The 57427-nt window shown below is 60.8% G+C and carries 53 protein-coding genes, 1 tRNA gene and 4 pseudogenes (1 of these 58 cut by a window edge); 20 read left to right on the top strand and 38 right to left on the bottom strand.

Annotated elements, in window-relative coordinates:
• Positions 1-153: the 5' portion of an IclR family transcriptional regulator gene (locus BUA69_RS19615; protein ID WP_046133421.1), read on the bottom strand. The gene continues 594 nt to the left of window position 1, outside the view; 153 of the gene's 747 nt are visible here — the first part of the coding sequence; the start codon lies at positions 151-153; its stop codon lies beyond the left edge, outside the window.
• 138 nt (positions 154-291) lie between these two features.
• On the opposite strand from BUA69_RS19615, the gene BUA69_RS19610 reads away from it, so the two are divergent.
• The 7 genes from BUA69_RS19610 (at position 292) to BUA69_RS19580 (ending at position 7799) form a co-directional block, all read left to right on the top strand.
• Positions 292-2046, top strand: a complete 1755-nt coding sequence (locus BUA69_RS19610; RefSeq protein ID WP_082093654.1) for an ABC transporter substrate-binding protein — start codon at positions 292-294, stop codon at positions 2044-2046.
• Between the two features lie 57 nt (positions 2047-2103).
• The gene (locus BUA69_RS19605) at positions 2104-3063 is read left to right on the top strand and encodes an aldo/keto reductase (protein WP_052950304.1); all 960 of its coding nucleotides are present in this window, start codon (positions 2104-2106) and stop codon (positions 3061-3063) included.
• 21 nt (positions 3064-3084) lie between these two features.
• The gene (locus BUA69_RS19600; RefSeq protein WP_046133423.1) at positions 3085-4005 is read left to right on the top strand and encodes an ABC transporter permease; all 921 of its coding nucleotides are present in this window, start codon (positions 3085-3087) and stop codon (positions 4003-4005) included.
• Between the two features lie 6 nt (positions 4006-4011).
• Positions 4012-4974 (top strand): ABC transporter permease, encoded by a 963-nt coding sequence (locus BUA69_RS19595; protein WP_046133424.1) that lies wholly within the window; start codon positions 4012-4014, stop codon positions 4972-4974.
• A gap of 67 nt (positions 4975-5041) precedes the next feature.
• Positions 5042-5764 (top strand): arylmalonate decarboxylase, encoded by a 723-nt coding sequence (locus tag BUA69_RS19590; protein WP_052950305.1) that lies wholly within the window; start codon positions 5042-5044, stop codon positions 5762-5764.
• A gap of 8 nt (positions 5765-5772) precedes the next feature.
• Positions 5773-6792, top strand: a complete 1020-nt coding sequence (locus BUA69_RS19585; RefSeq protein ID WP_052950306.1) for an ABC transporter ATP-binding protein — start codon at positions 5773-5775, stop codon at positions 6790-6792.
• A complete protein-coding gene (locus BUA69_RS19580) occupies positions 6789-7799 on the top strand; it encodes an ABC transporter ATP-binding protein (protein WP_046133426.1) in 1011 nt (336 codons plus the stop codon). Before BUA69_RS19585 ends, BUA69_RS19580 begins: the two co-directional genes overlap by 4 nt.
• Positions 7800-8024: 225 nt before the next feature.
• On the opposite strand, the gene BUA69_RS19575 is transcribed toward BUA69_RS19580, so the two are convergent.
• The 7 genes from BUA69_RS19575 to BUA69_RS19545 all read right to left on the bottom strand — a co-directional run bounded on the left by BUA69_RS19575 (position 8025) and on the right by BUA69_RS19545 (position 18510).
• Positions 8025-8228, bottom strand: a complete 204-nt coding sequence (locus tag BUA69_RS19575) for a DUF2783 domain-containing protein (RefSeq protein ID WP_046133427.1) — start codon at positions 8226-8228, stop codon at positions 8025-8027.
• Positions 8225-9838 (bottom strand): FAD-dependent oxidoreductase, encoded by a 1614-nt coding sequence (locus BUA69_RS19570; RefSeq protein ID WP_046133428.1) that lies wholly within the window; start codon positions 9836-9838, stop codon positions 8225-8227. Before BUA69_RS19570 ends, BUA69_RS19575 begins: the two co-directional genes overlap by 4 nt.
• 22 nt (positions 9839-9860) lie before the next feature.
• Positions 9861-10811 carry an MBL fold metallo-hydrolase gene (locus BUA69_RS19565; protein ID WP_046133429.1) on the bottom strand — a complete coding sequence of 317 codons (951 nt, stop codon included), beginning with the start codon at positions 10809-10811 and terminating at the stop codon, positions 9861-9863.
• A 9-nt stretch (positions 10812-10820) separates the two neighbouring features.
• Positions 10821-12077 carry a fumarylacetoacetase gene (gene fahA / locus BUA69_RS19560; RefSeq protein WP_046133430.1) on the bottom strand — a complete coding sequence of 419 codons (1257 nt, stop codon included), beginning with the start codon at positions 12075-12077 and terminating at the stop codon, positions 10821-10823.
• Positions 12074-13411, bottom strand: a complete 1338-nt coding sequence (hmgA, locus tag BUA69_RS19555) for a homogentisate 1,2-dioxygenase (RefSeq protein ID WP_201777421.1) — start codon at positions 13409-13411, stop codon at positions 12074-12076. The genes fahA and hmgA overlap by 4 nt, the downstream gene beginning before the upstream one ends.
• A 728-nt stretch (positions 13412-14139) precedes the next feature.
• The gene (locus BUA69_RS19550) at positions 14140-16890 is read right to left on the bottom strand and encodes an autotransporter outer membrane beta-barrel domain-containing protein (protein ID WP_143154599.1); all 2751 of its coding nucleotides are present in this window, start codon (positions 16888-16890) and stop codon (positions 14140-14142) included.
• A 615-nt stretch (positions 16891-17505) separates the two neighbouring features.
• On the bottom strand, positions 17506-18510 hold the full coding sequence (locus BUA69_RS19545) for an NAD(P)-dependent alcohol dehydrogenase (protein ID WP_046133433.1): 1005 nt from the start codon (positions 18508-18510) through the stop codon (positions 17506-17508).
• Between the two features lie 125 nt (positions 18511-18635).
• On the opposite strand from BUA69_RS19545, the gene BUA69_RS19540 reads away from it, so the two are divergent.
• On the top strand, positions 18636-19514 hold the full coding sequence (locus tag BUA69_RS19540; RefSeq protein ID WP_244468670.1) for a LysR family transcriptional regulator: 879 nt from the start codon (positions 18636-18638) through the stop codon (positions 19512-19514).
• A 30-nt stretch (positions 19515-19544) separates the two neighbouring features.
• Here BUA69_RS19540 and BUA69_RS19535 read toward each other — a convergent pair whose 3' ends face one another.
• Positions 19545-20384, bottom strand: a complete 840-nt coding sequence (locus tag BUA69_RS19535) for a DUF6544 family protein (RefSeq protein WP_046133435.1) — start codon at positions 20382-20384, stop codon at positions 19545-19547.
• A gap of 107 nt (positions 20385-20491) precedes the next feature.
• On the opposite strand from BUA69_RS19535, the pseudogene BUA69_RS19530 reads away from it, so the two are divergent.
• Positions 20492-20775 (top strand): annotated as a pseudogene (locus BUA69_RS19530) (transposase); the annotation flags it as partial.
• Positions 20776-21004: 229 nt separating this feature from the next.
• Here BUA69_RS19530 and BUA69_RS19525 read toward each other — a convergent pair.
• Genes BUA69_RS19525 through BUA69_RS19505 form a run of 5 tightly spaced genes read right to left on the bottom strand, consistent with a single transcriptional unit; the run spans position 21005 to position 25951 of the window.
• Positions 21005-21616 carry a DJ-1/PfpI family protein gene (locus BUA69_RS19525; protein ID WP_046133436.1) on the bottom strand — a complete coding sequence of 204 codons (612 nt, stop codon included), beginning with the start codon at positions 21614-21616 and terminating at the stop codon, positions 21005-21007.
• Positions 21617-21676: 60 nt separating this feature from the next.
• Complete coding sequence (locus BUA69_RS19520; protein WP_046133437.1) at positions 21677-22624, bottom strand: substrate-binding domain-containing protein; 948 nt, start codon at positions 22622-22624, stop codon at positions 21677-21679.
• Between the two features lie 55 nt (positions 22625-22679).
• Complete coding sequence (locus tag BUA69_RS19515) at positions 22680-23675, bottom strand: ABC transporter permease (RefSeq protein ID WP_046133438.1); 996 nt, start codon at positions 23673-23675, stop codon at positions 22680-22682.
• On the bottom strand, positions 23676-25235 hold the full coding sequence (locus tag BUA69_RS19510; RefSeq protein WP_046133439.1) for a sugar ABC transporter ATP-binding protein: 1560 nt from the start codon (positions 25233-25235) through the stop codon (positions 23676-23678).
• Positions 25232-25951, bottom strand: coding sequence for a GntR family transcriptional regulator (locus tag BUA69_RS19505; protein WP_280136791.1), 720 nt, complete (start codon positions 25949-25951; stop codon positions 25232-25234). Before BUA69_RS19505 ends, BUA69_RS19510 begins: the two co-directional genes overlap by 4 nt.
• Positions 25952-26030: 79 nt before the next feature.
• On the opposite strand from BUA69_RS19505, the gene BUA69_RS19500 reads away from it, so the two are divergent.
• From BUA69_RS19500 to BUA69_RS19480, 5 genes and pseudogenes are all read left to right on the top strand, one after another.
• Positions 26031-27068: an Ldh family oxidoreductase gene (locus BUA69_RS19500; RefSeq protein WP_046133472.1), complete on the top strand. Its 1038-nt coding sequence runs from the start codon at positions 26031-26033 to the stop codon at positions 27066-27068.
• Complete coding sequence (locus tag BUA69_RS19495; protein ID WP_046133440.1) at positions 27065-28282, top strand: iron-containing alcohol dehydrogenase; 1218 nt, start codon at positions 27065-27067, stop codon at positions 28280-28282. The genes BUA69_RS19500 and BUA69_RS19495 overlap by 4 nt, the downstream gene beginning before the upstream one ends.
• 22 nt (positions 28283-28304) lie before the next feature.
• Positions 28305-29774 (top strand): NAD-dependent succinate-semialdehyde dehydrogenase, encoded by a 1470-nt coding sequence (locus BUA69_RS19490; RefSeq protein ID WP_046133441.1) that lies wholly within the window; start codon positions 28305-28307, stop codon positions 29772-29774.
• Positions 29774-30622 (top strand): alpha/beta hydrolase, encoded by an 849-nt coding sequence (locus BUA69_RS19485; protein WP_046133442.1) that lies wholly within the window; start codon positions 29774-29776, stop codon positions 30620-30622. The genes BUA69_RS19490 and BUA69_RS19485 overlap by 1 nt, the downstream gene beginning before the upstream one ends.
• Before the next feature lie 313 nt (positions 30623-30935).
• A pseudogene (locus BUA69_RS19480) lies at positions 30936-31858 on the top strand (IS3 family transposase); the annotation flags it as partial.
• Positions 31859-33360: 1502 nt separating this feature from the next.
• On the opposite strand, the gene BUA69_RS19470 reads toward BUA69_RS19480, so the two are convergent.
• A complete protein-coding gene (locus tag BUA69_RS19470) occupies positions 33361-34209 on the bottom strand; it encodes a DUF2167 domain-containing protein (RefSeq protein WP_072866645.1) in 849 nt (282 codons plus the stop codon).
• Positions 34210-34420: 211 nt separating this feature from the next.
• Here BUA69_RS19470 and BUA69_RS19465 point away from each other — a divergent pair, with 211 nt between their 5' ends.
• Positions 34421-35071: a recombinase family protein gene (locus BUA69_RS19465; protein WP_072866644.1), complete on the top strand. Its 651-nt coding sequence runs from the start codon at positions 34421-34423 to the stop codon at positions 35069-35071.
• On the opposite strand, the gene BUA69_RS21585 is transcribed toward BUA69_RS19465, so the two are convergent.
• From BUA69_RS21585 to BUA69_RS19445, 5 genes are all read right to left on the bottom strand, one after another.
• The gene (locus BUA69_RS21585; protein WP_046133445.1) at positions 34964-36067 is read right to left on the bottom strand and encodes a methyltransferase; all 1104 of its coding nucleotides are present in this window, start codon (positions 36065-36067) and stop codon (positions 34964-34966) included. The genes BUA69_RS19465 and BUA69_RS21585 overlap by 108 nt on opposite strands.
• A complete protein-coding gene (locus tag BUA69_RS20840; protein WP_143154598.1) occupies positions 36030-36977 on the bottom strand; it encodes a hypothetical protein in 948 nt (315 codons plus the stop codon). Before BUA69_RS20840 ends, BUA69_RS21585 begins: the two co-directional genes overlap by 38 nt.
• A complete protein-coding gene (locus BUA69_RS20675; protein ID WP_052950308.1) occupies positions 36955-38823 on the bottom strand; it encodes an ORC-CDC6 family AAA ATPase in 1869 nt (622 codons plus the stop codon). The genes BUA69_RS20840 and BUA69_RS20675 overlap by 23 nt, the downstream gene beginning before the upstream one ends.
• 2 nt (positions 38824-38825) lie before the next feature.
• Complete coding sequence (locus BUA69_RS19450; protein WP_046133446.1) at positions 38826-39701, bottom strand: phosphoribosyltransferase-like protein; 876 nt, start codon at positions 39699-39701, stop codon at positions 38826-38828.
• 125 nt (positions 39702-39826) lie between these two features.
• A tRNA-Ser gene (locus BUA69_RS19445) sits at positions 39827-39916 on the bottom strand.
• A gap of 216 nt (positions 39917-40132) precedes the next feature.
• Here BUA69_RS19445 and BUA69_RS19440 point away from each other — a divergent pair.
• The 3 genes and pseudogenes from BUA69_RS19440 to BUA69_RS21385 all read left to right on the top strand — a co-directional run.
• Complete coding sequence (locus BUA69_RS19440) at positions 40133-40456, top strand: hypothetical protein (RefSeq protein WP_046133447.1); 324 nt, start codon at positions 40133-40135, stop codon at positions 40454-40456.
• A gap of 36 nt (positions 40457-40492) precedes the next feature.
• Entirely contained in the window at positions 40493-41149 is a 657-nt protein-coding gene (gene msrA / locus BUA69_RS19435) for a peptide-methionine (S)-S-oxide reductase MsrA (RefSeq protein WP_046133448.1), read from the top strand.
• A 121-nt stretch (positions 41150-41270) separates the two neighbouring features.
• Positions 41271-41573, top strand: a pseudogene (locus BUA69_RS21385) (MmcQ/YjbR family DNA-binding protein); the annotation flags it as partial.
• Between the two features lie 54 nt (positions 41574-41627).
• On the opposite strand, the gene BUA69_RS21380 reads toward BUA69_RS21385, so the two are convergent.
• The 16 genes and pseudogenes from BUA69_RS21380 to lepA form a co-directional block, all read right to left on the bottom strand.
• A complete protein-coding gene (locus BUA69_RS21380; protein ID WP_046133449.1) occupies positions 41628-43415 on the bottom strand; it encodes a hypothetical protein in 1788 nt (595 codons plus the stop codon).
• Between the two features lie 162 nt (positions 43416-43577).
• The gene (locus tag BUA69_RS19420) at positions 43578-44213 is read right to left on the bottom strand and encodes a peroxiredoxin (RefSeq protein WP_046133450.1); all 636 of its coding nucleotides are present in this window, start codon (positions 44211-44213) and stop codon (positions 43578-43580) included.
• A gap of 169 nt (positions 44214-44382) precedes the next feature.
• The gene (locus BUA69_RS19415) at positions 44383-44586 is read right to left on the bottom strand and encodes a hypothetical protein (protein WP_046133451.1); all 204 of its coding nucleotides are present in this window, start codon (positions 44584-44586) and stop codon (positions 44383-44385) included.
• Between the two features lie 143 nt (positions 44587-44729).
• Positions 44730-45254 (bottom strand): CreA family protein, encoded by a 525-nt coding sequence (locus BUA69_RS19410; RefSeq protein WP_046133452.1) that lies wholly within the window; start codon positions 45252-45254, stop codon positions 44730-44732.
• Positions 45255-45336: 82 nt separating this feature from the next.
• Positions 45337-46152: an amino acid ABC transporter permease gene (locus BUA69_RS19405; RefSeq protein ID WP_046133453.1), complete on the bottom strand. Its 816-nt coding sequence runs from the start codon at positions 46150-46152 to the stop codon at positions 45337-45339.
• A 163-nt stretch (positions 46153-46315) separates the two neighbouring features.
• On the bottom strand, positions 46316-47116 hold the full coding sequence (locus tag BUA69_RS19400; RefSeq protein WP_046133454.1) for a transporter substrate-binding domain-containing protein: 801 nt from the start codon (positions 47114-47116) through the stop codon (positions 46316-46318).
• Positions 47117-47195: 79 nt separating this feature from the next.
• Positions 47196-47396 carry a YegP family protein gene (locus tag BUA69_RS21375; protein WP_244468673.1) on the bottom strand — a complete coding sequence of 67 codons (201 nt, stop codon included), beginning with the start codon at positions 47394-47396 and terminating at the stop codon, positions 47196-47198.
• 12 nt (positions 47397-47408) lie between these two features.
• Positions 47409-47564 (bottom strand): annotated as a pseudogene (locus tag BUA69_RS21370) (YegP family protein); the annotation flags it as partial.
• An 86-nt stretch (positions 47565-47650) separates the two neighbouring features.
• Positions 47651-48109 carry a Crp/Fnr family transcriptional regulator gene (locus tag BUA69_RS19390; protein ID WP_046133456.1) on the bottom strand — a complete coding sequence of 153 codons (459 nt, stop codon included), beginning with the start codon at positions 48107-48109 and terminating at the stop codon, positions 47651-47653.
• A 98-nt stretch (positions 48110-48207) separates the two neighbouring features.
• Positions 48208-48825: a DUF1236 domain-containing protein gene (locus BUA69_RS19385; protein WP_052950309.1), complete on the bottom strand. Its 618-nt coding sequence runs from the start codon at positions 48823-48825 to the stop codon at positions 48208-48210.
• 193 nt (positions 48826-49018) lie between these two features.
• Positions 49019-49498 (bottom strand): glutathione peroxidase, encoded by a 480-nt coding sequence (locus tag BUA69_RS19380; RefSeq protein WP_046133457.1) that lies wholly within the window; start codon positions 49496-49498, stop codon positions 49019-49021.
• 94 nt (positions 49499-49592) lie between these two features.
• On the bottom strand, positions 49593-49796 hold the full coding sequence (locus BUA69_RS19375; protein ID WP_046133458.1) for a hypothetical protein: 204 nt from the start codon (positions 49794-49796) through the stop codon (positions 49593-49595).
• A gap of 327 nt (positions 49797-50123) precedes the next feature.
• On the bottom strand, positions 50124-50693 hold the full coding sequence (locus BUA69_RS19370) for a hypothetical protein (RefSeq protein WP_046133459.1): 570 nt from the start codon (positions 50691-50693) through the stop codon (positions 50124-50126).
• 120 nt (positions 50694-50813) lie between these two features.
• A complete protein-coding gene (locus tag BUA69_RS19365) occupies positions 50814-51053 on the bottom strand; it encodes a type II toxin-antitoxin system Phd/YefM family antitoxin (RefSeq protein ID WP_046134538.1) in 240 nt (79 codons plus the stop codon).
• A 270-nt stretch (positions 51054-51323) separates the two neighbouring features.
• A complete protein-coding gene (locus BUA69_RS19360) occupies positions 51324-52022 on the bottom strand; it encodes a hypothetical protein (RefSeq protein WP_046134539.1) in 699 nt (232 codons plus the stop codon).
• A gap of 22 nt (positions 52023-52044) precedes the next feature.
• Positions 52045-53850, bottom strand: coding sequence for a translation elongation factor 4 (gene lepA / locus BUA69_RS19355; protein ID WP_046134540.1), 1806 nt, complete (start codon positions 53848-53850; stop codon positions 52045-52047).
• Positions 53851-53980: 130 nt separating this feature from the next.
• Between lepA and BUA69_RS19350 the strand changes: the two genes are divergently transcribed.
• Positions 53981-54850 carry an extensin family protein gene (locus BUA69_RS19350; RefSeq protein WP_160300112.1) on the top strand — a complete coding sequence of 290 codons (870 nt, stop codon included), beginning with the start codon at positions 53981-53983 and terminating at the stop codon, positions 54848-54850.
• A gap of 231 nt (positions 54851-55081) precedes the next feature.
• Here BUA69_RS19350 and BUA69_RS19345 read toward each other — a convergent pair whose 3' ends face one another.
• Together BUA69_RS19345 and BUA69_RS21120 are read right to left on the bottom strand one after the other, a co-directional pair.
• Positions 55082-55498 carry a hypothetical protein gene (locus BUA69_RS19345; RefSeq protein ID WP_046134541.1) on the bottom strand — a complete coding sequence of 139 codons (417 nt, stop codon included), beginning with the start codon at positions 55496-55498 and terminating at the stop codon, positions 55082-55084.
• Positions 55499-55593: 95 nt separating this feature from the next.
• Positions 55594-55737: a hypothetical protein gene (locus tag BUA69_RS21120; RefSeq protein WP_160300113.1), complete on the bottom strand. Its 144-nt coding sequence runs from the start codon at positions 55735-55737 to the stop codon at positions 55594-55596.
• Between the two features lie 93 nt (positions 55738-55830).
• Between BUA69_RS21120 and BUA69_RS19340 the strand changes: the two genes are divergently transcribed.
• On the top strand, positions 55831-56745 hold the full coding sequence (locus BUA69_RS19340; RefSeq protein WP_046134542.1) for a LysR substrate-binding domain-containing protein: 915 nt from the start codon (positions 55831-55833) through the stop codon (positions 56743-56745).
• Positions 56746-57427: the final 682 nt, after the last annotated feature.

Raw genomic sequence — 57427 nt, 5'->3', positions numbered from 1 at the left:
CGGCCGGATCCAGGATGCCTCATGCAGGGTTTCCAGCGCCCGCTGCACCGAGGTCTTGGGTTGCTTGAGGTGCGCCGCCAACTCGCTGACGCCCACCGGCTGCAGATCGGCAACCGTTTCCAGAACCACCAAAGCTTTCCGCACGCTGTTCATGTCTTGACAAATCCCCCATAGGCCGACATAAATTCGTTCCGTAATTTGGAACATCGTACCAATATACGGAACGAACTGCAAGCAACAACCGCCTCACTTGCTGTGACCGCATTAGGGGCGATTTCAAAGGAGAGGGAAATGAAATCGAGTATCCTGTCGACGGGACGGCTTATGGCTGGCGCCGGGCTCGTTGCACTCACACTGATGGCGCAATCGGCGCTGGCAGAGGAGCCCAAGGCGGGCGGCACGTTCAAGCTTGTCGGCGCCGGTGACGTTGCCGGGTTCGATCCGGTTTCGGCGCGGTCGGCGTCGGTGTTCCTGCACCGTGCCCTGACCCGCACCCTGGTCGCATTCCCGACCGATGCCGACCCCAAGGTCGCCGCCCAGCCGGTACCCGACCTGGCCGAAGCCGTGCCCACCCCGGAGGAAGGTGGCCTGGTCTATCGGTTCAAGATCCGCGAAGGCGCGATGTGGAATACCGACGCGCCACGCCAGATTACCGCTGAAGACGCCATCCGTGGGTTCAAGCGCCTGTGCAATCCCGTTCAACCCACCGGTACGCCGACCTATTACATTGGCATCATCAAGGGCTTTGCCGAGTTCTGCGATGGCTTCGCCCAGGTCCCTGCCGATGTTGAATCGATCCGCACTTATGTCGAGGACACCCAGGTCGCCGGCCTGACCGCCGAGGACGAGCGCACGCTCAAGATCACGCTGGAACGGCCGACCGCCGACTTCACCTCGATCCTGGCGCTGATCTCATCGGCCCCGATCGCGGTTGAAATGCTCGACTACCTGCCGAACTCCCCCGATTTGCGCCGCAATTATGTGGGCTCGGGCCCCTATGTGATCGAGGACTATATCCTCAACGAGCAGCTTAACCTGGTCCGCAGCCCCACCTGGAATGCTGCGGCCGATCCGCTGCGCAAGGCCTATGTCGACCGTATCGAAGTTGCCTTCGGCACACCCGACGCCGGCAAGACCCAGCGCATGATCGAGGCGGGCGATATAGACGGCTATTTCGATCTGTCCATTGCCACGGCCGATCTGACCCGCGTCATGGAAAATCCCGACGATCCGCAGTTGCTGCAGTTCGCCGATGGTGCGGTCAATCCGATCCTCGTGCTCAATAGCGCCTCGCCCAACAACAATGCCGCACTGGCCGATATCCGCGTGCGGCAGGCGATCAATTATGCCGTCAACAAGGCTGCAATCGTGCAGGTTGGCGGCGGGCCGAACGTCAAGAAAGCCGTCGACCAGATCCTGACCGAAAACGTCATCGGCTATGAGCCCTATAACCTCTATCCGACCCCCGACCACCAGGGTGACCCGGAAAAAGCCAAGGCGCTGCTGGCCGAGGCCGGCTTCCCCAATGGCATCGAGCTCAAGTTCAGCTACGCCTCGGGCGGCCGCTACGACCTCTATTCGGCAGCTCTGGAAGCTGATCTGGCCAAGGCCGGCATCAAGCTGATCATGCAGCCGGCGCCGTCGCGCACCGTGATGTCGCAGATGTACCAGAACCGTCAGGCCACCAATGGCGGCGCCTGGGACATGGGCATGACCTCGATCCGCGCCGACTGGGTTGGCGACTCCGCCCGCACCATGATCGTGCCGATGTTCGACGGCGAGGCTTGCGAGACCAGTACCAGCAACTGGACCTGCTACAACAATGAGGACGTCAACGCGCTGATCGACACGGCCCTGACCGCCACCGACGAAGCCACTGCGGCCGCGGCCTGGGCGGCTGCCGACAAGGCGATCATGAGCGATGCGCCCATCGTGCCGCTGATCACCGGCAAGATCTCGCTCTACGCGTCCGAGCGCCTGCGCGGCACCACGGTGAACCTGCTGTTCAACAATGTCGATCCGACCCTGGTCTGGATCGCCGAGTAATTCCGGCGCGGGCGGCTCCGTCGCCCGCGCACCCCATCCTCAATTTCGGAGACTAACGTGCAATACCGCCAGATCGGAACCTCGGACCTCAAGACCTCGGTCGTCTCGCTGGGTTCGTACCAGACCTATTCGCGCATGGAATATCGGGACGTCGTCAACCTCGTGCGCCGCGCTGCCGATCTCGGCATCAACCTGTTCGACGTCGCTCATTACCGCACCGCCCCGCATACCGAAGTGGTGCTGTCGCGCGCCCTGCGCGATGCCGGGCTCAAGCGCGCCGACATCATGATCATGGACAAGGTCTGGTGGTATGACGGCGACAATCCGACACTGGGCCACCAGCTCGACGAATTGCTGTTCCGCCTCGATACCGATTATCTCGACGTCATCATGTGCTACGGCATGCGCCCGGGCCGCGATGACCCGGCCGAAACCGCGCGCATCAATGCCGGCTTCGTCACCTCGGGCAAGGCCCGCGCCTGGGGCGGCCTGAACTGGTCGGCCAAAGACCTGCGCATCGCCTACGACACCTGCAAGGCCGAGGGCCTGCCGACGCCGCAGATCGTGCAGCTCAAGTACAATATCGCCCGCCGCCATATCGTCGAAGCCGACGACTATACCGCGCTGCGCGCCGAGACCGGCATTTCGATCCACGCTTCGGACAGCCTTGAAGGCGGCATTCTGGCCGGCAACATGGTGCGCGAACGCGTGCTCGGCCGCGATCCCGGCAATGTGCGCGAAGAGATCATCGATCTGGTGCCGCGCCTGGCCGAAGTCGCCAAACAGTTCGACTGCTCGATGGCCCAGCTCGCCATCGCCTTCTGCATTGCCAATCCGCAGACCGCATCGCTGCTCTTCGGCGCCAGCCGCATCAGCCAGCTGGAAGACAATGTCGGCGCCGTCGCCATTGCCGAAAAGCACGGCGAGGCCATCCGTGCCGCGCTGGCCGATTTCGGCGTCGAGGGCCACGCCTTCGACCTGCCGCCCAACCACGCCACCCCGCTCACCACGAGCTGATCGGCCTGCCGGAGCGAAACGATGTCCGATATCCCTGCCAGCACCGTCCATCCCGCGCCCCCGGCACTGAACACGCGGCAACGCGTTATCAGCCAATTGCTGCGTGACAAAGCCGCGATGGCGGCCCTCACGGTCATCATCCTGCTGGTGCTGACGGCGATCTTTGCGCCTCTCATCGTCATGGTGCTGGGTCACGGGCCCAATGAGCAGTTCCGTGATATCGGACTAACCCCCGGCGGCGTGCCCTTGCCGCCGGGCCCCAATTTCCTGCTGGGCACCGATGTGGTCGGCCGCGACCTGCTGGCCCGCCTCGTCGTCGGCACCCAGATCACCATTCTCGTGGCCGTCACCTGCGCGCTTACCGCCATCGCCATCGGCATCGCCGTCGGCATGCTGGCGGGGTTTCGTGGTGGGCTGATCGACACCATGCTGTCGGGCTTTGTCGACGTGGTGCTGGGCCTGCCGCTGCTGATTACCGCCGTGGCGCTGGTCTCGGTCTATGGCGCCAGCTTTCCCATCATGATGGGCACCATCATCTTCTTCACCTGGGGGCCGGTCGCCCGCGTGGTGCGCAATCTGGTGGTGGCCACCAAGGAGGGCGAGTTCGTCGACGCGGCCCGCATGCTGGGGGCCAGCGACCTGCGCATCATGGTGCGCGAAATCCTGCCCAATATTGCCGGCCAGGTCATTGTCTATGGGAGCCTCCTGATCCCGCAGGTGATCGTGCTGGAAGCCTCGCTGAGCTTTCTGGGCCTGGGTGTGCCACCGCCCACGGCGACCTGGGGCGGCATCATTGCCGAGAACCAGACCAATTATGCCGTCGCCTGGTGGACGATCCTGTTTCCCGCGCTGTTCCTGCTCGCCGCGACGCTGGCCTTCAACGTGCTCGGCGACGGGCTGCGTGATGCGCTCGACCCCTCCTCAGAACGCCGGACGAAGTAGATCGCCATGCTGAGATTCATTCTGCGCCGCACCCTGTTCGGCTTGCTGACGCTCTGGCTGATCACCCTGGCCGTGTTCGTGCTGTTCTATATGGCCACACCGGGCGATCCGGCGTTGATGTTTGCCGGCGAGTTCGCCACTGCCGACCAGATCGCCATGGTGCGTGCCCGGCTCGGCCTCGATCAGCCCGTGCATATCCAATATCTGCGCTACATGTGGGCGCTATTGCATTTCGACTTCGGCATGTCCTTCGTCAATCAGGAGGAAGTGCTCACCACCATCCTGCGGCGCATGCCGGCAACCATCTCGCTGGCCCTGGGTTCGGTGGGCATCTGGCTGCTGGTCGCCATTCCGGCCGGCATTTTCTCGGCCCGCCGGTCCGGCCAGGCGTCTGACCGGCTGATCACCATGATGGCGCTGGCCGGCATGTCCTTCCCCACCTTCGTGGTCGGCACGCTGCTGTTCTACGTATTCTTCTTCCTGCTGACCAATGCCGGTTTCCCGGTGTTTCCCTCGGGCGGCTTCGTACCGATTACCCGCGACCCCGGCGAGTGGCTGCGCCACATGCTGCTGCCCTGGGCGACGCTCGCCGTGGTCGGCACCGGCACCTATACCCGCATCGCCCGCGGCTCGATGCTCGAAACGCTCAACCAGGACTATGTCCGCACCGCCCGCGCCAAAGGGCTGGGTGAACGCCGGGTGATGTACAAGCACGCTTTGCCCCCGGCCATGACCCCGGTGATGACCCTTGTCGGGCTCGATCTCGGCGGCCTTCTGGGTGGCACCATCATCACCGAGCGCATCTGGGGCCTCAATGGCGTCGGCTCGCTCGCCGTGCAGGCGGTCGAAACCGGCGACCTGCCGGTGATCATGGGCACGGTGCTGATCGCGGCGCTGTTTGTCGTGCTCGCCAACCTTCTTGTCGATGTCTTGCAGGCCCTGCGCGATCCACGCGTGCGCTTGGGCTGACCATGTTTTTTCCTACGGAGTTTTCCATGTCCAACGCCTTTCCCCGTTTCGGCTCCCGGGGGCCGACATGCTGAAACGCGCATCACTGGGTCTGATTGTCCCGCCGGCCGCCGGTGCGGTACCGCCCGACGCCGCCCAGATCTATCCGCAGCACGACTTCATCGCCGAGGGGCTCGGGCTCGCCGAGATGTCCAACCAGGGCTACGATTCCGTGGTCAATTCCGTCGGCGCTGCTGCGGCACGGCTGGCCGAGCGTGGCGCCAGCGTTATTGCGCTGATGGGCACCTCGCTGAGCTTTTATCGCGGCCCGGCCTTCAATCTGGCGCTCGAGACCGAAATCGCTGCGCGCTCCAGCCTGCCCTCGCTCACCATGAGCAGCGCCATGCTGGAGGCCATTGCCCAACTCGGGGTCAAGCGGCTGGCCGTGGCGACCGCCTATCGCGACGACGTCAACGTCGCCTTGCGGCTATTCCTCGAAACGGCCGGGATCGAACTGGCTTCGCTCGAGCATCTGGGCATCGCCTCGATCGAGGCGGTGCATCAGGTGACCGAAGAGGCCGTGATCGCGCTTGGCCGCCGCGCCCTTGCGGCAGCGCCGGACGCCGAGGCGCTGCTGATCTCCTGCGGTGGCCTGCCCACCCGTGCCGCCGTCCGCATTCTTGAGGCCGAGACCGGCAAGCCAGTCATCACCTCGCCACTGGCCGGACTGTGGGCGACCGTGCGTAAGGCCGGACTGGACCCCCGCGCGATGGGCGAAGGCCGCCTGTTCGAAGCCGTCGCGGAGCAATAGGAGCTGTCATGTTCGTCTCGGTTCGCGATCTGAAGGTACATTTTCCTGCCGAAGAAGGCCTGATCCGGGCTGTCGACGGGCTGACCTTTTCGGTCGAAAGCGGCAAGACCCTGGCCATCGTGGGGGAGTCGGGCTCCGGCAAAACCGCGGCGAGCCTGGCCATGCTCGGCCTGCACGGCCCGCGCGCGCAGGTCAGCGGCGAGATCAGCATTGGCGGCGAGCAGATTGTCGGGGCCAGCCAGACGACGCTGCGCCAGTTGCGGGGCGAGCGTATGGCAATGATCTTCCAGGATCCGCTGACCGCCATGCACCCTTATCACCGCATCGGCGAGCAGATCATCGAGGCCTATCGCGCCCATCACCGGGTCAGCAGCAAGGCGGCAAGCCAGCGTGCGCTGGACCTGCTGGACCGGGTGGGCATGGCCGATCCCAGGCGCACCTTTGAAAGCTATCCGCACCAGCTGTCGGGCGGCATGCGCCAGCGCGTCATGATCGCCATGGCGCTGAGCTGCGATCCGCAATTGCTGATTGCCGATGAGCCGACCACCGCGCTCGACGTCACCGTGCAGGCGCAGATCCTGGACCTGCTCAAGGACCTGCAGCGGGAGTTTGGCTCCGCCATTATCCTGATTACCCATGACCTGGGCGTGGTGGCCGAAATGGCCGATGATGTGGCGGTGATGTATGCGGGCCGGGCCGTCGAAACCGGCAGCGTGCGCGACGTATTCTATCGCCCGTCCCACCCTTACACCTGGGGCCTGCTGGAATCGGTGCCGCGGCTCGATCTGCACCGCGAACGGCTCACCGCTATTCCCGGCTCGCCCCCCGCACTCGCGGCGCTTCCACGGGGCTGCGCTTTCCGGCCGCGCTGCGCCTTTGCCGCCCAGGTGGCCGATGGCCGTTGCGCCAGCGACATCCCCAATGCCCATGACGTCGGCGAAAACCACGCCATTCGCTGCCACCTGTCCGAAGCGGCACGCAGCGAAGCCCGCGCCCTGCACGCCGCCAGCACTGAGACCAAGCCATGACCACACTATCAGCTTCAGCGGCGCCGGCCCTGCTGACCGTCGACAATCTCAGCAAGCACTTTCCACTCGGCAAAAGCCTGTTTGGTCCCGAGCGCTCGGTGCGCGCCGTGGATGGCGTCGGCTTCAGCATCGGGCGCGGCGAAACCCTGAGCCTCGTTGGCGAGTCAGGCTGCGGCAAGTCCACCACCGGCCGCATCGTTGCGCGCCTGCTTACCGCCAGCAGCGGGAGCATTGTCTTTGAGGGTGATGATATCACCAGCCTCGACGGCGCCGCGTTGCGGGCACTCCGGCGTGACATCCAGATGGTATTTCAGGACCCGTATTCATCGCTCAATCCGCGCCAGACTGTCGGCGATATCATCGAGGCGCCGTTCTCCATCCAGGGGATCGAGCCACCAGGCGGGCGCCGCAAGGCGGTGCTCGACCTGATGGCGCGGGTCGGGCTCAACCCCGAGCATGTCTATCGCTATCCCCGCGAGTTTTCCGGTGGCCAGCGCCAGCGCATCGGCATTGCCCGCGCCCTGGCGCTCAACCCCAAGCTGATCATCTGCGACGAACCGGTCTCGGCGCTGGATGTCTCGGTGCAGGCCCAGGTCATCAATCTGCTGCAGGACCTGCAGCGCGATCTTGGTTTGTCCTACCTGTTCATCGCCCATGATCTTTCGGTGGTGCGGCACATCTCGCAGCGCGTGGCGGTGATGTATCTCGGGCGGATCGTCGAAATCGGTGACGCCGAGACGCTCTATGCCAGCCCCAGCCACCCCTATACCCAGGCGCTGATGACTTCCGCGCCGGTGCCGGACCCGGATCGCGCCGCTGCCCGCCAGCGCGTCGCGCTCAAGGGCGAATTGCCCAGCCCGATGAACCCGCCCAGCGGCTGCACATTTCACACGCGCTGCCCCTTTGCCGCCGATCGCTGCCGGAGCGAAGCGCCGGTCCTGCGCGTGACCGAGGGCGGCACCGCTGCGGCTTGTCACTTTGCCGAAGTCCGGCCAGTTATCGCCTGAATGGTGCGCGGGTGAATGGGAAGTCCCCACCGCGTCGAGGGAGAGGGCGGAGCGGAGCGCGCGACCGGCTGGGTAACAGTTTGAACCAGAGCCGCCGGACGCGGCTCGGCGGCGGGGTTCAAATGCGTTGTGGTACAGAACGGGCATTGCTCGAAGCCGACCAGATGCCGCGCTATGCGCACCCGATAGCGGGCCGGACCGCGCTAACGGTCAAACGGCAGCGGTCTATCGTTCGCAGCGCCCCGCCAGTTCGATCACGGCCCTGAGCCGCTTGAGGTCACCAATTTCATTGGCCATCAGCAGCACCAGCCGGACATTGAGCTGATGGCTCTGCGCCTCGCTCAGCCCCTCATGCGCCTGCATCAGGGCACTATAGAAATCATCCCGACCGGCGCCCAGATTGTCACGCATGATCCTTGTCTCGCTCATGCTGCCACCGCGCAATCTACTGCACCGAGGGCGCGTTGCATGGCAGCGCTGACCTGATCTGCACTTGGCTGTGCGAAGACCGCAGCGACATGGCCATCGGGCCGGAACAGATAGGCGAGGCCCGTGCCGTAGCGGGTGGCGGCATAGTCACCCGTGCTGGCGAAGCCGGGATAGGGGCCTGCCTGGTCGATGCCGAGGCGACGGAGGTCCGCCACTTCCGGCAGGGCAATGTCGCCGAAGCCGACCAGGACGAAGTCGCCCTGCACATGCTCCACCAGCCAGGAGCCATCGGCCAAGGGCAGGTCCAGAACCACCGAACCGGGCCGCAGCGGTGCCTCGCCCGGGGTTTGAAGGCTATGCCCCTCCAGCGAACATGGCAGGGACAGACGTCCCGAATTGATCAGCTTCTGGGCGAAGGGCTGACTATGGGCGAGCCTGAGAGTTTCGCTGCGAAACAGCGCCTCGATCGGCGATTTTGGGGTCATGAAATTGGTGGCTCGGGCAGAATTGAGGATGTTCTCGGCGGAGCCATGGCCGCGTTCGGCGTTGTAGCTCTCAAGCAGGCCGGGACCGGCTATGCCCTGTATGAGGGCCGCCAGTTTCCAGCCCAGATTGTCGGCGTCCTGCACGCCGCCATTGCCGCCGCGCGCGCCGAACGGCGACACCACATGGGCGCTATCGCCGCAAAAGATCACGCGGCCATGCACGAAGCGATCCAGCTTGGCGCAGCGGAATCTATAGACACTGACCCAATCGAGCCGGAACGGCTTGTCACCCACAATGGCCCTTATGCGCGGCAGCACCTGCTCCGGCGTCGCTTCGAGCCTGGCATCAACATTCCCGCTCAGTTGCAGGTCGATGCGATATATCCCATTGGGCTGCTGATGCAGCAGCGCCGACTTGCCCGCATGAAAGGGCGGATCGAACCAGAACCAGCGCTCGGCCACGCCGGAATTGCCGAACGGGCTCTGCGTCATTTCGATATCGGCGATGAGGAATTGTTCCTCAAAGCTCTGTCCGACGAAATCGAGCCCCATGCGCCGCCTTGTGGGCGAATTGGCACCATCGCAGGCGACGAGATAAACCGCCTGCAGCCGATAGGGACCGTCCGGCGTCTCCACATCGACAGCGACGCCGGTACTGGTCTCCGCGTGTCCCACCACCTTGTTGAGAAACCGCAGGTCGATGAGATCGGGGAAATCGTGGCAGCGCTCGACGAGGTACTGCTCGACCAGATATTGCTGCAGGTTGATGAAGGCGGGATATTTGTGCCCGTGCTCGGGCAGGAGATCGAAGGAATAGACCTCCTCGGCCCCATGGAACAGCCGCCCGACGGTCCAGGTCACCCCCGCATCCAGCATGCGTTCGCCAACGCCCAGCCGGTCGAAAATTTCCAGGGTGCGCTTGGCCCAGCAGATGGCGCGCGAGCCCACCGATACGACATTATTGTCGTCGAGCACGACGCATTTAATCCCGCGCAGCGCCAGATCGATGGCCAGCGTCAGGCCGACCGGCCCGGCGCCGACAATGGCGATTGGCGCCTGGCTCCGGCCGCCATCGAGTTCGGGCGGCCGGATATAGGCGAACGGCTCGTATTGGTAAGCTGGCATCTCCCCCTCCCCGAGGCTGGTGCTAGTTCTGCAGGGCTTCCCACATGGCGAGGTCGCGCTGCGCGGTCCAGATGCGGGGCGTATCGATGCCGCGCGCTTCGTCATAGGCGCGCGCCACGTTGAACGGCAGACAATGCTCGTAGATGGCGAAGTCCGAGAATTTCGGATCGCAGACCGCCCGGACTTCGTTCCAGGCATCCTTGAGCGAGCCGCCCTTGGCCGCAACCTTTGCCGCCGGCTGATAGGTGGAGCGGACGAAATCGCGGGTGCTTTCAATGGCCTTGTTGACCATTTCCGGGCCGATCAAGGCATCGCCGCGCCCCGGCGCAATCGCATCGACCTCGAAAGCCCGAATGGCATCGAGCGTCTGGCCCCAATCGCGGAAGTGGCCATCGCCGCAATAGCAGGCCGAGTGATATTCGACGATATCGCCAGTGAACATGACGTTCTGATCCGGCACCTGGATGACGATATCGCCCGCCGTATGAGCGCGGCCGAGATGCATCAGCTCGACCCGGCGCTGGCCGAGATAAACCGTCATTGATCTGGAAAAAGTCGTGGTCGGCCAGGTGAGGCCCGGAATGCTTTCGTGCCCCTCGAACAGGCGCGGGAAGCGCTGGAATTCGCTGTCCCAATCTTCCTGACCGCGCTCGACCACCATGGCCCGGGCGCTATCGGACATCAGGATCTGGTCGGCACCGAAGGCCGAGGCGCCGAGCACGCGCACCGCGTGGTAATGGGTCAGCGCGACATGGCTGATCGGCTTGTCGGTGATCTCTCGGACCTTTTCGATCACCTTGTTGGCGAGGCGCGGCGTGGCCTGCGCCTCGATGATCATCACGCTGTCATCGCCGATGATCACCCCCGAATTGGGATCGCCCTCGGCGGTGAACGCCCAGATGCCAGCGCCGATTTCAGTGAACGAGATGTTCTTCTCGCTAGTGTCGCCCTGCGACGCGAATGCCTTGGCCATGGATGGCTCCTATTTTGGGTATGTAACGGCGGGCAGGACGGTGCCCGCGCAGGTGCCGAAGCCGATGCGATAGCCTTGCCCCTGGGCGTGGCCATGCAGGGTCAGCGTGTCGCCGTCTTCGATGAAGGTGCGGGTGGCGTCGCCCAGCGTCAGCGGTTCCTTGCCGGCCCAGGTGATTTCCTGCAGCGAGCCGAATTCGGACTTTTCCGGGCCCGAAATGGTGCCGGAGCCAAGCAGATCGCCGATGTTCATCGAGCAGCCGGAACTGGTGTGGTGGGCCAATTGCTGGGCGGACGAATAATACATGCGGCTGTAATTTGTGCGGCAGATCGGCGTGGGCGCCTGCCCTGCCGGCGCCATGGTGACGCTGAGGTCGATATCGTAGAGCAGCGGGCCGGCTTCCTGCAGATAGGGCAACAGCGGCTTTTCGCGCGGCGGGGTGCTGGTGCGGAATGGCTCCAGCGCCGCCCTCGTCACCACCCAGGCGCCTATGGTGGTGGCGAAGGCCTTGGCCTGGAACGGACCGAGCGGCTGGTATTCCCAGGCCTGGATATCGCGCGCCGACCAGTCATTGAGCAGCACATAGCCAAAGATCATCGCATCGGCTTCGGCAACCGAGACCGGCTGGCCCATTGCGGACGGCACGCCGATAACGGCGCCAAGTTCCAGCTCGATATCCAGCCGCTTGCAGGGGCCAAAGCTCGGCATGTCTTGATCCGGGGCCTTGAGCTGCCCATTGGGCCGGCGGATCGCCGTGCCGCTGACCACGACGGTGGAGGCGCGGCCGTTATAGCCGATGGGGATATGCAGCCAGTTGGGCGGCAGCGCATTCTCGGCCCCGCGGAACATGGTGCCGATATTGGTGGCGTGGCTCCGCCCGGCGTAGAAATCGGTGTATTCGGCGACCTTGAACGGCAGGTGCAGGGTGACATCGGCGCGAAGGAATAGCGCCTGGCGCACTGCCTCCTGCTGGTCAGAACCCTGTGACAACAGGGCGATGAGCCGCTGGCGGATATCGGCCCAGACGGCAGGCCCCTGCGCCATGAACGGATTGAGTGCTGGAGCGTCAAAGCCCACGGCCGGGAACAGGCCCGCCCGCTCCAACGCCGCCAGATCGAGGACATACTCGCCAATGGCCACGCCGCAGCGTGGCGCATCACCGCCGGTCGAGAACACGCCATAGGGCAAATTATTGACCGGGAACGGGCCATCGGGGTCATTGGCGCTGTCGATCCACGATCGGATCAGGATGGTCGAGTTGGTCATTGTTTAATCCCCGTCGTGCCGTCGAACTTCTTTTCCAGGCTCGACCAGCAGTCCACATAATCGTCCTGCAACGGCGCCTCCCTGGCGGCGAAGTGGGTCAGGTGTTGCGGGAAGCGCGTCTCGAACATGAACGACATGGTGTTATCGAGCTTTTCGGGATGCAGCTCGGCATTGGACGCCCGCTCGAACGCGTCGCGGTCGGGGCCATGCGGTAGCATCATATTGTGGAGGCTCATCCCGCCGGGCACGAAGCCTTCGGGCTTGGCGTCATACTTGCCGTAGATATTGCCCATCAGTTCGGACATGACATTCTTGTGGAACCAGGGCGGCCGGAAGGTATTTTCCGCCACGCCCCAGCGCTCGCGGAACAGCACGAAGTCGATATTGGCGGTGCCCGGAACGCCGGACGGCGCGGTCAGCACGGTGAAGATCGAGGGGTCAGGATGATCGAACAGCACTGCGCCCACCGGGCAGTAATCGCGCAGGTCATATTTGACCGGCGCGTAATTGCCGTGCCAGGCGACGACGTCGAGCGGGGAATGATCGATATGACTGCGATGGAATTGACCGCACCACTTCACCGTGACGGTTGATGGCGCGTCCCGATCCTCGAAGGCGGCGACGGGCGTCTTGAAATCGCGCCGGTTGGCGAGGCAATTGGCCCCGATAGGGCCCCGGCCCGGCAATTCGAATTTCTGCCCATAATTCTCGCAGACAAAGCCGCGCGCCGGCCCCTCGATCAGTTCGACCCGATAGACCAGCCCGCGCGGAATGACGGCGATTTCCTTGGGCTCAAGGTCAATGATGCCGAGTTCGGTATAAAAGCGCAGGCGGCCCTCCTGCGGGACAACCAGCAACTCGCTATCGGCGGAATAGAAATACTCGTCCACCATCGAGGTGGTGACCAGATAGATATGGCTGGCCATTCCGGTCTGGGTATTGACGTCACCCGCCGTGGTCATGGTGCGCATGCCAGTGATCCAGTTGAGGCTCCCCTGGCTGTGGGGCACCGGGCTCCAGCGGTACTGGCCCAGCGAAATCACATCGGGATCGATATTGGGCGCCGATTGCCAATAGGGCATGGCGATCTTTTCGAAGCGGCTGGCATGGCGCACCGAGGGGCGGATGCGATAGCACCAGGTGCGCTCGTTCTGATGGCTCGGCGCGGTAAAGGCAGTGCCGGACAGCTGCTCGCCATAGAGCCCGTAATTGCATTTCTGCGGGCTGTTGCGGCCCTGCGGCAGGGCGCCGGGCAGCGCCTCGGTCTCAAAGTCATTGCCGAAGCCGGGCATATAGCCAGGACGCGTGCCAACCGGTGTCGCCGCCTGCACCATGCGTGAAATCACCTGATCGCTCATCTGATATCCTCCCACTTCGCAGACCGGGATATTAGTTGAAAATGTAACTAACAAGCCCCAGTCTCAGCGCATGAAGCCAACTCCCGCCTTCGATCCGGTCCTGCCCCATATCCTCAAGCAGGCGGCTGAGGCTGCCAGCGGTTCGACAATCACCGCTATGGGGTGTTGCGCCGCGGGTGGCGCTTGCTGTTGCTCGGTTGCTGTTGGGAAATGACGGCCAGGACATTTGCGAACGAGCGCGCATCCACAGAACCAGACCTGGCGCGCGGTCAAAGCCCGAGGGGGACCGGCGCGTCCTGACGCGGCGCGTGATGACGCCGCCGATCTAAAGGCCGCCAACCCGGGCCTGGAGGAAGGCCAGGATGCCGAGAACCACGATGCGGGGCCTTTCGGGGGTGGAACCGAGCGCTTGGCCCATTAAGCCCGCCTGTCATCCTCCGGTTCGGGAGGCTCATGATTGTAGCTCCGGTCGCAGAGCGTCTCGACCTTGAGGAACTCACGCCACCGCTCGACCATTGCCGAGAAGGAAACGGAAGCCCAATCTCTTGCCCAGTTGAGGTGTCGCGCAGATACGCCCCGGCCTCTATCCGGCCCCGGCACTCCTCACCGGCCACGCCCAGGCGCAGGTGCGGCTAGGCTACCCCGCCGCGTTGGCCGTCATCGAGATCAGTTTCAACGTCATCTCCCCCAGGCCCTTTCTGGCCCTAGAAGGCGAAGCCGACAGAAGCACCAGCGACATGCGACGACTGCGCTCCCGAAAAGGTACCGGTGTAGTTGAGCGAGAGGCGCGTCTCTTCGGTTGGCGCGTAGTCCACCCCCAGGCCGAGAACGAAGCGGTCACGGTCGGCCGCGGCGCCTCTGACGTTTATCGGCGTCGCGGAATTGCCGGCCAGTGCCAGGTTTTGGCTCGATGCCGGATCGGTCAATGCGTGCTGCCACAGGCCGCGCGCCTTCAATGTCAGATCGGCACCATTGGACAGGGACATGGTATGCGCCAGCTCGACACCAAGCCCGATATCAACCTGCCACTTGCCAGCCGCCGCAATCGTGCCATTGAGCGATCCGGCCCCGGTTTCGGTCGCGCCGCCATGGCCCGACCAGACCATACCCAGCATGCCGAGGGGTTTAAGTGTCATTTGCTCGGTCAACTTAAACCCATAACCGGCCTCAAGTTCCGCTCCAATAGACTGCGCCCAATAGCCGGCCGTGGCGGTACGGGAAACTGCGCCCACCGTAATGTCGCGGCGCGTTGACACATGACTGGCACCATAGGCCAGGTTGCCCGACAGCGCCCAGGCGCCGTCGGCCCAATCGCCATAGACGCCTACGAAACCGCCCTGGGTTTCGTAAGTTGAGGCGCGACCTGCCAATTCGCCCCTAGAGGCCAGATAGCCCAGGCCGGCGCCATAGGTCAGCTTATGATCGCCCGTCGCGACGACACCTTCGTAACCGAGAGCCAGACCGCCGGATGCCCAATGGATCTCGGCGGCATTGCCATTGCCCCTGACAGTGCCCACGCCGCCCAGCGGCGCGAGCCAGGCCAGGTTCGACATGACGGTGGTCTGCTCGGCCTCATCGATGGCCGCCAGGCCCGGATTTGAAGAGGCCGGCACTTCCACATAACCCAGCACCGATGTCTGGCGTGCGCCCGCAGCACCGCCGCCAGTCGGACCGCCAATAAGGGAAGAGGTAAAAAGAGCAAATGTCTGATCGAGCACCTGCTGGCCGGAGGCATGCGCTTCGCCCGAAACGCTGTCATAGGCGTTCTGCGCCTGCTCGGCTGTAAGACCCAGAAGTTGCTGGTAAATGGCGTCAGTTTGATCGAAGCCCGCCAGGGCGGATGCGGACGATTGCTGGTTGGCGGTGCTGGCAACGTCAGGCAGTGTCACGTCATTGCGGGTGAGGTTCAACTGAACGTCGTTTCCGACATATTTCAGTGCTGCATCGAGGAATGCGAACTGTTCATCCACGTTATTGTTGAACTGGCCGGTAACACCGCCCGTCGTCGAGAGGATGGTATAGGTGGTGTCGGGCGCGTAGGTGGAGCCGTCGTCGGTGCCGTTGAGCGCGCGGACGCGCACCAGTGCCGCCGGATCAATCGTGGCGCTGCCAGCTACGCTGACCTTGTCGCTTAGGCCAGCCTTGGTGACCTGAATGTCGAGTACCGAGCCACTTTCGAACGTTACATTTCCGGCCACGTTCATCGTGCCGATCGAACTCAGCTTCCCGCTCCCACGCGACGATAGATTGCCAGGTGCCAGGATGCCGCCATGCAGTACTCTTGTGTCTCCCAAAGTACCGGCGCCTGTTGACGCGAGCATCGCCCCAGAATGCACATTGGTCAGACTGGAGGATGCAATCGACCCCAGCACCAAGAGCCCCCCGTCCTTGACGTCCGTCGCACCTGTATAGGTATTTGTCTTGGACAGCGTGACCACGCCAGAGCCTTCTATGGCGAAACTACCGCTGCCGCCGATCGCTCCCTGGTAGATGCGGTCGCCGGAGCGATTGATGATCAGGGTGCCATTGTTGACGACCGGGCCGACCGAAACGCTCGGCCCACCACCCAGCCAACCGGTTGCGCCACCATTTCCCCATTGCACCGTAGTGCCAGCATCGATGGTCCAGGCGCCCGAAGCGCTGCTATCCTGGGTCAGCACATAGGTGCCGCCGCCGGTAAACGTGCTGGCGCCGTTGCCAGTTATCAGCCCGTTATAGGTCAGGGCGTCCGATCGATTGAACACCAGGGACCCGGTATTCAGAATATTGCCGACAACGTAACCGATGGTTCCGCCATCGCCGATCTGCAGCACGCCGGCACCGCTGGATGCCTGACCCGTGAACGTATTATTGCCGGTAAGGGTAAGACTACCGGTGTTAACGCTAATACCGCCATCTCCGGAAATGATGCCCGAGAAAGCGCCGCTACCGATCTCCAAATTATTATTGCCGAGCACAACTGACCCTGCGCCGTTCAACTGCAGGACGGATGCCGCTGTGGCGGCCGAAACATCCAGGGTTGCGCCAGTGCTTACCGTCACGCTGCTCGATCGATCAAGGCGCCCCTGACCCGACAGGGCGAGCGTGCCTTGCGTGACCGCGGTCGCACCGGTGTAGGTGTTCATGCCGATGAATGTCAGCACGCCCGCACCTGTCTTGGTAAAGGTCCCGCCCCCCTGCAACGCGGAGTTCAGCGTGGTGGCATACCCATTGGTGTCGATGGTACCGCCACCAGGGCCCAGCGTTGTGGTCGTGACGGAAATCGTCAACGGATCCTGCACCATCAGGGTACCGTCATCAAGCAGTAGCGATGTGCCCAGCGTATCGCCGGCCGAGACGTTCAGCGTCCCCCCGCCCGTCACATTGGTATCGGCCGCATGCGCCTGCGCCATCGCCAGAAGCAGGGCCGTGGCGGAAACTCTACCAAAAATTCTGGAATTTATACTATTAAGCAAAGCGCCACCCCCCCCAATTATTAACGTTCATTAATGGCACTTGCCACTCTTGTGAATAGGGGAATGCACGACAGGCTGGAGAATTTTCCTCGCCAACCTATTGTCAGGCCGAAAAATAAGTTCCACTCCAGCACCAAAAGGCACGCAATCGCCCCCTTTCGGCGTCGAGAACACCTTACGGCTTATCAGCCAAGACGCCGCGCCTAGAAAGTATAAATAAGCATTTATCAGTAATTTCACACATTGAAACAATAACTACAAATACACAAAGTTCTATTTCAGGAATTTCAGAGATTTAATTGAGCAGGTTATTCATAGCACTTGCATTTAACTGACGTCTGCAGACAAGGTACCGCATCCGTGTCCTTGTCACTGCTAAGGCAAGGAAGACCGCGTGGTCGACCAAAAGCCTCTTCGCGAGTCCCACGTTTGCGCCCGCTGCCTGGCCGCGGCCGCGCTCGAGGTGACAATGGCGGCGTTCTCAACATACCGCTCAGCTTCAACCTGCCGCCGTCTGCAGTGCAGGCCCCGTTGAAGTCATCAGAAGCAAGACGCGAACCGCATCCAGGCTGACCGGTTGAGGCCAGCCGCGTGCACTGCATTGCAGGATCGGCCCTACTCGGCCGCCAGGACCTGGAGATCGTCGTGGACGATTTCGAGCACGACATTGCCGCGCTTGTGCCCAGCCTGGACGTAGCGATGCGCCTCGCCGATCTCTGTCAGATCGAAGTGCCGATCTATGATCGTGCGGAGCGCGCCCGCCTCGATAAGCGTCTTAACCTCGGTCAACCGCTTGCCCAGTTCTGCATGCGGCAGCAATCCGGTGGCGGAGAACTTGGCCTTCCTGCGGCCGAACTTGCCGGTCCAGAGCATTTGCAGCAGCAGGCCCAGCCCCAAAACCGGAGACAGGTAGACACCGCCCGGCTTGAGCGCCCGCTTGGCCTTGCCGAAGGGTACCTTGCCGACCGTATCGAAGATCACGTCATAGGCCCCCAGCCGGTGGCTGAAGTCTTCCCGCTCATAGTCGATGACATGGTCAGCGCCGAGGCGCGACAGAAACTCGCTGTTGCGACCGCTGGCGACGGCCGTAACCTCGGCACCCAGGTGTTTTGCCAACTGCACCGCCGAGGTTCCCAGCCCACCGGCCGCACCATTGATCAGCACCTTCTGGTCCGGGCGGATGGTCACGAGGCGCGTCAGGAAATGGTGCACCGTCAACGTACCGTCGACTACCGGCGCGGCCTCCTGATAGGACATGGTCGCGGGGATGTATTCGATGACGCCATCCTCGGGCACTGCGAGGAACTGGGCATGGGCATGGAAGCCGAGACCGGTCTCGCCGAAGACATCGTCGCCGACGGCAAAGCGCGTCACGCCGGGGCCTACCCCGATGACTTTACCGGCAAAGGCGGTGCCCGGAATGGCCGCCTTGGGCTTGCTCAGCCCCAGAAAAATGCGTCCGAACCAGGGAGTGCCGGTCCGCATCATCACGTCCGCCTGCGTCACGGCGCTGGCATAGACTTTTACCAGGATCTGTTTGTCCTGGACCTTGGGGCGATCGATCTCCTTGACACGCAGAACTTCGGGGCCGCCATAGGCCGGTGCAATTACAGCTTTCATCTTCTGTCTCCTCTTGGCTCGCACCAGTGCGGTGCCGATGACCAGGACGATAAGGCAGGGGACGCCTCTGCAGAATTGACTAAATCCTGCATTTCGATATGCACATATGCATGGATTGGCGGTCTGTGAAATTCGACTGGAATCGGGCCCGGGCTTTTCTCGTCACGGCGGAGGAAGGCTCCCTGTCGGCTGCCGCCCGGGCGCTGGGCATGGCACAGCCGACGCTGGGGCGCCAGGTCGAGGCGCTGCAGGAGGAACTGGGTGTGGTTCTCTTCGAACGCACGGGGCGCGGACTGGAACTCACGCCCAGCGGCCTCGATCTGCTCGAACACGTTCGAACCATGGGTGAGGCCGCTGGGCGTTTCTCGCTAGGCGCCTCCGGCCGCGCACAGGCGCTAGAAGGCACCATTGCCGTCAGTGCCAGCGAGATCGACGCGGCCTATCTGCTGCCACCGGTGATCGCAAAACTGCGGCGCGCCGCTGCCGGCCTCACCGTGGATCTTATCGCCAAGAACACCGCTTCGGACCTGCGCCGGCGCGAGGCCGACATTGCCCTCCGCAATTTCCGTCCCGACCAGCCGGAGCTGATTGCCCGCAAGATGAGCGACGTCACCGCTCGTCTCTATGCCTCGGAGCTTTATCTGGAGCGATTTGAGAAGCCTCTGACGCCCCATACCTTGGCAGACGCCGATTTCATCAGCCTGTGGTCGCCTGAAACCTACCTTGGCGCGCTGGCGGGGGCCGGCCTTTCGGTGGAACGTGGCAATCTCACCATCCTGTCCGACAGCCATCTGGTTCATTGGGAACTGCTCAAGGCGGGCGGCGGCATCGGCATGGTCCCTGAATTCTTGGGTGATAGCACTCCGGGTGTCTGCCGGGTTCTAGAGGGTTCCTATACGCCGTTCATCTTCCCGCTGTGGTTGACTACCCATCGAGAACTGAACACGTCGCGCCGCGTGCGCATGGTGTTCGATTTCCTGGCCGAGGCGCTGTCGGCGCATTGACCGGTCTGGCGGCACACCGGTTTGTGGCCTCTAGAGGTATTGTGCCTCGGTGACCGCAACCTGGAAAAACGGGAGATAGTTCTCAGTCCCGTAGTGATTGCCCATCTTCACCCGACTGGGAATGGTGTACCCGCCAAAGCTGGCTTCAGCTTCGACTGCTCCTCCGAACCGCTGCAGACGGAAGACCTTGTCAGCGTTCTCATTGCTCCAGCGCATCGAGACAATCTCCACAACCTTTCCGTCTACTGCCAGCGTGATGCCCACGGGCTCGACGCCCGTGGAGAAGGTCACGCGCGCCGTGTTCGGGCCCGTCTGCTCCCACGCCGCTCCGTTCTCGGGAAGCAGGCTCGCCGGGACCCATATCGCCTCCATTGCAGCGCGCGTCAAAGCCGAGCGGTTCAAATCAGGGGAGGCCCCCTGGTTCACCACTGGCACCAGGGAATTGATCCAGAAGCGCGTCCATCCCTCCCCCTCCACCAGGGCATCAGACCCTGTAATGCGCAGCAAGCCTGATCGCATCGAGGGCACCCATACGAATTCCGATGGCGGGGCCAGAACCTGATAGGCCGTCATGTCATAGGTCTGGTATTCCTGACGATCCCCGAGCAGGAATTTGCCATCCATTTGGAGTTGCACGGTGGTCTGGAGCGGGGTGCCGGGCTTGATCGCATGGTTGAAGTAGCGCTGCGCAACTTCCGGCAAATCTGAAACCATCGACGGTTGGAACGCGCCCAAGGGAGTTTGCGCCCGCCCCACAATAGCAGCCACGGCACGTTCAGTTTCTTCTACGGCCTGACGGTAGGACCAATAAGCGGCAGCCACACCACCGAGGACCACCAAGGCGATAACCAGAAGTACAATCTTCGACATGAAACGATCATCACCACGAGAAAACCTGCTCCTCAAATCACAAATTCAGCCATCTTGGGGATAGTCGCCCGCAGATCGTCTCGCCGCGTCATGGCCCAGGATTGCCAGCCGAGACGTTTAGAAAAGGCCGAGACTTCGCGGCTTGGTTGGGTCTGGCGCCCCGCCAAGTCTCGAGCGGTGGCAAGCAAAAGCTGGGGTCGATCGCCAAGATGGGTGAGCGAACCTTGCAGCGACTTCTCATCATTCCAGTGCGGTGGTCTTGCGGGCGAGCAAGCAAGGTGCACCCGCAGGCTCATGGCTTGAGCAGATGATGGCTCGCAAGCCGCGCATGCTGGTCACGGTCGCACTGGCCAACAAGATGGTGCGTATCATCTGGGCGCTGCTGGTCAAGGCCATCAAACACAGAGTGGCGGTCCGCCGATTGACAGGAATTTACAGGAGCTTTGACCACAAGCATGGCAGAGTGCTCCAAACGCAGGAGTGTTGGAGCATCATGCGAAGGGAGCCGAAGCCTGTCGCATGATGCCAGTTCGTGAGGCTTATGTCTGGTCGAGCCGTCCAATCTCCAAGTCCGTCTAGGCGGCTATACGACTGGGCGGCCGCAGATCCTTCAGTTTACTTTATGCGGCCTTTTCGTTGACGTCGTCGCTATGGCGGATTTCAGTACCAAGCACCTTGAGGCATTCGCGGATGAAGGCGGCAAGCGCGGTCCAGCCCTTGGCCGAAACCATGGTGCCATCGACATAGGCGTCGGTCGGTGAAAGATCGATATAGGTGCCGCCAGCCAGCGTCACTTCAGGCTCGCAAGCGCCCAAGGCAGCAACCTTCTTGCCGCGCACTACGCCATCGACTGCGATCAGGATTTGCACGCCGTGGCAGATGGTGAAGATGGGCTTGTTGGTCTCGTGGAAATGCCTAACCATTGCCTGCACCCGCTTGTCGGTGCGGATATATTCCGGCCCACGACCACCGGCTGCATAGACGGCGTGATACTCGTCCAGCCGCACTTCACTGAAGGTTTTGTTGATCAGGGCGTAGTGGCCCATCTTTTCGGTATAGGTCTGGTGACCTTCGAAATCGTGCAGCGAAGTAGCAATGACCTCGCCGGCCTTCTTGTCGGGGCAAACGACATGAACGGTGTGGCCGACGGCCTCCATCGCTTGCTGATAAACAAAGATTTCGTATTCCTCGGTGAATTCACCGCACAACATGAGGATTTTTTTGCCAGGCATTCTCAGTCTCCAAACAAACAAATGGGGCTGGACCGCGCCATGGCGCGGTCCAATAAACAATCAGAACGGGGAATCGGGGAAGTAGTATTCGGCCGCGTTGTCCTTGGTGATCAACGGTGCATCGAGCTTGACCGTGCCCCGAACTGGGGCCTGACCATTAAACTGGGCAGCGGTCATGTAGATGGCTGTTTTGATCATCGACGGTGGATAGGGAGTCTCGATTGGGGTCATGGGGTCACCCGCCATTACTTTCTCGATGATTTCCTTCATGCCATTGCCGCCGAGTGCATACTTGATCTCGGTGCGGCCCGACTGCTGGATGGCTTCCAGAACACCGAGCAGCATGTCGTCGTCATTGGCCCAGACCGCGTCGATATGCGGATATTTGGCGAGGTAGTCCTGCATGAGACTGAAGGCCTCATCGCTGTTCCAGTTGGCGTACTGGATGTCGAGGATATTGATATCGCTGCCCGCGAGGCCTTCCTGGAACCCCTGGATACGTTCGTCATCGATGACGGTTGGAATACCGCGCAGCACAACGACGTCCCCCTTGCCGCCCAGCGAGTCCACGAGGAACTTGGCGGTGGTCGAACCCACGGCGATATTGTCGCCGGCGACGTAAAGATCCTGAATTGCCGGATCGGTCAGGCCCCGGTCGACGACAGTGATAAAGGTGCCTGCATCGGCAACCGACTGAACCGGCCCGGTCAGTTCATCGGACGAGAACGGCAGGATGACCAGAGCATCCAGGTTCCCAGCAGCGCTCAAATCCTCGAGCGCGCTGACCTGTGCCGCCGCGGACGGAGAGGTCTTGACCACCACCTTGATATTGGGAAACGCGGCCTGGATTTCCTCAGCCGCCTTCTGCGCATGGTACACCACACCGCCCGTCCAACCATGGGTGGCCGCGGGAACGGAGACGGCAATGGTCTTGGTTTCCTGAGCGACAGCAGGAACGGCCAACAGGATGGTCGTCAGCGCGGCCGAGGCTAATAGATTACTTCTCAATGTAGTTTCCTCCCAGAAAATGGACCTGAAGTTTTTTGCAAGGCGTGAGGTCCGGTCACGGCTGCTTGGAGAACCTCTGCACGAGCATGGCGATGATGATGATGATGCCTTGCACCGCAGCGACGAGGTATTCGGAGATAAAATTGGACAGCACCATGAGGTTGGCGATCATCTCAAGGATGACGGCCCCGGCCACGGTGCCCCAGATGCGCCCTTTGCCACCGCGCAGAGCTGTGCCCCCGATCACCACGGCAGTGATCACCTGAAGCTCCCAGAGCTGGCCCGTAGTCGGGGTGGCTGCCCCAAGGCGCGGCACATAGCAGATGGCGGCAATGGCGACGCAGATGCCCTGGATGACGAAGGCCAAAGTGCGGATGCGACCAACCGAAATTCCCGAGAAGCGCGCCACTTCCTCATTGGCTCCCACTGCAGCGCAGCGGCGGCCAAACTTGGTCTTGTAGAGAATGAACGCGCCCACCGACGCCACGGCGATGGAGACAAGGATTGGGATCGGGATGCCGGCAAAACTGCCGTAGTAGACCGGACGGAACGGCTCGCGCAGGCTGCGATCCAGGGGGATGTTGCCCCCATCGGACATGAAGGTAATGAGCGCTCGGAAAATGCCCATCGTGCCGAGTGTGACGATGAAGGGCTCGATCTTGCCAACCGTCACGATCAGGCCGTTGAATAGCCCGCAAAGTGCACCAACGCAGAGCGCCAACGCCATGCCAGCGATGATGGCATTGCCACCAAGGCTGGGCACCATGGCATTCATGAACATGATCATGATCCCGGTAACGAACGCTGTCATCGCGCCGACGGAAAGATCTAGCCCGCCCGAGGAAATGACGAAGGTCGCGCCGACCGCGATAATGGCGATGAAGGCGGACCGAGTCACCACATTGGCGATGTTGGTGGGCGACAGGAAGTCTGGATTTATCAGCACCCCGACAATGACCAGGATGCCCAGCGCGATGAAAGGTCCGATATCGACCCAGTTGATGCGCTGTAGCCAAGGCTCGCGCGCAGGCATCGCCGTGATGTCGCTCATTTAGTGTTTTCCTCCTGCCGCAGCGTTTGGTCCGCCGCTTGTGGCCGCCAGAACGACGGCTTCTTCAGTGATGTCGTTACCCGCGAACTCCGCCACGATGCTGCCGGCGCGCATCACCAAGATGCGGTCGCACAGGCCCACAAGCTCTTGCAGTTCCGATGAGATGACGATGCACGCCTTGCCGGCGCGGATCAGGGCATCGATGAAGGAATAGATCTGGCTCTTGTTGCCGATATCGATGCCGCGCGTTGGCTCGTCGATAATGACGACCTTTGGGTCGAGCATCATGATCTTGGCCAGCAGCAGCTTTTGCTGATTGCCGCCGGACAACTGCCCGGCCTCGAGCCGCTTGCTGCGCACTCGAATGTCATATTCGTCGACCGCCCGGTCCAGCTCGCGCTGCTCCAGCGATTGCTCGATATAGGGCTTGCGATATAGCCGGGAGAGCGCAGTGAGCACGAGATTGGGTGCGAGGCGCTCGCGCAACAAGAGGCCCTTGCCCTTGCGATCCTCAGTGAGATAGCCGATCCCCACGTCGACGCCATCAGCCACCGAGCGGATTCTCACCGCCTTGCCGCTGACCCGAACCTCACCCACCTTTGCCGGGCGCAGTCCAAGAAGACCCTCGAAAAGTTCGGTTCGGCCCGCCCCGATCATGCCGCCCAGGCCCAGCACTTCGCCCGGCCGCGCGACAAGCGAAGCATCCTCAACGAAACCCGGCACACTGAGATGTTCGATTTCGAGCACCGGCGCCGCTGTCGAAACACCGCGCTTGGGCGGATAGAGCATGGAAAGCTCACGGCCCACCATCAGGCGCGCCATGTCTTCCTGCGTCACGTTTGCCGCATCATAGGTGCCGATCATCTTGCCATCGCGCAGCACCGTGATGCGGTCGGCCAGCGCTTCGACCTCGTTGAGGCGATGCGAGATATAAAGGACTGCGGCGCCCTGATCGCGCAAGCCGCGCACGATGCCCAGAAGTGTGTCCACTTCCGTCGTGGTCAAAACGGCGGTCGGCTCGTCGAAAATCACCAGCCTATGGTCTTCGAGCAAGGCCCGGGCGATCTGCACCAACTGGCGCTGCGCGATAGGCAAGCTGCGGATCAGCGCCCGGGGCGAGGCCGTGCATCCAAGATCGGCCAGGCGCTGCACTGCGATACGCTCCATCGCGCGATCATCAATGACGCCATTGCGCGTCAGTTCGCGCCCGAGAAACAGGTTTTCCACGACAGTCAGCCCATCAGCGAGCAGGATTTCCTGGTGCACGAGGGCAATGCCAGCATTTTCGGCCGCCGCTGGATTTTGGAATTCGACCAGTTCCCCGGACAAACGAATTGTGCCGGCGCTCGGCTTCACATGGCCCGAAATCAATCGCATCAGGGTCGATTTGCCGGCGCCGTTCTCACCGATAATGGCGTGGACTTCGCCCGAGCGAATGTCGAGATCGACCCCGGACAGCACCGTGACCGCACCATAGGCCTTACCCAACCCCGAAAGCTGCATCAGTGGCAGGGTCTCCAGATGCGAGGCCGCCTCGATCATCACTTCAGCGGCGTTCATTCGTCGAAAACCGGCAGCAGGCGGTCGCGCGACCGCTCGATATGAATACGCATGGCTGCTTCAGCGGCAGCAGCGTTTCGCGCCTCGAAGGCCGTAATGATCGCCTCGTGCTCTTCCAGCGCTTCCTCGGTGACGCGCGAATGAAACATCAGGCGGAAGATGTGAAAGTGCGTGTGTTGATGCGCCAGCGTTTCGCGAACCAACTCATTGCCAGCGGACTGCAGGATCAGGTCGTGGAACACGGCATCCTGGCGAGCGAACTGGGAATAACGCGCGCGTTCGTCGCCCGACTTTGCGCGCCGCCCCATGACACCCGCGGCCTCGGCAAGTGTCGCCAGCATGTCGTCTGTCATCTGGCCGACGGCGCGACCCGTAGCGTGCGGCTCAAGGAGGAGCCGAAGCTCATACAACTCGCCAAACTGGCGGGCCGAAATCTGTGGCGCCGCGCTAAAGCCGATCAAGTGAGTCTTGTGAACAAGACCTTCCCCCTCCAACCGACCAAGAGCCTCACGGATCGGCGTCTGTGAAACGCCCAGTTCACGCGCCAGATTGTCGACGGTGATGCGAGCACCAGGCGCAATCTTGAGCGCCATCAGTTGAGAGAAAATGGTCTCATAGACCTCGTTGGCAAGGCTGATTGGCCTCTGGATGCCAGAGGCTCCAGCACCATTGCGATCCGCACCAGCATCCGTCGTCAGAACCGTTCGCGCCATCATTTACCCCTTGACATTGCCATCCTGCTAACACGATGTTACGACACATGCAATCCTATATGATATCGGATGTGAAATGAATATCAGGGTCGACGCTGCTGAGGCGCGAGGTTTGGCGAGCGCACTGCTCGTGCAGTTCGGCGCGCCGTCGCACCATGCGCAACTGCAGGCTGACCTGCTGGTAGAGGCACAGTTGCGTGGACATCCCTCACATGGATTGCTGCGCCTGCCCCGGCTGCTTGAGCGCATGGAAAAAGGCCTGATCAATCCCGCAGCACTGGGACACCACACCTGGCAATCGGCGAGCATGTTGATCGTTGATGGGCAGCAAGGTTTTGGCCCGGTTGTTGCCATGAACGCGCTTGCGGAACTGGTCGGGCGGGCGAAACAGACCGGCATTTCCATTGCCGGCATCCGCAACGCTAATCATCTTGGCATGCTCGCCTACTACGTCGAGAAGGCCGCTAGTGAGGGCATGATCGTTCTGGCCTTTTCGACCAGCGAGGCGCTGGTGCATCCCTTTGGCGGCAAGCAGGCGATGCTGGGTACCAACCCCCTGGCCATCGGCATTCCGGCAGGTCCCAGCCCCTTCGTCCTCGACATGGCGACAGGAACTGTCTCGATGGGCAAAATTCATGACCATGCGTTGCGCGGTGAGCCTATCCCCATCGGATGGGCGTTGGACCGGGACGGCAATCCAACGACGGACGCGACGATGGCCAAGGCCGGATCGCTCGCGCCATTTGGTGCAGCCAAGGGCTATGGCATCGGTCTCGCCATTGAACTGCTGGTGGCAAGCTTGGCTGGGTCCGCGCTGGCGCCGGATGTGCGCGGCACGCTTGATGCCGACCACTTCGCCAACAAGGGCGACCTGTTCATCGTTATCAACCCACCCGCGCAGCCGCACCTCTCGCAAACCCTGGCGACCTATCTGGCTGACCTCCGCCTTAGCCCGCCGCAGCAGCCAACCCATCCGGTGACCATTCCAGGCGATGGCGGCCAGCGGCGCCGGACGGCTTCGCTTCAACATGGCCTGGAGATCGATGCCGATCTTTGGGCGTCACTATCGGGCGCCCTGGCGGCGCCTTCCCCTATCGCCACCCAGGACGTTTACTCATGAGCTTGTTTGCCGCAATTAGAATGCCCAGAGAGGTCGTATTCGGAGTTGGCCAGCGCAAATGCCTGGGCACGGTAGCGCGACGCCTTGGGACGCGCGCCCTGGTTTGCACGGACGCAAGGTTGGCCGGAGAACCGATCTTCCACGAAATGATCGCAGACCTTGAGGCAGCAGGCGTGACGGTGCAGGTCGATTCAAGCGTCTTGCCCGATGTTCCGCGCGACTCCTGTACGGCTGCGGCCGAAAGCGCGAGGGCCTTTGCCCCCGAGATGGTCATCGGTATCGGCGGGGGCAGTTGTCTTGACCTAGCAAAATGCGTTGCGCTTTTGCTTACGCATGGCGGCGCGCCACAGGACTACTACGGTGAATTCAAGGTGCCCGGCCCCATCCTGCCGATTATCGCTGTCCCTACCACCGCAGGAACGGGCTCGGAAGTTACCCCGGTCGCGGTTCTGTCCGATCCGGAACGCACCATGAAAGTGGGGATATCCAGCCCCCACCTCATTCCCCACGCCGCCATCTGCGATCCCGAATTGACTGCAACATGTCCGCCGGGCCTCACCGCGGTCGCCGGTGCTGATGCGCTGACCCACGCCATTGAAGCTTTCATGGCAATTCGCCGCGAACCCACTGCGGGCCTGTCCCAGCAAAGAGTGTTCGTCGGCAAGAATAGACTGAGCGATCATTTTGCCCTGCTGGCGATCGGGCTTTTGGCCAAGAGCCTAGAACGAGCCTGCAGCGACGGCAGCGACATGGAGGCCCGCGCCGATGTCATGCTTGGCGCATCCGCAGCTGGCATGGCTTTTGGCACTGCAGGCACTGCATTGGCCCATGCCATCCAATATCCTATTGGCGCGGACACGCACACGGCGCACGGGCTGGGCGTCGCTGCCCTTCTGCCTTACGTCATGACCTACAATCGCTCGGTAGCATTGCCAGAACTGGCCGCCGTCGGGCGGGCGATGCATGTGGCGGGCTCAAATGAAAGCGAACTCGCCGACGCTGCGATTACCCGCGTGGCCGAGTTGTTTGCCGCCATCGGCATTCCTGCAAATCTGGAAGCTCTGGGCCTGGACAAAGACAGGATCGAATGGACTGCGACCCAGTCGTTGACCATCGGCCGACTGATCGACAACAATCCCCGCCCGATCGACGAGGCGGCCATGAACCGGCTGGTGCGAGCCGCCTTTATAGGCGACCGCACGCTCGCCGTTTGACCTGCAGATAAGGATCCTTCCCATGAGTGCCGTCACCTCGTCTCCGCGTCCCGCCACCATCGACTGCACACGCTATGCGCGCGGCCTTTACATCGGTGGGCGTTGGTTACCGGGCGCCGATATTGCAGTGGTCAACCCATCCACCGAAGAGGTTTTGGCCAGGGTTGCCAATGCCAGCGTCGCCGACGCGACCGCGGCCGTCGACGCGGCAGCGGCGGCAGCCGCCGGATGGCGTGATACTCCAGCACGCCAGCGCGCCGAAATCTTGCGCCGATGCTTTGTGCTGATGACTGAGCGTCACGAAGAGATCGCGACCTTGATATCGCTTGAGAATGGCAAGTCGTTGGTCGATGCGCGGGGCGAAGTGACCTATGCAGCCGAGTTTTTCCGATGGTATGGTGAAGAAGCAGTGCGCGTCGGCGGCGAGTTCCGCACGGCGCCATCGGGCAGCAACCGCATCTTGGTGGATTACGAGCCCATCGGCGTTTCTGTGCTGATCACGCCGTGGAATTTCCCGGCAGCCATGGCAACGCGCAAGATCGCGCCGGCGCTCGCCGCAGGCTGCACCGTTGTGCTGAAACCAGCCAGCGAAACGCCTCTGACGGCCTATGCCCTTGCTGAAATCTATGCTGAAGCCGGCGTACCCGATGGCGTAGTCAACGTCATCACAACATCGACCCCCGGCCCGGTCACCAATGCCATGCTAAGCGACCCGCGCGTGCGCAAACTCTCCTTTACCGGCTCGACCGGCATTGGCCGGGTGCTGTTGGCCGAAGCGGCCAAGACTGTGCTGAGCTGCTCCATGGAGCTGGGCGGCAATGCCCCCTTCATCGTTTTCGATGATGCGGACCTTGAAGCAGCGCTCGACGGCGCCATGATCGCCAAGATGCGCAATGCCGGTGAAGCCTGCACGGCGGCCAATCGGTTCTATGTACAGGATGGCATTTATGACCGTTTCGCAGCCGGTCTCTCGGCGCGCATGGCCGCGCTAAAGGTCGGTGCCGGCAGCGACCCGCAAACCGCCTGCGGCCCCATGATCACCCGCAAAGCCGTCGACAAGATCGAGGCCCTAGTTGCCGATGCGACGACTCGCGGCGCCCGTATTTTGCAGGGCGGCGTCCGGCCCGGGGGAAAAGGCTTTTTCTACCCGCCCACAGTGCTGGCAGATTTGCCCCGCGATGCCAACTTGGCCTATGAGGAAATCTTCGGACCGGTTGCAGCGCTCTATCGATTTTCAACCGAGGACGATGCCATCGCTGCGGCGAACGACACCGAATACGGGCTTGCCGCATACATCTACACACAAGACCTGAAACGTGGACTATCGGTTGCCAGTCGCGTCGAAGCCGGCATGATTGCGTTGAACCGAGGACTTCTATCCGATCCGGCAGCTCCATTCGGCGGCGTCAAGCAAAGCGGCTTGGGACGTGAGGGTGGCATTCACGGCATACTCGAATTTATGGAAGCCAAGTATATCGCGGCCGACTTCTGATGGTCGGAGAGAGCATCGACCTGTTCAAGACCCGCGATCACGTAGCGGACTTCGACCGCTATTTGGTTGCGTTCTCTGAGCGCAGCCAGGAGACGCGTGCGGTCCAGATATCGAGGCTTGACGTTCGCTATGGCGAGGGGCCGAATGAAAAACTCGACCTCTTCTTGCCCGCGGGCCTTAATTCACCTCGCCCCATCCACCTGTTCGTTCATGGTGGATATTGGAGGATGTTCACCAAGAACGACTTCTCCTTCGTCGCCGACACCGTCGTCGCCGCAGGTGGCATTGCCGCAATAGTCGACTATGACCTCATGCCGGCCGTGCGCATGAAGACAATCGTTGCTCAGGTGCGCTGCGCTGCGGCATGGCTCGTCGCCAATGCATCAAGCTTCGGCGGCGACGCCAATCGTCTAACCATATCCGGCCATTCCGCCGGTGCTCACCTGTGCTGCACCTTGCTTGAGACCACTAGCGCGGTAAGACCACAAAGCGCACTCCTATTAAGCGGCATTTACCAGCTCGCGCCGCTGCAAACATCTTTCTTGCAGCCCTTGATCTCCCTAACCGACGAAGAAGTGGCCGATTTCTCGCCAGCTTCAAAAAGCTATCGGGTTGGAGGCCAAATCACCCTGCTGGTCGGAGAGCATGAGACCAAGCCATTTCACGTCCAGGCCGATGAAATGGCAGCCATGTTTGCGGCTCAAGGCGTAACAGCGACGCGTAGCGATGTGGCAAACGCCAATCATATGAGCATCGCTCTCGATTTGGGCGATGCGGCCTCCGTGGTCGGACAAACACTGACACGAATGATAGCCGCGCGAACTCTAGACATCGAGATATACGCGTGATGGCTACCAGCGAGCGAAATGTGGTGATTAGACAGAGAATGACCGCTTGGTAGCGACAGCACCCGCTCGTGAGCTCGCACGTCGGCGATGAGCTGATCCCGCCCCATTCCCATGACGTCGTAGCCGCGGCAGCCGTTTGAGAAATAGGTGCGCGCTTCAAAGCGTATTTCTGGCTTACCGGTGGCCAGTGGCGCCAGCACGGCCAGTGGGTGACTCGCGACAGCAACACCATAAACGAAATCGCGCTAGCCCTCAGCGGCAGAGTGCAAAGCGACTGCGCCATTTTCATCTTCCTCCTGCAGCATCGTGGTTTCGGTTTACCGAGGAGCGCGACATCCTAAAAAAAGCGGCCGCGTACTTCGCCAAGGATGCAAAGTGAGGTACGCGTTCGTCGCCGAGCATCGCGAGCAGTTTTCGGTGCGCACCATGTGCCGGTGTCTGCGCATCCACCCCAGCGGTTTCTATGCCTGGCTCAGAAGCCCCTTGAGCAAGCGGGCCCAGGAAGACATTCGCCAGACCCAGCTGATCGAGGATGCCTGGAAGCAGAGCGGCAAGGTCTATGGCTACCGCAAGCTTCATGACGACCTGCTCGATCAGGGCGAGACCAGCTGTGCCAACCGCATCGCCCGCCTGGCCAGGCTCGCCGGGATCAAGGCCCAGATCGGCTATCGGCGGCGGCCTGGTTCTTATGGTGGCAAGCCATCAGTGGTAGTCGATAACACCCTGGCTCGGCAGTTCGACGTCCAGGCGCCGGACACCGCCTGGGTGACCGACATCACCTATATCAAGACCATGGAGGGCTTTGCCTATCTGGCCGTGGTCATTGACCTGTTCTCGCGTCGCGTCATCGGCTGGTCGCTACAAAGCCGGCAGACCAGTGAGGTCGTCCTTCAGGCCCTGCACATGGCTGTCTGGCGCCGCAAGCCACAGAACACGGTGCTGGTCCATTCCGATCAGGGCTCCCAGTTCACCAGCATGGACTGGGCCAGCTTCCTGCGGCACCACAATCTGGTTCACTCCATGAGCCGCCGTGGCAACTGCCATGACAATGCTGTGGCCGAAAGCTTCTTCAACCTTCTCAAGCGCGAGAGGATCAGGCGCCGCACCTATCGAACCCGAGACGAGGCCCGCCAGGATGTGTTCGATTACATCGAGATGTTCTACAACCCGACCCGCAAGCACGTCCGCAACGGCATGCTCTCACCTGTCGAGTTCGAACGACGACACCAAATCTAACCCCGAAGGTGTCTACAGAACGCGGGGCTATTCAGTGAGCATGCATGGGCGAGGCTGTGCATGATGGAAAGCATGGACTTGCGATGTTCATGGAGGTGCCTTCTAACCTTACTATGGATACTCGGGGTGGCGGCCCTCGCCAGACGATCAAGCACGGCGTTGGACAGGCTCTCTAGGTCATTTCTGTACTTCTGGTCGCCCCTAATCTCTCCGAACATGGGGAAGCTCAGCTCCGTAGCAAGGAGTGACTCGGATGAGGGCAGATAGATGGGCAAATTAAATGATGCCTCTAGCTCTGCTAGCTGGCTGGCGGACACTTCTTCTAACAATTTGAGTTGCTTTCAGTTCATCCAATAGGATGCGTTCCCACAGTCACAAGAGACTTGGGATTATGCCCTGCTCATAAAGAGGGGGGAGGGCAAATAACATTACTGATATGCCAAACGGCCTAAGCCCTTGACAAACAAGTAGAATACAAAATTTTGATGAGGAACCCAGGATATGAATTCTGGATAACTTCTTTATACGTCAAATGGCCTGATATGTCAACCGCTTAGGGCGACGCAGGACCAAGCGCGCCACCAACCCTACCCGGCACCCATAACCTCGCTGTACGGCCTTCCCTGAGGCTTACAGGGGCTATCCACGCAGCTCCGGGTACCCCGCCCCATCCCATCTGAGCCGGAGGTTTACAACCTTAAACGTCCTTCTCAGGGGAAAGCCATATACGGCACCGGTAGGGGGTGGGGGTGTCACTGGCGGGCATCCGCTGCCATGCCACCTAGCGAGGTCCTGATGTTCCAAGTAAGCGAATGATGCGTGTAGCTACCTCGCTGGAAGGGCCCTCGGCACCTTCTAACTCATCGACATACCGCCTCACAGACACCATCCACTTCGGAAACGGTGTGGCGGCAATCTCCGATTTTATGACATCGTCGGCACTTGTGGCAGGCACCAACGCCAATCCAACTCTTTTGTAGGCGTTTGCGAGGTAGCCCGGACATAATATCCATTCCAAAATCATACCCAACGCTCGACGTCTTCCGATGAGCAGCTTGCGGTCGGTGAGAACAGAAACTGAACACCATATCGCAATCAGGAGATGAAGGGGCATTACAGACGCTATGGCCGACCGCAGTCCAAAATAGTGCGTTGCAACGGGGCCGAGAACAAACAGATTCAAAGAAACAATTACAGATGCAGCTTGATAGATACGAAGGCCATCAATTTGGCTTTTAAGCTGCCTAATACCACCTCTGGGCACCGCTGTATGCGAGATGCCTCGCCAACTGAACGAACAAGCCGTCTCCCATGGGAGTGGCAGGAGCAGAGCTAGCACCCTGCTGGGCGGCTGATGAGATAACAATGGCGTCACCGGCAACCATCCAGCCCCCACACTCACAAACTTCATCTGATCCGGCTTCAAGATCTTGATGCAGTCTGAAATATAGAAGCAGAAACAGAGCAACCAGAACGACTGATCTGGAATCACTTCCGGACCATCATGTACTGGAGCGCCTAAATACTCTTCGAAACAGTGCTCCAATTGCAGCCACTACAGCAGCCCCGATCGCAAACAGAAACACTCCAAATGTCTTCAGAAACCCCGATTTAGTGGCCACAGCTGCCGCTCCACCGACTATCAGCGCCGCCAGTCCGTATTCGGCAATCCTGTCTCCTTGTTGATATGCCCCATACTGGTGAGCAGGCAAAAAGCCAAAACCGGCAAGACTGGCATGAAATGCTGCAACGTTAGTTTTCAAAGCCGGAGTGTCAGAAACTAATACTGCTCTCATAACCCCAGATCGACCCAAGATCCTGACTGTATAATTCGCAACTTCGGTGCCATCTGACGCCATTAAGAGTGTGCCCCATTCAAGTCGCTTTGTAGTAGCGTCATAGTGGGGCGGCACGGACCAATCGACTAATGTTAGTTGAGTAAGTCCAAGCCGTTTTCGCTCTTCAAAGCCACTTGCATTTTGCTCTTTCAACGTACTTAAAAGGGCGTCGGCGTCGATTTTCTCGTCGTCCCTGACGTAGCCCGACGCATCAAAGTTGAAGATAGCGAACCAAGCCAAGCTTTCGGGAGCTAACGTGAACTGCCCCCGTCTCGCGGGATTGCCGTTCAACACCAGAAATCGGCTAGTCGCTTCTTCTCCTAAAAAGTACAATCCGCCCTGCAGAGAAACTTCTGCCTGATCGCTTATCACACCCATTGAAGGGTAGGTAACCCATGGCAGGTCGGAGACGGATTCAACTGGTGGAACATCAGTTAATCGCTGAGCGTGTGTCGTTCCTGCTGTCAACAATATACAAGAAACTACCAGTACGGCCGTATAAACAACCCGCATAATCCCCCCCCCTGTTTCCTCCCAGTCTAGAATTACTTTGCAAACGCAGCAACACCTCAGGCGGCAGCAATACCTAAGGTGGTTACTGACGGCTAGCGCCATTCAAAAAACCCTCCCGACCTCACCCTCGAAATAACACCACAAACCCTCACTTGTACGCTGTCAATTTATCTGTTCAAATAACATTTGATTATTGAACAGGAGATAGCCGATGAAGCGGGCGGTGTTGTATCTGCGAGTAAGCACAAAAGAGCAGACTACGGATAATCAGCGCATCGAACTTGAGAGAGTTGTGGTCTCTAGAAATTGGAAAGTAGTAGCTGTCTATGAGGACCAAGGGATCAGCGGAGCAAAAGGGCGAGACAAAAGACCAGCCTACGATCTAATGCTTAAGGAGGCAGTCAGGGCAAAGTTTGATGTAATCATGGCTTGGGATGTGTCTAGGTTGGGTCGTAGCCTAGCTAGTTTGGTGCAAGCGCTGGATGATCTGCATGCCAATGGTGTCGATCTGTACTTACACCAACAAGCCCTCGACACAACAACTCCTTCCGGCAAGGCACTTTACCAGATGTGTGGGGTATTCGCAGAATTTGAACGGAGCATGATTTCGGAACGGGTCAAACTTGGACTGGCAAGGACGAAGCAATCAGGTACTTCGCTAGGAAGACCGAAATCCCGTATCGACCATCATTGGATCATCCAAGATCTTAACTCGGGCGCTTCGTATCGAAAGGTCGCTAGCAGCCACGGCATATCAGTCGGAACGGTGTTCAATATCGCTAAAGAACATGGATTGGTTACACCAATCGTCGATAAAGATACCGATCCGCTCATACGTGACAAATTGAGCCCCCGTACCTGAATACAGACTACCTAGATCAGCATGATGTGAGTTCAAATAGCTAAATAGCTCTTTCACCGCTTCCCTGTCCTCGTGCCATATCCAAATTATGCAATCCGAAATTACTTCCGAAACATCACTGCTCAAAAGAACACTTTTCTGCTTTTGAAATCCACCTACTCGCGGGATCAAAATTGAACCATGCGGACAGGCTTTTCTCTTCATTATCGGATCAGCTGCCTCATAGCGGTGAACGATATCATTATCAGCGATGCTTGTGGTGTGAACCCATCCAGCCCCAGCCGTTCGCTTTCGAGCTGCCCTAGAAACAGACACTTCGCCCCTACCAATGCTCCACCTTTTGGAGGCCTTTTCAACGCTCCGCTGGTAGCTCGTAGGTGGTGGCAAGTGGCTTACTATGGACAACCGCAAGGCACAGATGGAAACGTCAGCACTGCCAAACATGCCTCTGGTTGGCGGCAGCACGACCTCCACCCGGTACTCGGAACGGAGATAGGTGAGAGCCTCACGATCCTTCAAGCTGGTTAGGATATTGCTTGGCAGCAAAGCGATCAGTTCACCATCGTCGGCCAAAAACGTCAGAGCTTTCAAAACGAATGCTAGTGCTCGGCTGCAGCTCGGGCCTACGTCTCCACTGGTCGACCGACTCACTTCGCTGAACGGAGGATTCAAGAGGACCAATTTAAAGCGGCCCACGCTACGAGGAGCGACGAATTCCTCAGAGAGAAAGTTGAAGTTAGCCTTCTTGTGTATCTCTGAACTGTGCAGTGAATTCGCGGCACTATCTATATCATTGGCGAACAACAACGCGTTGGGCCATCTCTGTTTTGCCGCCAAAAGCAAACTTCCTGCACCGGCTGCGAAGTCCGCGATGCTTTCTACCTCTTCACACCGGCAGAGACTGACCAGCTGATCTGCAAGCACACTAGGAGTGTAGTACCTGTCTAATCGGTCCAACTCAAAGCGATCGAATGAACTCTGAGACGTTATAAACATGACATCTACCAGCTCCAGTACTGCGCGTTTTCTTTCTTATGGGGTGGTCGTACACCAACTCAGCTGTTGGATTACGTACCGCGTAGATCGCTGCACCTAACGCATGTGGCTTGGTCCCAATAGGAGCTATCTTCAGCTGGCTGGTACTCCTCGTGCGCTTAATGTCATCCAATGAATGGAACAGCGAAAAAGGGCATGCAGCATCAACAAAGGCCACGTTTGTCCATGCCCTATCAGATTCAAGAGCATCAGCGTTTCCTTCGTAAGTATGGAACGGGTATTCCAACTTGAAGCCCGGGACACCTACAACCGGAAATACATTCTTTCCTTCAGGTTGCAGCGTTTCAATTAGGTACTTAAGCCGAGTTCCCTCGAACCCCAACAGCGGCACGACGCAGGAATCAAACTCAGCCAAGTTTGCTACTGTGATAAAGGTAGGAACGGGGGAAAAGCCCCGAATACGCTCGCTCAGGTCGAAAAACTCACCGGGGCGTGGGTTCATCTTTGAAGTATACGTTCTGGGTTCAGAGTAGATGCACTGAAAATCTCTATGCTCATCGATTAGCAATTTTACCAGTGGCATCCAGACGTGGTGGGACAGGCCGGTAATATCCAGACAAATTGAATTGCCGCCAACCGAGTCCAAGAACTTTAGGATGGATGATTTTCTTCTAGTGGATACCAAGTCATTGTTTTGCAGCAAAAATTCAAACAAATTTCCTGTTTCACTTAGCTCTACGGAATGCAAGTTACTCGTGCCTCCGCTCCAATGAACCGGCAACTTACTTCGGTCTTCCAACGTGCCGTGAATAAGAACGGTATCGCTTCCAAAGGGAACTTCGGCGAGGCTGTCAAAAACCCTTGAGGGCAGCGCTCTAATCATTTCATCAGCCCGAAAGGTATTCTTCAAAAAGCCGAAGCTGAACAGGTGCGTCCTGTTCGGCCAAATCAGAGCGGTCCTTCAACAGTGCTCTGATGGTATCCTTTGGTTTATCGATCATCGCCAGCACATCGATATCACGAACGTCCATTTTGCGTTTACGGCGATGGCTGAAGTTGAAATATGGCGCAAATATTGGATGAAGTGAGTAGTCCCACTCTCTCGTGTCGGCAACCGTGCTTAGCTTTGTGCCAGGATGACGTACGAATCCTAAGTGCATGACGGCCTGATTAAGTACCGACTTGGCGGCTTCGTAATTGGAGCCATCTCGTCCGGTAGGAGTCAATTGAAACTGAGTACACTCAGGTTTCCCACCTATTGGATTCATAGACAATATCTGAAAAAGACGACCGAATCCGAGCAGCAGCTTGACTATCTGGGCCCCCCTTGCAGTCATTCCCTCAAGCTCGTTTAAGTATCGCAGGCCGATTGCACGGGCTGCTTTAGTTTGATCCTCAGGTGATATCGGCTCGGAAACCGCTTTACCGGATCGCAATTGAAGGGACATACTCTCAGCTACAAGCTGAAGATAAAACCTAATGTTGGAACTTGAAATGGTAGCAAAAACCGCATTTCCGCAATAATACTTAGATATATCCGACTTTGGGCCAGATATCTTAAACAGCATCGCATATTTGTAGTTGTTGTACCGCTCCTTTTTATCCACCTGCCCTGCAGCAAAATCAGCAATTTCCGCAATGGCTGCGCCTAAATTGCCGGGATTGAGCGCCTGAAACACAAATAGAACGAGAGGATGTATCTCCTCCAGCGGCCGCCGAAGCGTAAGACGCTTCATCTGCGCTTTAATATCTTTGACCTGCTCTACTACGCCTAACCGTATAGCCTCATCTTCGTAGGTTAGATTTGGGAGAAGATCCTTTAGAGCAAGGTGCTGCATTCCATACTTTGCATACCAGTCTGATAGACGAGCTTCACAAACACGCCTCGAAAATTCTCTGAAATTGGGGCCAAGTCTTTCTTCTATACTTATCAGTTCGTAGTCGGCAGGGCTGATCAGCTGTTCATTCTCGTTAAGGGTAGACTTTGTACGCCAACCAAGTTCACGAACCCCCAATTTGAAAACATAACCAGAACCAGAGTGCTTTATTAGCGTGTTCACGATTATTTGCTGATAATCAAGCAGGTTCTCGTATTCATCTACGATGATATAGATAGTTTTACTCGAAAAGTAGTCCGTACTTCTTAATTCAGCGATGAATTGTTCAATTGGACGCTGCAACATCGACAGCGCCGGGCGCTTTACGTCAATGTTGTTAATGTATAATTCGATTTCATGTATCGCTGAGCGAATAGAGCCGAGCAGATCTTTCACCCCGACAACTTCCGCGACACCTAAAGTCGCACTTATCCTGCGACAGGCGGAAGCTGACAGTAGATGTTCTTCATCGGCTTTATGGGAATACCAACAGGCAAATGCTGCAATTTGTTCGCAAATTATCAGGTTGATATAGTGTGAGAAAAGCTTCCGCCAGTCCAAGTCGCTAAGGTCAGGCCCCGAGAAGGCAGTTACGTGCGGGGTGTTCACGCGAAAGTATAGCCCGATAAAATCAGATTTGTCGAAAGCCTCAATACTCTCCCCGGATAGAGCAAACTGACCTTCGTAAGACATGCACCTTAGTACAGTCGTCTTACCCGAACCTCTCCCTCCCACCAAAGCGCAGGGACGCTTATCGCGAAGTGTTGGGAAATACTCAGGTTCACTAAAGAGCGAATATAACCTGTGCTCAAGCCACTCAGCACGAAAGCTGCCAAACAGCTCCTGCAAGTTCTGGGCTTTGTCACTATCTGTGTCCATGCCTACCACCTTACCAGCGGCTTCCAGTCGTTCCGCTGGGACCAAAACAACGCAAGGTTTGCGTCGGGAATCCCATGACTAAATCCGACACCGAGTCCCAAGCCATGAAAGCCGCGCCAATCTTCCTCGGAATGGTCTTCTCTGGTGAAGCCCGCCCTAGCGCTTGCGCTGCGGAGGAACGCTTCTATCGCACTCGGTTCAAGTCCACTCCAGAACGAAGAAGAAGGCAATGAAAGATTGTAATCCTCTCCAGTCACGTGAGCTGGAGAAAGATCAAGCATGGGAAGGTTGGTGCGCAATCTGTTCAGCCCTTTCTCGGTGAACACGCATGCACAATATCCGAAGGTCATCTGCCTAGAGTGAGCTAGCTCCCAAAAGGATTGCCCTTCATAAGATCTACGGAAAGTTTCCTCCATCTGATTGCCACTGCCGACGAAATCATCGACGAAAATGATGGTGTCATAGTTGGAGTGGCTCTGGATAACGTTAGCGGGGTAGAGAATTCTCGCCTCCGGTACCCCCATCTTCTTTTTGAGCCGTCTTGCGAAGAGATGACCACTATCGGTGGTATTCGGCGTCTCGCCTTCAACAGGCACAAACGCCAGCCGATGAAGAGGCTGTGTTGCCGACAGTGTTTTCCGCGAAGCCAGAACATTGAAATATCGCTGCACAGAGGCTCTAAAAAGCGCATCCACCGCGTCATCCGAGAAATAGCAGAACGCGTTCGCTAATCTGAGAGCAAACTCCTGTTCTGCATTCTCAAAATTGCCCAGCCACCGACGCAGGTCCAGCTTGTTCGCTAGCGGCCAAAGTTGGAAGTTACGAAAGTGAGTTTCACGCTCGAATAAGAGGTGCTGCCTTTGATCGGTGCTGCTCAAGTCAAGGTCTCACTGCAGCCGGTAGGACAAAGAGTGACTACTATGCCGCACAGTATGGGTACAATCTGGTTACAGCGAAATCAAAAAAGCAAGAAAACGAAATAAAAACAATGGCTTGCGAATAATGGCGGAGAGAAAGGGATTCGAACCCTTGAGACGGTTCCCCGCCTACACACTTTCCAGGCGTGCGCCTTCGACCACTCGGCCATCTCTCCGCGTCGCTTTTGAGCCGGTGGAAAAACCCGGCGCGAGCCGGCGCAATATACTCATCGTCAGAGCGGGCGCAAGTGATCACAAGCATGGCATACCGATTGTTTTATGCTCGGCGCCTACCATCTTGTGAGAAAGCCCCGGACCGTGGCACAAAGCGGGTGCGGTCGGGGCCGGACGGGCGAGCCCAATTCAGCTTCTCCGGGCGCTTGGGAAATGCAATGCGGCTTGTTTTGAGAATTGTCGGAACCTGGCTCCTGGGCCTGGCATTTGTATTGCTGGTGATTGACGGAACCAAATCACTGGCTGCCAACAGCGTGGTTCTGACCAGCTTCGCCGATGCATGGGACAACGTGCATGCCCCCAGCATTGAGGCCGTGCGCGCCTTCTTCGATAGCCGCTTCTTTGCCGACCTGCTGGGTGGCGCTTTTGAGATCGTACTGACCTATCCGGCCTTTGCGGTGCTGGCCCTGCCGGCCATCGTGATGATTGTTGCCGGACGGACGCGGCGGCGCGACCGCTATGTGCAGGCTGACCAGCTCTGACCCGTTCGTGGCACAGCTTTGAAAGGAAACCTGACCATGTTCTTCAAGACCAAGCCCACAACCATTCCCGGTGCCGATGAGGCGTTGCCGGGGCGTGCCGAGACGATGAGCGTCGCCAATGAGCACTTCGTCAACGGCGCGCCGCTGAAGGGGCCTTATCCGGCCGGTGCACAAACCATCTATTTTGGCCTTGGCTGTTTCTGGGGAGCCGAGCGGCTGTTCTGGCAACTGCCTGGCGTCATCGTCACCGCCGTGGGCTATCAGGGCGGCGTCACCCCCAATGCGAGCTATGAAGAGGTCTGTTCCGGCCGCACCGGCCATACCGAAGCGGTGATGGTCGTCTATGACCCCGCCAAGATCAGCCTGGAGGCGTTGCTCAAGACATTCTGGGAAGAGCATGACCCGACCCAGGGCATGCGGCAGGGCAATGACCACGGCACGCAGTACCGCTCGGCCATTTATACGACAACGCCAGAGCAGGCGGCGATTGTTGCGGCCAGTCGCGAGGCCTATCAGGGCGCGCTGCGCCAGCGCGGGCTGGGCGAGATCACCACCGAGATCGGCGAGGCCGGGCCGTTCTATTTTGCCGAAACCTACCACCAGCAATATCTGGCGAAGAATCCGCGGGGGTATTGTGGCCTGCAGGGCACTGGCGTCAGTTGCCCGATCGGCACCGGCGTTGCCGCGCAGTAACCAATCTGCCCAATCGGATCGATAGAGACCGCCACCGCAACGCTGGTCCGGGTCATCCGACAGGCATCCTTTGATTGTGGGCGGGACTTGAGTGAGTACCGATAACAGTACAGCTGCCAGCATGCTGCTGCGGCCTGACTTCGAGGCGTTTGTGCTGGCGCTGCCCGGCACCACGCTGGTGCGGCAATGGGGCGATGCCAGCGTGGCCAAGGTGGGTGGCAAGATTTTTGCGCTGCTATCGGGCTGGCAGACGAGCGGGCCGCTGGCGCTGAGCTTCAAATGTTCGGAGCTGTCATTCGCAATGCTGCCCGAACTGGCCGAGGTGCGACCGGCACCGTATCTGGCACGGGCGCACTGGGTGCAGGTGGGGGCGGGAGCGGGAGCGCCCCTGAGCGATGAGGAATTGGGCCGTTATGTGCGGGAAGCGTATCGGCTGGTAGCCGCGAAACTGACGCGCAAGGTGCGAATGGACCTGGGGCTACCAGCGGGGCAGGACGGCATAGACCTTGAGCGGGCTATCCGGAAGGCTGACCTCGCGGAGCCAGGGGGGAAGCAGGTCTTGGCGGGCGAGCTCGATGAAAGAATCGGGGGCACGGGTGGCAAGTCCCTGCATTTCGGGCATGGCGGGGCAGGTGACGACGAGGCCAATCCCCCGCATTTCGAGAATGTCCCGGGCCTGATCGATCGGCAGATTGAGGAAGTCGAAGACGGCGCGGACGCCCCGCTGGTTGCGATGATAGGGCGCGGCGACGACTGCATGCGGGGTTTCGAGCAGCATGTGGGCGCCCAGGTCTATGGGTGTCAGGATGCGCTCGGGCGGCAGGCCGCGCAGATCAATAAAGGCTTCAGGCTCAAGACAGGCCAGTTTGCTGGCGCGCGCTTCCTGTACCTTCGCAACGCTGCTGGCGGGCAGCAGGCCGACGCCAAAACTGACCAAGGGCGCGAGGACCACGCCGGACAGGACGGTCCAGGCCACCAGCAGGAGCAGAGCGTCGCCCCCGCGCTTGTTGGCCAGATAACGGTGGCGGATGGTGACGATCAGCCAGGCAGCGGGTGGCACAGCGAGCATGGCGGCGAGGCGCACCCCGCGCACCTGCGCCAGCATGACCAGGGTTACAAACAGCAGAAACGCCAACAGGACCAGCCATTCATCGCGATCGTGTCTGGCATAGAGCAGGCGAGCGACCAAGAGCGGCAACGCCAGCAGCACTGGCAGCGCCACGGCAATGGAATAGCCCGGTAGATCGATTACCGAGACATGCCAGGGCTTGGCCTCGGCGATACGATCAATCCAGTTCGCCAGCAGCCATGGGTCAAGCGCGGCATAGGGCCCACCCAGGCATTGGGGATAGATCGCCAGCAGGCCGGCAAGCCCGCCCAGGCCCAATCCGCCCAGCAGTAACAGACGCAACCAGGGTGAGCGCGGCCCCCGCAGCAGTGACACCAGGGTGAAGACGACACCGACGACCAGCGCACCGCCGGCATAGACCGGCGAGATCATGTCGCAGGCCGCCTCCAGCCAGCGACCGGGCGGGCGCGCGATGGCGAGATGCAGCAGAGTGGCAGCGGCAAAGGCGAGGCCGAACAGGCGGGTCGTTGTGCTGCGGTTTGGGTCCACCACCCAAAGCATGGCGAAGACCACAATAGCGGCGGCGATGGCGGGAATGGATTCGGTGGCGATGGCCAGCGATGTGGCGGCCAACAGGCCAGCGGCAAGGGCAAAGCGCGGCCGCTGCAACGCTTCGATACTGGTCCAGGCGGTGGCAAGCGTCAGGATGATCACGAGATTATGGTGATCGATGCGGCCGGGCACGAATTCGGCGGCAATTGCCGGGTTCAGTACCGGCAGGATCAGCGCCGGCAGCACAGCTTCAGGGCCGACGAGGCGCAACGACAGGCGGGCGCTGACCCACAGCAGGACGGCGAGCAGCAGCAGCGGCCAGACATAGGCGGCGGCCATTTCAGCCCCGGAGCCAAACAAGGGGCGGAAACCCAAGACCAGCAGGCCCAGTGGTACATCGACCAGCCGCGACCAGTGAATTTCGGCACCATAGGGAGTGTCGAGGCGGTGCTGGACCAGATCATGCCAGCCCTGCCCGGCCAGAAAGTCCCTGACCACCACCATGCGCATGGCATCATCGGTATCGCCAAGTAGCGGCCCCGCGGACAGTTGGGCCCGCGCGATCAGCGTCAGGGCGGCAACAACGAACACCGCCAGCAGCATCCAGGGATTGAGACTGGCGGGTTTGACAGGGCCGGAGGTCATGCAGGAGGCGGATCCAGGGGCGCGTAATGGCGCGAGCGCAGGGATAGTGCAGCGGGGCTGTTAAGATGGGCTGAATAGAGGCGGGATGGCGTGGGGCAGCGGGCCACAAACAAGAATGGGCGGCACCGTGTGTGCCGCCCAGGAGGTCATGGCGCGAAAGTGCTAGCCGCGCGGCTGTGGCACGATGCGGAGGTAGGGCTTGAGCTCTTTCCAGCCTTCGGGGAATTTCTCCTTGGCGGCTTCGTTGGAGACGGCCGGGACGATGATGACGTCTTCGCCATCCTTCCAATTGACCGGGGTGGCGACCTGATGCTTGGCGGTCAGCTGCAGGCTATCGATGACGCGCAGGACTTCATCGAAATTGCGGCCGGTGGAGGCTGGGTATTCGATCTTGAGCTTGACCTTCTTGTCCGGCCCGATGACGAACACTGACCGCACGGTCAGGGTATTATCGGCATTGGGGTGGATCATGTCGTAGGCGCGGGCCACGTCGCCATTGGTATCGGCGAGCAGCGGGAAATTGAGGGCAGCGCCCTGGGTTTCAGCGATATCGCTGGCCCAGCCGGCATGGTCTTCGAGCTTGTCGACCGACAGGCCAAGCACCTTGACGCCGCGCTTGTCGAATTCGGGCTTCAGCTTGGCGGTGTAGCCCAGCTCGGTGGTGCAGACCGGGGTGTAATTCTTGGGGTGCGAAAACAGCACGGCCCAAGCGCCATCGATATAGTCATAAAAATGGATGGGGCCTTCGCTGGAGTCGGCCGTGAAATCGGGGGCGATATCGCCAATCAGAATTGCCATTGCTTGTCCTTCGCTCGCCCCAGACGGGGCGTTTCCGTTGGTTACAGAGTATCGTACTAGCGATGGCGCATAGAAGCGCCAAGCCGCAAATTCTTTTTATCTTTTGCTGGGTTAGCACGGCATGGCGTTCCAAGGGCCGTCATGGGCGCAGCATGACGACGGAAGCGCGTCAGCCCATCATGGCGATGAAGTGGCTCGGCGATGCGGGGTGATAAAAGAAATAGGCCACGGCCAGGGGCAGGAGCGCAATGGTCAGTGCCAAGAGTGGATGGGCCTTGAGCAGGCGGGCGATCAGATAGATCGCCAACACGCCACTGCCGATCCACAGCAGTTCAGCGGCATTCGCCGAGACCAGATCGATCCATCGCCCCATTAGTCCCATCCCTCAGATGAGCCAAAGACGGGACGATGATGCGCGCAAGCGATGTGCGGAAAGTTCCGTACGTCGATTAAGTTCTAATCAATATGCAATTAGCGGTTTCTGGCTCGCCGTCGATGACCGGCAATTGGCCGGGCTTACTGCACGGCGGCGGGCTGGGCGGCCGAAACATTGGGCGGGGCGCCGCGTTCCCAGGTGACCTGGCCGATGGTGAGCGGCACGACCGAGAGCGACATCTTGGCCGAGCCCTGCTGCACTTCGCGCGAATGGCCGAGATAGATCAGCGCATTGTTCTTGGCATCATAGATGCGGGTGACGCGTAGCGACTTCCAGATCAGGGACCGGCCCTCGCGGAAGATTTCCTCGCCGCCGGCACGGGTCGAGATATCGCCAACGGTGATGGGGCCGACGGCGGTGCAGTCGAGCGCCGAATAGGAGGGATCCTCGAACCAATTGCCCTGCTGCAGGCGATCGATCAGGCCGCGATTGAAATAAGCGAGATGGCAGATGACGCCGCCGACCTCAGGATCGGCCACCGCTTCGATGGAGATGTCATTGCCGGTCCAATCGACCCCGACATTGCCAACTTCGCGCGAGTCCGAACAGGCAGCGAGGAAGGCGACGAGCGCGACAGGCAGGGCAAGGCGGGCGAAGCGGTTCATGGCAAGTCCTTGATTGGGCCGATGATAGATAGGGACCCTAGCCCAGCGCACAAGGCTTGGCGATGACCGGAGGCACCGATTGTCAGCGCCGCTCCTGGCGAAGATAGCGCTCGAGCAGGCGCACCAGCAGCGACAGTGAAATGGTCATGGTGAGATAGAGAAACGCCACGACATTGTAGGTTTCAAAGAACTTGAAGGAGCTGGAGGACAGCACCTTGCCCAACTGGGTGATGTCCTGCACGCCGAGCGCCGAAACCAGCGCCGAGTCCTTGATCATCGAGACGAAATCATTGGCCAGGGGTGGCAGGATGGTGCGCAGGGCCTGGGGGAAGACGATGAAGCGGAAGCAATGCCAGCGCGATAGGCCCAGCGCGCGCGCCGCTTCGATCTGGCCTTTGTCGACCGATTCAATACCGGCGCGGAAAATTTCGGCGATGAAGGCGGAATAGCAGATGGTGAGCGCCAGGATGGCCCGCCAGACGAAGTCGAAATTGCGCACGGTGAGCGGTTCGAGCCAGCCGGCGGCAATCAGCGGGGTGAGCAATGTATTGACGGCCCCAACTACCCAGGGCGCGCCGACAAAGGCGACGTAGAACAGGAAGACCAGGAGGGGTATGCCGCGGATGATCTCTACGTAGAAGGTGGCGATCTCGCGCAGCACCCGATTGGGCGCGGTGCGGGCCAGCGCGATGCAGAGGCCCAGCACTGTGGCGCCGGAAAAGGCAATCACAGTGACCCAGATGGTGGTGGTGACGCCGCCCGACAGCGCGCGGAAAATCTGGGCATAGCCGGCATCGGCGGTGATGGCCCAAAGCCCGACAACGAAGAGCAGGCCGATGGCGACGAGCCACCAGGGGGTGCGGGACAGGGCGGAGGGTTTGCGGGGGGTGTAGGTCATGCGGCGCTTGGTACCGGTTCGTCCGCAGTCACGGAGCGGTACCTCCCCCGCGACGGGGGAGGCTGGGAGGGGGGGCTGGAAGCCCCACGATTGTGGCGCTCATCCCCCAGTCTTGATCCCTCCCCGCAAGGGAGAAGGTGTCGGCTGAGGGATTTCGGCGGCGCTATTGCGCGGCGTTGTATTCGTAGAACCACTTCTGCTGCAGCTGGTCCATGGTGCCGTCGGCCTTGATGGCTGTGAGGGCGGCATTGATGGGGGCGACCAGATCGGAGCCGGGGGTGAGGATGAAGCCGAAATCCTCGGCGCCGAGCGGGGTGCCGACGACTTTGAAGGCGCCGGGATTGGCGCCGATATAGCCATTGGCCGAGGTCTGATCCATCAGCACAGTGTCGACATCGCCGGACTGCAGCGCCGAGACCGAAGCGCCAAACGTATCGAACAGTTTGATACGCGGATTGGCTTCGTCACCATCGAGGACATTATAGACCGCGACGTAGAAATTGGTGGTGCCAGCCTGGGCGCCGACGAGGAAATCGGCATTGGGGGCGAAGGTGGCCGCATCGGTGAAACGGGTTTCGTCGGCGCGCACCAGCATCAGTTGCTGGGAGGTCAGGTAGCTGTCGGAAAAATCGATCTGCGCCTTGCGCTCGTCATTGATGGTGATGCCATCCATGCCGACTTCGAACTGGCCATCGCGCACCGCCTGGATCATCACATCCCAGCTGGCGAGTTGCCAATCGACCTTGGCATTGAGCCGCTTGGCGATCTCGTTGAACAGGTCATATTCAAAGCCCACGCCCTGCCCGGTCGCAGGATCGGCGAAGTTCAGGGGTACATAGGCGTTTTCGGTGACGGCGACGATGGTGCGGCCGGCCAGATCGGGCAGGTCCTGCGCCTGCGGGGCAGCAACACCAAGGGCAAGCGTAACTGCAGCGGCGGCGAAGAGATGGCGGATCGATGACATGAGGCAGCAGTCTCCCGGATTGTTTTGCCGGGAGACTAGACCAGACACGGAGTGCTTGGAAACCAGGATTTGCTGGCGATCAGGCTTCGTCGACGACTTCGGCGTCGGGGCCGTTCTTCTTGACCGATTCAATGGCGTTCACGGCACTGGCCTTGGCCTTGTAGGTTTCGGAACGCACCATGGTTTCGCCATTGGAGGCAACAAAGCGCACGAAGAACTGGCCGTCCTTGGAGCCGACGATTTCGAAGCGATAGCCGCTGCCGGTCTCGTCCTTGGTCAGATCGACCGTCGGCGCGCCAGGGGCATTCTTCTTGATCGAGTCGATACCGGCCTTGGCGCTCGCCTTGGCCTTGTAGTTTTCCGACCAGACGATCGATTCGGCATTGTAGACAAAGGCGAACTTGAAAGAATCGTTCGCGGCTGGGGTGATCTTGAACTTATGCGCCATGACGCACGGCCTCCCAAAAAGGAGCGACCGCGACCCGGCCGCTTTGCAGGCAAGAGACTATCGTCACAGCAGAAAAATGGAAGCCGTTACTTGGCGGGTCGCTCCGTCTTGGGCGGCTCGACCAGCGCGGCCAGGATCTGATCGACCAGATCAAGGTCCTGCCGCTTGCCGGCGGCCTGCTGCTGCAGATCGACCAGGTAGGAGGTGGTGTAGTAGAGCCGCCGCGCCAGCATGGTGGCGATATGCAGCGAAAATTCTGGGCGCTTGTCGAGGAAGGTCAGCGCATCGGGGATTGCATAGGCCCTGACCGCCGAGAGCGCCTTGACGCTGGCGGAGTGGGCCATGTCGAGCAGCACCGACATCTCCCCGAACATCGAGCCGGGTTCATCGACATGGGTGACCTGGGTGCGTTCGCGGATCACCTCGACCTGCCCCTCGACCAGGATATAGAGCCGGCCAAGTCGCTCGCCTTCCGCCAGGATTTCCTGCCCCGGCTTGAAGCTGACGATCTCCAGCCCTTCGCAATAGTCCAGAATGTCGGCCATGCCAGCCCCTCCGCCCGCAGCGCCGCCTATATTGCCCAAAGCGGCGGAATGGTCAAAGCGAAGCCGCCCGGCGAACCGGGCGGCGGCATGCGGTGGGACTAGTTGATCCAGACGATGGCGCGGGTGCTGTTATCAACCAGGGCCGGGCGATCGTTGACATAGACGTAGGAATAGGTGGGATCTTCGGGCACGGCGACCAGTTCGACGCCTTCGGGCACGACATAGCCGACGACCACGTCACCCTCGACGGTGGCCGAGGTCACCGGATTGCCGATGGCGTAATCAGCGGCGGTCTGGGGCACCAGATAGCCCGGCGACTGCACCAGGGCGCGGCTCTGCAGATCGACGATCCAGACGCGGTTATTGGCATAGACATAGCCATACTGCTCGTCGCCCTCGACCGGGTAAATGGTCACATCAGCCGGAACGACAGCGCCCAGAGCGGCGCCATCGAGATAGATCGGCTCGACCGGATTGGCGGCGGCGAACTCGACCGTGGTGGCGGCAACGCCGACTTCAGCACCGAGGACCGCGCCGGCAAAGCCGCCAATGACTGCGCCAATGGGGCCACCAACGACAAAGCCGAGTGCCGCGCCGCCAGCCCCACCGCTGGTGGCGCCAATGGAGGCATTGGCATCGACGGTGCCCTGGGCAAAGGCCGGGGTGGCAATGGCGAGCGTCAGCACGGCCATGGAGGCCTTGAGAATCGTGTTCATTGTAATTGTCCTTTCAAGGGAATGGCTGGGCCATTCGGTTTGCGGAAGCGCTGATCCAGGGGATGGACCGCGCATCGTTTTCCGCCCCGTGCCAGACCAACGGGTGGTTGAAAGGTTCGTTCCGGCGCTGCGACAAAGCGGCCGATGCTGTGGCACTGGGGCCACAGCGCCATTGCCCCGGTGGGCGCCGCGCTCAGAGCAGCGCCCGGATGGGGGCGGCGAGATCGGCGGGTTCGGTGGTGGGGGCGAAACGCTCGGCCACCAGACCGTCGCGGCCGATGAGGAATTTGGTGAAATTCCATTTGATCGCCTCGGAGCCGAAAATGCCGGGGGCAGAGGATTTGAGCCAGACATAGAGGGGATGGGCATCGGACCCATTGACCTCGATGCGGGCAAAGACCGGGAAGCTCACGTCATAAGTGGCCGAACAGAACTGGGCGATCTCGGCGGAACTGCCCGGCTCCTGATCGCCAAACTGGTTGCAGGGAAAGCCGAGGATGACGAGGCCCTGTGGCCCCAATTCGCGCCACAGCGCCTCGAGCCCGGCATATTGCGGCGTGAGGCCGCATTTGCTGGCGACATTGACCACCAGCACCACCTTGCCGGCGTAATCGGCGAGGCTTTGGGGCGTGCCCTCGAGCAGCGGCAGGGTGAAATCGGCGAGACTGGTCATCAAATCGGTCCGTCAAGGTAATGGCAATGCAGCCAGGATAGACCGGGCGGGCGCCGCCGCCCAGCCCGCCCGGCCCGATAGCGGCGCGCCGCGCCTAATTGTTGGCGATCACCGCGCCGGCGGCCGCGCCACCGGCGCCACCGATAATGGCACCGCCATAGCCGCCCACGGCACCACCGAGTGCGGCGCCCGCCGCACCACCCACGGCAGCACCGGTCAAGGTGCGCTGACTGGAGGTGCAGGCGGTAAGGGAAAAGCCGGCGATAACAACGAGCGCAACGGGAACAAGCTTTTTCATCGAATAGTCCTTCAAACTGGGGAAGGCGGAAATAGCGCGGGAAAGCGGCAGCGGCGTGGCAAGCCGGAGCGCCGGACGGCGCGGACGCCTCCGGGGAGAGCAGTGAACGGGGCCCCGAGACGCCTTGCGTCCCTGGATAGGTATAGAGTGAGACACAGAGCGCCTCGGGGCGCCGGGTTTTCTGGAACGAGCCTGCGGCCGACCTTTTGAGCTTAGGCCAACACAGCAGGCCTGGACCCAGGCGGGGTCCGACTCCCCCACCCTCCCGGCCATCGTTCCGCAGCTGGTCGTTGCAACTCCCGTCCCAGCGGAACTGACCGGGCCAGTCTAGCCCGGCAGGCGCAGGCGGGGATAAGTTTGCGGCTCGTCCGCATCCGCATCAGGATCGGCACCGGCGCCAAGGCCGGCGCGGGCCTGCAATTGGCCATCGCGGTAGCCGCGCTCGTAAGTGCCCCGGGCCCGCTCATCGATGCGTCGCGCCAGCTTGTCGCGCAACAGCCGCATATGGGCATTGTCGGCCGCGACGACGGCCAGCTTTGGCCGCAGCCGCCGCACCGGCAGGTCCCGCGCATCGGAAACCGACCAGAGCAGGCAGGCCAGCTTGGCATTCCAGCTGGTATGGGCGATTTCAAACGCATCGAGCCCGGCCAGGACCTGGCCCAATTGCACCGCCAGCCCGGCCTGATCAACGGCGACCGCGGGCCAGTCGCGCCGCCTGCGGGCGCCGGACAGAAAGGGGCGCGCATCGAACAACAGCCCCTCGGCCAGGATCCGCGTCGCCTCGGGCAACAGCGCCTCGGGACGCCTGGTGGCAATGGCCTGGGTCTGGGTGAGCAGCGCCTGCAGCCGGAGATAGACGGCCTCGTGGCGGGCAGCGGTGCGGGCGGTGATGGGCATGGTCTTAGGCTCCTTCCGGGAACAGGGTTGGGAAGGAGTATGCGGGAGGGTGGTGGGGGCGGGGATTAGGTGGGCTAGCGCGGTGCGATGTGGGTGCGCAACAGTCTGGGCCTCGTGAACCTATTTGGCCAACGCTTCATAAACCGAGCGACGCTGCTCCATGCTTTCGGCGAGGAGTTGTTGCACGCGCGGGCTGACCTTGCTGCCGGCACTGGCTGCGATCAGCCGCTGATACTCGGCGGCCGAAACGACCACCGCGATATCGCGACCATTTTTCTGCACATGCACCGGCTCATGCTGGGCCTGATCGAGGACCTGGCCGAACTTGTTCTTGGCGTTGGTAGCGGTGATGGTGGACATTTTTCGGACCTCCAGAATGGCTAATATAGCCATTTTGGACGCAGGAGAGCAGGGTGGAGACTGTGCCTTACCCTTGCGCTGGATGCTGCTGAGGGCCTTCAGCATGGATCCCGGCCTGCGCCGGGATGACACCGCGAGGGGGCAGCCATCGCCGGCGCGGCAACTGCTGGGTTTTAGGCAGTGACTGGAGAATGCGGGCTCGCGGTGGATGGGAATATGGGCCCCAACTTGCGGCGGATCCACCGCGTCCGCACTTTCTGCATTCGAGCATTAAGCGCAGGATGGACTGCGGCCCCCGTCGGTATGACCTTCAGTGGACGGGTGGATTTTGAAGATATGCGCGTAGCGAAACCGCATAAAATCTTCAATCATTTCAGCTGTTAATTCTGTCGCTTGCGCGAACGAGTCCACCATGTGAGCGAAGTATTCATCGGGTTGTGCGTCGTCGGTGCCCTTCAGGTGGAAGAACAGCGTAGGCGTCCCTCCGGGCTCAGATAGCCCCGTTTTGATGTGTGATGCTGAGAGATGCACATATGAGGAAGTCGCCTCATATACACTGGTCAATCCAGGATAGTATTCATCCAATCTGCGATGAAGCACTGCATCGTCCAGCGGCTTGTTATCGCGTGACCGAAGCTTCCGGTAGCTCCCATCATTCATCAAATGCGTGCCGGCAGCCTCGACATCGTTGACCAGCGCCAAACCGGATATGCGCATCGCCGTGTCGAGCTGCAGCCGGATGAGTGATGCCGCTGCAAGCGTGTTCTTGGCGCGTATCAGAGCGCAAAACGCATGGGACAAAGATGCTGTCTTTTTGACAGCAGCCAGTACGTACCAGCCAATATCTGGAATCTTGGAGCCTTGCGGACCGAAGTAGGCGACAGGAATTTTCCAGAGCTCGGCCGAAACGTGCTCGATCCTGCTTAGACAAGCTTCGAGGTCAAACGTTTCGGTCGATGACTGATCCAAAAATTCTCCGCCCTATAGGCCCTTAGTCGTCACCCATCTTGAGGGCCTTGATGAAGGCTTCCTGGGGGATTTCGACGGAGCCGAACTGGCGCATCTTTTTCTTGCCGGCTTTTTGCTTGTCCAGGAGCTTGCGCTTGCGGGTGGCGTCGCCACCATAGCACTTGGCGGTCACGTCCTTGCGCATGGCGCGAACGGTTTCGCGGGCGATGATCTTGCCGCCGATGGCGGCCTGGATCGGGATCACGAACAGATGCGGCGGGATCAGGTCCTTGAGCTTTTCGCACATGATGCGGCCACGGCTTTCGGCCACCGTGCGGTGGACCAGCATGGAGAGCGCATCGACCGGCTCGGAATTGACCAGCACCGACAGCTTGACCAGATCGCCGGGGCGGTAATCGGCCAGGGTATAGTCGAAGCTGGCATAGCCCTTGGAAATCGACTTGAGGCGGTCGTAGAAATCGAACACCACTTCGTTCAGCGGCAGGTCGTATTCGACCATGGCGCGATTGCCGACATAGCTCAGATTGCGCTGGATGCCGCGGCGATCCTGGCACAGCTTGAGGATCGAGCCGAGATATTCGTCGGGCGTCAGGATCGTTGCCTTGATCCAGGGCTCGCGGATTTCCTCGATCTTCATCACATCGGGCAGATCGGCCGGATTGTGCAGCATGATGGTGTCGCCCGAGGTCAGCGCGATCTCGTAGACCACCGAGGGGGCGGTGGCGATCAGATCGAGATTGAACTCGCGGCTCAGCCGTTCCTGGATGATTTCGAGATGCAGCAGGCCCAAAAAGCCGCAGCGGAAGCCGAAGCCGAGCGCGGCCGAGGTTTCCATCTCATAGGAGAAGCTGGCATCGTTGAGCCGCAGCTTGCCCATGGCGGCGCGCAGCTCTTCGAAATCGGAGGCATCGACCGGGAACAGGCCGCAGAACACCACGGGCTGGGCCGGGCGGAAATCCGGCAGGGCCTGCGCCGTGGGCTTGCGGTCATCGGTGATGGTATCGCCGACATTGGTATCGGCAACTTCCTTGATCGAGGCGGTGAAGACGCCGAGCTCGCCGGGGGTCAATTCCTTGACCTCGACCAGCTTGGGCGTGTTGACGGCGACGCGATCCAGCTCATAGACGGCGCCGGAGGCCATCATGCGGATCTTCTGGCCCTTCTTCATCACCCCATCGATGATGCGGACGAGCACGACGACGCCCAGATAGGTATCGTACCAGCTATCGACCAGCAGCGCCTTGAGCGGCGCAGTGATATCGCCCTTGGGGGCGGGCAGGCGATGCACAATGGCTTCGAGCACGGTGTCGATGCCGATGCCGGTCTTGGCGGAGATTTCCAGCGCCTCGGACGCATCGATGCCGATGACGTCCTCGATCTGCTGTTTGACGCGCGGAATATCTGCCGCCGGGAGATCGACCTTGTTGAGGACGGGGACGATCTCGTGATTGGCATCGAGCGCGTGATAGACATTGGCGAGCGTCTGCGCCTCGACGCCCTGGGAGGCGTCGACAACCAGCAGCGAGCCCTCGACAGCGGCCATCGAGCGGGAGACTTCATAGGCGAAGTCGACGTGGCCGGGCGTGTCGATGAGATTGAGGATATAGGTCTCGCCGTCCTGGGCCTTGTAGGTCAGCCGGACGGTCTGCGCCTTGATGGTGATGCCGCGTTCGCGCTCGATATCCATCGAGTCGAGCACCTGCTCCTTCATCTCGCGCAGGTCCAGCCCGCCGGTCAGTTGGATGAGCCGGTCGGCCAGGGTGGACTTGCCATGGTCGATATGGGCGACGATGGAAAAATTGCGGATGTGGGAAAGCGGCGTTGTCATGGGGCGCTGATAGCAGAAGCGCAGAGGGCCGCAAAGATGGTTTATCGCCGGTAAACCGCACGATTGCAGTGTAAACGACAATAATGTGCACGCAACCGATCAACAGGGGGTGCGTTGGCTGGGCATGCGCATGTTCACAGCCCTGCCCTTCGCCATTCTCGCCAGTTGCGCCACGCCCGCGCTGGGCCAGGATATTCTGGCGCCGTTCGAGCGCATGATCGAGGCGCTATCGCCGCAAGAACCGCAGCGACCGGCGGTCGATAGGGTCCAGGAGACACCGCCAAAACCATTGCCGCGCCCGGACGCAGCCGAGGATGCGGAAGCGGTGCCGACTGCGGAAGCGACGCCCCTGCCGCGGCCACGGCCGGAAGCGGCGGATGTGGTGGAACCGGCGGCGGAGGCGGAGCCGGCAGTGGAGGCGGAGCCGGCGGCCGAGGCACGGGTCTATCAGACGGCGTGTCCGGCGGTGTTGATGGGGCTGGTGGAGGCGGAAGCCTTGCCGCCACTGGCCGAGGGGATTTGCGGGGAGCGATCGCCGATCCGCGTCACCGGGGTGTTGAGCCGGGGGCGGATGGTGGCGACGAGCACACCGATCATCACCAATTGCGACATGGCCAGCGCCCTGCCCGCCTGGGTGGAGGCGGTGGACCTCTATGCGCTGGCGACAGCAGATGCGGGGATCGACAGCATCACTATCGGCACCAGCCATATGTGCCGCAACCGCAACAATGCCAGCAGCGGCTTCACCTCCGAGCATGGCTTTGCCAATGCGATCGATGTGGTGGGGTTCACGCTGGCCAATGGCGAGACCATTGCGCTGGAGGCGGACTGGCTGCCGGCGGCGGCGCCAAAGGGGCGGCTGCTGCGCTTTGCCCATGATGCGGCGTGCACGGGATTTACCACCGTGCTGGGGCCGGAGGCGAATGCGGACCACGAGGACCATCTGCACCTGGACCTGGGCTGCCACGGGCAGAGTTGTACGGCGCGGATTTGTGAGTGAGGGGGGGCGAAGGCGCGCCCGGTCATCACACGGTCATTGCCAGTCACTGAGTCATTCCCGCGCAGGCGGGAATCCATTCGTCATGCGGCCAAGAAGAAAGAATGGATTCCCGCCTGCGCGGGAATGACTCTGCGGGTGGGAATGACATTCTAGGTAAGGGTGAAACCGAAAAGGAAGGAGATTCCCGCCTGCGCGGGAATGACTCCGGGGGTTGGGCTGTCGTTCTGCCGGCTATTGCGCGCCGGCATAGACGGATAGGACAGCATCGACGCCCTGGCGGTCGGGGCTGCCATCGGTGCAGTCGGGATTGGTGGACTGGACCGAGGCCTTGATGCCGCCATAGGCCTGGAGCGCCGTGGCCGGATCCCAGCCCATCTTGCGCTCGAAGCGGATCTGGTCGGCGGTCATCGCCGTAGTGGTGGCTTCGGGCACCTCGATGGCGCAGATCTCGATCACGGCCCTGGTGGCGTAGAGGCCGGTGAGCACTTCGGTGGAATCGGTGGCGGCGGCAAGGCCGGCCGCGGGATCAATCGAAATTTCGGGGGCGGCGGGGACGGTTGGCGCAGCCGGGGCCGCAGCCTGCGCAAAGGCGGCAGTGGTGCCGACAAGTGCAAGCAGGACAGCGAGGGCCAGGGGGGAGCGAGCCATATGGATCTCCTTGGAAGGGTAACGCGCCGACGCAACGCCGACCGTTTCATTCCCGTTCCTTCAAGACCCCGAATATGGCTTGAGCACGGCGCCGCCTAAGCGGCGCGGTCGCGGCGGGGGTGGTGGGCAGGCAGATCGGCCCATTGCTGCAGGCTGAGGGCGTCGGGATCGATGCTGGGGCGCGCAGCCGGAACGAAGACAGCGGCAAGGCGCTTGAACAGATTATTCATGGTGGACATTTTGTGACCTCCTTTCAGGTCATGACTACAAAATGCGCTTTCGCCCGGCGGGTTGCAATGGACAAGGCATCCGGACAGATATAGAAAATCTATATGGTCAATCCCTTTCCCATTCCGCTCAATGCGCTGCGCGCCATCGAAATCGTGGCGCGACGCGGCGCCCTGGCGCCGGCAGCCGAAGAACTGGGCGTAACCGTGGGTGCGGTCAGCCAGCATTTGCGCCGGGCCGAGGAGCGGCTGGGCATGGAGCTGTTCGAGCGCACGCCGCAGGGCCTCGTGCCCCTGCCGATCCTGCGTCAGGCGCTGCCGCAGCTGACGGCGGGCTTTTCGGCGCTGCAGGATGGGCTGGCGAGCCTCAAGGGCAGCGACGAAAGCGTCCTCAACCTGACGGTGGGGAGCGTGTTTGCCTCGCGCTGGCTGATCTGGCGGATCAACAAATTCACCGCGCGCCATCCCGATATCGAAGTGCGGCTGACGGTAACGGCGGCGATGCTCGACCTGTCGCGGCCCGATATCGACTGCGGGGTGCGGTTCGGGCTGGGGCCATGGCCGGGCGTTTCGGCCGAACTGGTGGGGGGCACAACCTATCAGCCGGTCTGTGCGCCCCTGGTGGCACCCCGGCTGCAGAAACCGGCGGATCTGGCACATGTGCCGATCATCCAGGATGCGACGACAATGCTGAGCTGGGATGCCTGGCGGGCGGTGGCGGGACTCGACCCCAGCGTGACGCTGAGCAGCGGGCCGATCTATACCGACGCCTCGCTGGCCTTTGACGCGGCGATTTCCGAACAGGGCGTGCTGATGGCCGCCGACATGATGAGCGCCGACGCGGTCAGCGATGGTCGGCTGGTGCGGCCGTTCAACCTGTCGGTGGAGGGACCGCAGGGCTATTGGCTGGTGACGGCAAAGGGCCGGCGCGAGCCGCGCAAGACGCGGGCGTTCCGGGAATGGCTGGCGGAAGAAGTGCCGGCTTCGGCGATGGGCTATGTGAACCAGTCGCGGGGGTGAGGGGGGTGGATCGTATGAACTCCCAGCGCTCACTTTAGCCAGCCATTCGCGCTCAGATGGCGGGATTGTGCGTGCGGATAGTGGCCCACGGGTCGAGCCCGTGGGCAGCGCGGTGGGTGGGCGAGGGCTGGTGGGCCAGCCGTACACCGGGCTGCCCGCGGGCTTGACCCGCGGGTCGGCGACAGCCCCCACTACGGCAGTGATGTTGGATGTTCGAACGACTCAGCCCAGCCTTCACTCATGGGCGCGGGACGGCGGAGGGTGTGGTGTTTGCGGATAGTGACCCACGGTCGAGCCCGTGGGCAGCGCGGTGGGTGGGCGAGGGCTGGTGGGCCAGCCAGGCTGCCCGCGGGCTTGTGTGGAGGGAATATGGTTTACTTGGCGCATCAGCCGGGATGCGCATCCCGGCTGATGCAGGCAGGAGGCCGTCTTTACGGGCTGGTTTTTGACAGCCGCGGTCAAGCAAGGCCCTGCCTGCTCCCTTTGACCCCGAACGGTTGATTGGGCTCTCGCCCGCACCACAAGCCTGGGAGCAAGGCCATGTTAGTACACTCCGGCTTCGTCGGCATCGACGTTTCCAAAGCCCATCTGGACATCCACATCCATCCAGCCGGCACGCATCTGCGCTGCGGCACTAGCCCCGGCGAGCTGGCTGATCTGGCGCGGCGCCTGGCCAGGCTTG

It is taken from the genome of Devosia limi DSM 17137, assembly GCF_900128975.1.
Lineage (GTDB): Bacteria > Pseudomonadota > Alphaproteobacteria > Rhizobiales > Devosiaceae > Devosia > Devosia limi.
The sequence above is the reverse complement of the archived record's forward strand: the minus strand, read 5'-3'. Positions and strand labels throughout refer to the sequence as shown.

Coding starts and splice junctions, on each gene's coding strand:
- BUA69_RS19610 (WP_082093654.1), top strand. CDS start 292: ATGAAATCGAGTATCCTGTCGACGGGACGGCTTATGGCTGGCGCCGGG.
- BUA69_RS19600 (WP_046133423.1), top strand. CDS start 3,085: ATGTCCGATATCCCTGCCAGCACCGTCCATCCCGCGCCCCCGGCACTG.
- BUA69_RS19595 (WP_046133424.1), top strand. CDS start 4,012: ATGCTGAGATTCATTCTGCGCCGCACCCTGTTCGGCTTGCTGACGCTC.
- BUA69_RS19590 (WP_052950305.1), top strand. CDS start 5,042: ATGCTGAAACGCGCATCACTGGGTCTGATTGTCCCGCCGGCCGCCGGT.
- BUA69_RS19585 (WP_052950306.1), top strand. CDS start 5,773: ATGTTCGTCTCGGTTCGCGATCTGAAGGTACATTTTCCTGCCGAAGAA.
- BUA69_RS19580 (WP_046133426.1), top strand. CDS start 6,789: ATGACCACACTATCAGCTTCAGCGGCGCCGGCCCTGCTGACCGTCGAC.
- BUA69_RS19575 (WP_046133427.1), bottom strand. CDS start 8,228: ATGAGCGAGACAAGGATCATGCGTGACAATCTGGGCGCCGGTCGGGAT.
- BUA69_RS19570 (WP_046133428.1), bottom strand. CDS start 9,838: ATGCCAGCTTACCAATACGAGCCGTTCGCCTATATCCGGCCGCCCGAA.
- BUA69_RS19565 (WP_046133429.1), bottom strand. CDS start 10,811: ATGGCCAAGGCATTCGCGTCGCAGGGCGACACTAGCGAGAAGAACATC.
- fahA (WP_046133430.1), bottom strand. CDS start 12,077: ATGACCAACTCGACCATCCTGATCCGATCGTGGATCGACAGCGCCAAT.
- hmgA (WP_201777421.1), bottom strand. CDS start 13,411: ATGGTGCAGGCGGCGACACCGGTTGGCACGCGTCCTGGCTATATGCCC.
- BUA69_RS19545 (WP_046133433.1), bottom strand. CDS start 18,510: ATGAAAGCTGTAATTGCACCGGCCTATGGCGGCCCCGAAGTTCTGCGT.
- BUA69_RS19535 (WP_046133435.1), bottom strand. CDS start 20,384: ATGTCGAAGATTGTACTTCTGGTTATCGCCTTGGTGGTCCTCGGTGGT.
- BUA69_RS19525 (WP_046133436.1), bottom strand. CDS start 21,616: ATGCCTGGCAAAAAAATCCTCATGTTGTGCGGTGAATTCACCGAGGAA.
- BUA69_RS19515 (WP_046133438.1), bottom strand. CDS start 23,675: ATGAGCGACATCACGGCGATGCCTGCGCGCGAGCCTTGGCTACAGCGC.
- BUA69_RS19510 (WP_046133439.1), bottom strand. CDS start 25,235: ATGAACGCCGCTGAAGTGATGATCGAGGCGGCCTCGCATCTGGAGACC.
- BUA69_RS19505 (WP_280136791.1), bottom strand. CDS start 25,951: ATGATGGCGCGAACGGTTCTGACGACGGATGCTGGTGCGGATCGCAAT.
- BUA69_RS19495 (WP_046133440.1), top strand. CDS start 27,065: ATGAGCTTGTTTGCCGCAATTAGAATGCCCAGAGAGGTCGTATTCGGA.
- BUA69_RS19490 (WP_046133441.1), top strand. CDS start 28,305: ATGAGTGCCGTCACCTCGTCTCCGCGTCCCGCCACCATCGACTGCACA.
- BUA69_RS19485 (WP_046133442.1), top strand. CDS start 29,774: ATGGTCGGAGAGAGCATCGACCTGTTCAAGACCCGCGATCACGTAGCG.
- BUA69_RS19470 (WP_072866645.1), bottom strand. CDS start 34,209: ATGCGGGTTGTTTATACGGCCGTACTGGTAGTTTCTTGTATATTGTTG.
- BUA69_RS19465 (WP_072866644.1), top strand. CDS start 34,421: ATGAAGCGGGCGGTGTTGTATCTGCGAGTAAGCACAAAAGAGCAGACT.
- BUA69_RS21585 (WP_046133445.1), bottom strand. CDS start 36,067: ATGTTTATAACGTCTCAGAGTTCATTCGATCGCTTTGAGTTGGACCGA.
- BUA69_RS20675 (WP_052950308.1), bottom strand. CDS start 38,823: ATGGACACAGATAGTGACAAAGCCCAGAACTTGCAGGAGCTGTTTGGC.
- BUA69_RS19440 (WP_046133447.1), top strand. CDS start 40,133: ATGCGGCTTGTTTTGAGAATTGTCGGAACCTGGCTCCTGGGCCTGGCA.
- msrA (WP_046133448.1), top strand. CDS start 40,493: ATGTTCTTCAAGACCAAGCCCACAACCATTCCCGGTGCCGATGAGGCG.
- BUA69_RS21380 (WP_046133449.1), bottom strand. CDS start 43,415: ATGACCTCCGGCCCTGTCAAACCCGCCAGTCTCAATCCCTGGATGCTG.
- BUA69_RS19420 (WP_046133450.1), bottom strand. CDS start 44,213: ATGGCAATTCTGATTGGCGATATCGCCCCCGATTTCACGGCCGACTCC.
- BUA69_RS19415 (WP_046133451.1), bottom strand. CDS start 44,586: ATGGGGCGATGGATCGATCTGGTCTCGGCGAATGCCGCTGAACTGCTG.
- BUA69_RS19410 (WP_046133452.1), bottom strand. CDS start 45,254: ATGAACCGCTTCGCCCGCCTTGCCCTGCCTGTCGCGCTCGTCGCCTTC.
- BUA69_RS19405 (WP_046133453.1), bottom strand. CDS start 46,152: ATGACCTACACCCCCCGCAAACCCTCCGCCCTGTCCCGCACCCCCTGG.
- BUA69_RS19400 (WP_046133454.1), bottom strand. CDS start 47,116: ATGTCATCGATCCGCCATCTCTTCGCCGCCGCTGCAGTTACGCTTGCC.
- BUA69_RS19390 (WP_046133456.1), bottom strand. CDS start 48,109: ATGGCCGACATTCTGGACTATTGCGAAGGGCTGGAGATCGTCAGCTTC.
- BUA69_RS19385 (WP_052950309.1), bottom strand. CDS start 48,825: ATGAACACGATTCTCAAGGCCTCCATGGCCGTGCTGACGCTCGCCATT.
- BUA69_RS19380 (WP_046133457.1), bottom strand. CDS start 49,498: ATGACCAGTCTCGCCGATTTCACCCTGCCGCTGCTCGAGGGCACGCCC.
- BUA69_RS19375 (WP_046133458.1), bottom strand. CDS start 49,796: ATGAAAAAGCTTGTTCCCGTTGCGCTCGTTGTTATCGCCGGCTTTTCC.
- BUA69_RS19370 (WP_046133459.1), bottom strand. CDS start 50,693: ATGCCCATCACCGCCCGCACCGCTGCCCGCCACGAGGCCGTCTATCTC.
- BUA69_RS19365 (WP_046134538.1), bottom strand. CDS start 51,053: ATGTCCACCATCACCGCTACCAACGCCAAGAACAAGTTCGGCCAGGTC.
- lepA (WP_046134540.1), bottom strand. CDS start 53,850: ATGACAACGCCGCTTTCCCACATCCGCAATTTTTCCATCGTCGCCCAT.
- BUA69_RS19350 (WP_160300112.1), top strand. CDS start 53,981: ATGTTCACAGCCCTGCCCTTCGCCATTCTCGCCAGTTGCGCCACGCCC.
- BUA69_RS19345 (WP_046134541.1), bottom strand. CDS start 55,498: ATGGCTCGCTCCCCCCTGGCCCTCGCTGTCCTGCTTGCACTTGTCGGC.
- BUA69_RS21120 (WP_160300113.1), bottom strand. CDS start 55,737: ATGTCCACCATGAATAATCTGTTCAAGCGCCTTGCCGCTGTCTTCGTT.
- BUA69_RS19340 (WP_046134542.1), top strand. CDS start 55,831: ATGGTCAATCCCTTTCCCATTCCGCTCAATGCGCTGCGCGCCATCGAA.